Annotated in this window: 45 protein-coding genes and 4 tRNA genes (2 of these 49 running past the window's edge); 28 read left to right on the forward strand and 21 right to left on the reverse strand. The window is 34.3% G+C overall.

Annotated elements, in window-relative coordinates; all coding sequences use genetic code 11:
• On the reverse strand, positions 1 to 999 hold the 5' portion of the coding sequence (locus ACHRVL_RS19960) for an amino acid permease (RefSeq protein WP_395415095.1). The gene continues 453 nt to the left of window position 1, outside the view; only the first 999 of its 1452 coding nucleotides appear in the window; its start codon is at positions 997 to 999; its stop codon lies beyond the left edge, outside the window.
• 274 nt (positions 1000 to 1273) lie between these two features.
• On the opposite strand from ACHRVL_RS19960, the gene ACHRVL_RS19965 reads away from it, so the two are divergent.
• The 20 genes from ACHRVL_RS19965 to ACHRVL_RS20060 all read left to right on the forward strand — a co-directional run bounded on the left by ACHRVL_RS19965 (position 1274) and on the right by ACHRVL_RS20060 (position 19881).
• A complete protein-coding gene (locus ACHRVL_RS19965; RefSeq protein ID WP_395415096.1) occupies positions 1274 to 2161 on the forward strand; it encodes a ComEA family DNA-binding protein in 888 nt (295 codons plus the stop codon).
• Positions 2162 to 2175: 14 nt separating this feature from the next.
• Positions 2176 to 3318: an acyl-CoA dehydrogenase family protein gene (locus ACHRVL_RS19970; RefSeq protein WP_395415097.1), complete on the forward strand. Its 1143-nt coding sequence runs from the start codon at positions 2176 to 2178 to the stop codon at positions 3316 to 3318.
• Positions 3319 to 3459: 141 nt separating this feature from the next.
• Positions 3460 to 3654, forward strand: a complete 195-nt coding sequence (gene rpsU, locus ACHRVL_RS19975; RefSeq protein WP_089053855.1) for a 30S ribosomal protein S21 — start codon at positions 3460 to 3462, stop codon at positions 3652 to 3654.
• Positions 3655 to 3781: 127 nt separating this feature from the next.
• Positions 3782 to 4675, forward strand: a complete 894-nt coding sequence (locus ACHRVL_RS19980; RefSeq protein WP_395415098.1) for a tyrosine-type recombinase/integrase — start codon at positions 3782 to 3784, stop codon at positions 4673 to 4675.
• Between the two features lie 34 nt (positions 4676 to 4709).
• On the forward strand, positions 4710 to 5012 hold the full coding sequence (gene hpf, locus ACHRVL_RS19985) for a ribosome hibernation-promoting factor, HPF/YfiA family (RefSeq protein ID WP_089054001.1): 303 nt from the start codon (positions 4710 to 4712) through the stop codon (positions 5010 to 5012).
• Between the two features lie 91 nt (positions 5013 to 5103).
• Positions 5104 to 5177, forward strand: a tRNA-Thr gene (locus ACHRVL_RS19990).
• 62 nt (positions 5178 to 5239) lie between these two features.
• Positions 5240 to 5320: transfer RNA gene (locus ACHRVL_RS19995), tRNA-Tyr, on the forward strand.
• A gap of 80 nt (positions 5321 to 5400) precedes the next feature.
• Positions 5401 to 5472 (forward strand) — tRNA-Thr (locus tag ACHRVL_RS20000).
• A gap of 55 nt (positions 5473 to 5527) precedes the next feature.
• Positions 5528 to 6715 (forward strand): elongation factor Tu, encoded by a 1188-nt coding sequence (tuf, locus tag ACHRVL_RS20005; protein WP_089053853.1) that lies wholly within the window; start codon positions 5528 to 5530, stop codon positions 6713 to 6715.
• A gap of 63 nt (positions 6716 to 6778) precedes the next feature.
• Positions 6779 to 6849: transfer RNA gene (locus ACHRVL_RS20010), tRNA-Trp, on the forward strand.
• A 19-nt stretch (positions 6850 to 6868) separates the two neighbouring features.
• Positions 6869 to 7066 (forward strand): preprotein translocase subunit SecE, encoded by a 198-nt coding sequence (secE, locus tag ACHRVL_RS20015; protein ID WP_008466927.1) that lies wholly within the window; start codon positions 6869 to 6871, stop codon positions 7064 to 7066.
• Between the two features lie 10 nt (positions 7067 to 7076).
• The gene (nusG, locus tag ACHRVL_RS20020; RefSeq protein ID WP_089053852.1) at positions 7077 to 7628 is read left to right on the forward strand and encodes a transcription termination/antitermination protein NusG; all 552 of its coding nucleotides are present in this window, start codon (positions 7077 to 7079) and stop codon (positions 7626 to 7628) included.
• 67 nt (positions 7629 to 7695) lie between these two features.
• Positions 7696 to 8133 (forward strand): 50S ribosomal protein L11, encoded by a 438-nt coding sequence (gene rplK / locus ACHRVL_RS20025; RefSeq protein WP_007807442.1) that lies wholly within the window; start codon positions 7696 to 7698, stop codon positions 8131 to 8133.
• Positions 8134 to 8146: 13 nt separating this feature from the next.
• Positions 8147 to 8836 (forward strand): 50S ribosomal protein L1, encoded by a 690-nt coding sequence (gene rplA, locus ACHRVL_RS20030; protein ID WP_089053851.1) that lies wholly within the window; start codon positions 8147 to 8149, stop codon positions 8834 to 8836.
• 22 nt (positions 8837 to 8858) lie between these two features.
• Positions 8859 to 9362, forward strand: a complete 504-nt coding sequence (rplJ, locus tag ACHRVL_RS20035; RefSeq protein ID WP_129024105.1) for a 50S ribosomal protein L10 — start codon at positions 8859 to 8861, stop codon at positions 9360 to 9362.
• 91 nt (positions 9363 to 9453) lie between these two features.
• Positions 9454 to 9825, forward strand: a complete 372-nt coding sequence (gene rplL, locus ACHRVL_RS20040; protein ID WP_025572412.1) for a 50S ribosomal protein L7/L12 — start codon at positions 9454 to 9456, stop codon at positions 9823 to 9825.
• 262 nt (positions 9826 to 10087) lie between these two features.
• Positions 10088 to 13900, forward strand: a complete 3813-nt coding sequence (rpoB, locus tag ACHRVL_RS20045; protein WP_395415129.1) for a DNA-directed RNA polymerase subunit beta — start codon at positions 10088 to 10090, stop codon at positions 13898 to 13900.
• Positions 13901 to 14159: 259 nt separating this feature from the next.
• Positions 14160 to 18470, forward strand: coding sequence for a DNA-directed RNA polymerase subunit beta' (gene rpoC, locus ACHRVL_RS20050; RefSeq protein ID WP_370432389.1), 4311 nt, complete (start codon positions 14160 to 14162; stop codon positions 18468 to 18470).
• A 10-nt stretch (positions 18471 to 18480) separates the two neighbouring features.
• Positions 18481 to 18792: a DUF3467 domain-containing protein gene (locus ACHRVL_RS20055; protein WP_012024017.1), complete on the forward strand. Its 312-nt coding sequence runs from the start codon at positions 18481 to 18483 to the stop codon at positions 18790 to 18792.
• Positions 18793 to 19143: 351 nt separating this feature from the next.
• Positions 19144 to 19881, forward strand: coding sequence for a hypothetical protein (locus ACHRVL_RS20060; protein WP_395415099.1), 738 nt, complete (start codon positions 19144 to 19146; stop codon positions 19879 to 19881).
• A gap of 81 nt (positions 19882 to 19962) precedes the next feature.
• Here the strand turns inward: ACHRVL_RS20060 and ACHRVL_RS20065 are convergent, their stop codons facing one another.
• Entirely contained in the window at positions 19963 to 21555 is a 1593-nt protein-coding gene (locus ACHRVL_RS20065; protein WP_395415100.1) for a peptide chain release factor 3, read from the reverse strand.
• Between the two features lie 344 nt (positions 21556 to 21899).
• Here ACHRVL_RS20065 and ACHRVL_RS20070 point away from each other — a divergent pair, with 344 nt between their 5' ends.
• The 4 genes from ACHRVL_RS20070 (at position 21900) to ACHRVL_RS20085 (ending at position 29924) form a co-directional block, all read left to right on the forward strand.
• Entirely contained in the window at positions 21900 to 23330 is a 1431-nt protein-coding gene (locus ACHRVL_RS20070; RefSeq protein ID WP_395415101.1) for a peptidylprolyl isomerase, read from the forward strand.
• Positions 23331 to 23408: 78 nt separating this feature from the next.
• Positions 23409 to 24362: an AAA family ATPase gene (locus ACHRVL_RS20075; RefSeq protein WP_395415102.1), complete on the forward strand. Its 954-nt coding sequence runs from the start codon at positions 23409 to 23411 to the stop codon at positions 24360 to 24362.
• A 407-nt stretch (positions 24363 to 24769) separates the two neighbouring features.
• Positions 24770 to 27541, forward strand: coding sequence for a bifunctional aconitate hydratase 2/2-methylisocitrate dehydratase (locus ACHRVL_RS20080; RefSeq protein WP_129055032.1), 2772 nt, complete (start codon positions 24770 to 24772; stop codon positions 27539 to 27541).
• Between the two features lie 118 nt (positions 27542 to 27659).
• On the forward strand, positions 27660 to 29924 hold the full coding sequence (locus ACHRVL_RS20085; RefSeq protein ID WP_395415103.1) for an aconitate hydratase: 2265 nt from the start codon (positions 27660 to 27662) through the stop codon (positions 29922 to 29924).
• 81 nt (positions 29925 to 30005) lie between these two features.
• Here the strand turns inward: ACHRVL_RS20085 and ACHRVL_RS20090 are convergent, their stop codons facing one another.
• On the reverse strand, positions 30006 to 30338 hold the full coding sequence (locus ACHRVL_RS20090) for a winged helix-turn-helix transcriptional regulator (RefSeq protein WP_395415104.1): 333 nt from the start codon (positions 30336 to 30338) through the stop codon (positions 30006 to 30008).
• A gap of 95 nt (positions 30339 to 30433) precedes the next feature.
• On the opposite strand from ACHRVL_RS20090, the gene ACHRVL_RS20095 reads away from it, so the two are divergent.
• Complete coding sequence (locus tag ACHRVL_RS20095) at positions 30434 to 31036, forward strand: nitroreductase family protein (RefSeq protein WP_395415105.1); 603 nt, start codon at positions 30434 to 30436, stop codon at positions 31034 to 31036.
• Between the two features lie 96 nt (positions 31037 to 31132).
• Here ACHRVL_RS20095 and ACHRVL_RS20100 read toward each other — a convergent pair whose 3' ends face one another.
• Positions 31133 to 32524: a carboxypeptidase-like regulatory domain-containing protein gene (locus ACHRVL_RS20100; RefSeq protein WP_395415106.1), complete on the reverse strand. Its 1392-nt coding sequence runs from the start codon at positions 32522 to 32524 to the stop codon at positions 31133 to 31135.
• A gap of 246 nt (positions 32525 to 32770) precedes the next feature.
• Between ACHRVL_RS20100 and ACHRVL_RS20105 the strand changes: the two genes are divergently transcribed.
• The gene (locus ACHRVL_RS20105) at positions 32771 to 34210 is read left to right on the forward strand and encodes a LysM peptidoglycan-binding domain-containing protein (RefSeq protein ID WP_395415107.1); all 1440 of its coding nucleotides are present in this window, start codon (positions 32771 to 32773) and stop codon (positions 34208 to 34210) included.
• 5 nt (positions 34211 to 34215) lie between these two features.
• Here the strand turns inward: ACHRVL_RS20105 and ACHRVL_RS20110 are convergent, their stop codons facing one another.
• Entirely contained in the window at positions 34216 to 34611 is a 396-nt protein-coding gene (locus ACHRVL_RS20110) for a two-component system response regulator (protein ID WP_395415108.1), read from the reverse strand.
• The gene (locus ACHRVL_RS20115) at positions 34601 to 36025 is read right to left on the reverse strand and encodes a sensor histidine kinase (protein WP_395415109.1); all 1425 of its coding nucleotides are present in this window, start codon (positions 36023 to 36025) and stop codon (positions 34601 to 34603) included. The genes ACHRVL_RS20110 and ACHRVL_RS20115 overlap by 11 nt, the downstream gene beginning before the upstream one ends.
• A gap of 608 nt (positions 36026 to 36633) precedes the next feature.
• Between ACHRVL_RS20115 and ACHRVL_RS20120 the strand changes: the two genes are divergently transcribed.
• Positions 36634 to 38046: an APC family permease gene (locus tag ACHRVL_RS20120; RefSeq protein WP_395415110.1), complete on the forward strand. Its 1413-nt coding sequence runs from the start codon at positions 36634 to 36636 to the stop codon at positions 38044 to 38046.
• 127 nt (positions 38047 to 38173) lie between these two features.
• Here the strand turns inward: ACHRVL_RS20120 and ACHRVL_RS20125 are convergent, their stop codons facing one another.
• From ACHRVL_RS20125 to dinB, 6 genes are all read right to left on the reverse strand, one after another.
• The gene (locus ACHRVL_RS20125; RefSeq protein ID WP_395415111.1) at positions 38174 to 38575 is read right to left on the reverse strand and encodes an MFS transporter; all 402 of its coding nucleotides are present in this window, start codon (positions 38573 to 38575) and stop codon (positions 38174 to 38176) included.
• 131 nt (positions 38576 to 38706) lie between these two features.
• Entirely contained in the window at positions 38707 to 39168 is a 462-nt protein-coding gene (locus ACHRVL_RS20130; RefSeq protein ID WP_089056010.1) for a DUF1810 domain-containing protein, read from the reverse strand.
• A 148-nt stretch (positions 39169 to 39316) separates the two neighbouring features.
• On the reverse strand, positions 39317 to 39949 hold the full coding sequence (locus tag ACHRVL_RS20135; RefSeq protein WP_395415112.1) for an alpha-ketoglutarate-dependent dioxygenase AlkB family protein: 633 nt from the start codon (positions 39947 to 39949) through the stop codon (positions 39317 to 39319).
• 45 nt (positions 39950 to 39994) lie between these two features.
• Positions 39995 to 41383, reverse strand: coding sequence for an exonuclease domain-containing protein (locus tag ACHRVL_RS20140; protein WP_395415113.1), 1389 nt, complete (start codon positions 41381 to 41383; stop codon positions 39995 to 39997).
• Positions 41384 to 41504: 121 nt separating this feature from the next.
• Positions 41505 to 44558 (reverse strand): DNA polymerase III subunit alpha, encoded by a 3054-nt coding sequence (locus ACHRVL_RS20145; RefSeq protein WP_395415114.1) that lies wholly within the window; start codon positions 44556 to 44558, stop codon positions 41505 to 41507.
• The gene (dinB, locus tag ACHRVL_RS20150; protein WP_320566453.1) at positions 44558 to 45739 is read right to left on the reverse strand and encodes a DNA polymerase IV; all 1182 of its coding nucleotides are present in this window, start codon (positions 45737 to 45739) and stop codon (positions 44558 to 44560) included. The genes ACHRVL_RS20145 and dinB overlap by 1 nt, the downstream gene beginning before the upstream one ends.
• Before the next feature lie 87 nt (positions 45740 to 45826).
• On the opposite strand from dinB, the gene ACHRVL_RS20155 reads away from it, so the two are divergent.
• Complete coding sequence (locus tag ACHRVL_RS20155; protein WP_071636747.1) at positions 45827 to 46600, forward strand: LexA family transcriptional regulator; 774 nt, start codon at positions 45827 to 45829, stop codon at positions 46598 to 46600.
• A 242-nt stretch (positions 46601 to 46842) separates the two neighbouring features.
• Here the strand turns inward: ACHRVL_RS20155 and ACHRVL_RS20160 are convergent, their stop codons facing one another.
• The 9 genes from ACHRVL_RS20160 to ACHRVL_RS20200 all read right to left on the reverse strand — a co-directional run.
• Entirely contained in the window at positions 46843 to 47604 is a 762-nt protein-coding gene (locus tag ACHRVL_RS20160) for a phosphatase PAP2 family protein (RefSeq protein WP_395415115.1), read from the reverse strand.
• A gap of 396 nt (positions 47605 to 48000) precedes the next feature.
• Positions 48001 to 49719, reverse strand: coding sequence for an ATP-binding protein (locus tag ACHRVL_RS20165; protein WP_395415116.1), 1719 nt, complete (start codon positions 49717 to 49719; stop codon positions 48001 to 48003).
• A gap of 76 nt (positions 49720 to 49795) precedes the next feature.
• A complete protein-coding gene (locus ACHRVL_RS20170) occupies positions 49796 to 50920 on the reverse strand; it encodes a sensor protein KdpD (RefSeq protein ID WP_395415117.1) in 1125 nt (374 codons plus the stop codon).
• Between the two features lie 220 nt (positions 50921 to 51140).
• A complete protein-coding gene (locus ACHRVL_RS20175; protein ID WP_395415118.1) occupies positions 51141 to 52220 on the reverse strand; it encodes a porin in 1080 nt (359 codons plus the stop codon).
• A gap of 375 nt (positions 52221 to 52595) precedes the next feature.
• Positions 52596 to 53147 carry a K(+)-transporting ATPase subunit C gene (locus ACHRVL_RS20180; protein WP_395415119.1) on the reverse strand — a complete coding sequence of 184 codons (552 nt, stop codon included), beginning with the start codon at positions 53145 to 53147 and terminating at the stop codon, positions 52596 to 52598.
• Positions 53148 to 53310: 163 nt separating this feature from the next.
• Positions 53311 to 55368: a potassium-transporting ATPase subunit KdpB gene (kdpB, locus tag ACHRVL_RS20185; RefSeq protein WP_395415120.1), complete on the reverse strand. Its 2058-nt coding sequence runs from the start codon at positions 55366 to 55368 to the stop codon at positions 53311 to 53313.
• 197 nt (positions 55369 to 55565) lie between these two features.
• Positions 55566 to 57287, reverse strand: a complete 1722-nt coding sequence (kdpA, locus tag ACHRVL_RS20190) for a potassium-transporting ATPase subunit KdpA (RefSeq protein ID WP_395415121.1) — start codon at positions 57285 to 57287, stop codon at positions 55566 to 55568.
• 103 nt (positions 57288 to 57390) lie between these two features.
• Positions 57391 to 57468 (reverse strand): K(+)-transporting ATPase subunit F, encoded by a 78-nt coding sequence (gene kdpF / locus ACHRVL_RS20195; protein ID WP_081909388.1) that lies wholly within the window; start codon positions 57466 to 57468, stop codon positions 57391 to 57393.
• A 140-nt stretch (positions 57469 to 57608) separates the two neighbouring features.
• On the reverse strand, positions 57609 to 57671 hold the 3' end of the coding sequence (locus ACHRVL_RS20200; protein ID WP_395415122.1) for a hypothetical protein. Its footprint extends 219 nt past the window's final position; 63 of the gene's 282 nt are visible here — the last part of the coding sequence; its start codon lies off the right edge, out of view; its stop codon occupies positions 57609 to 57611.

Genomic DNA, 57671 nt, shown 5'->3' on the forward strand with positions numbered 1-57671 from the left:
AGTGTATCCTGCTAAAATTGCAATGATTAAACCTGTTTGTAAAAAATCATATCCTGTAACTGCAAATGCGGTAGCAGCAGGTTTTGCATCTCCAGCAAATTTGTAGTAAGGTACAAGTCCTGTCATTACGTGAGCAAATAGCACATATAATATTGTACAGATTACTAAAGATCCTAAGATACCAATCGGCATTCCTTTTTGAGGATTTTTAGCTTCTTGAGCAGCAGTCGATACAGCATCAAAACCAATAAAAGCAAAAAATACAGTTGCTGCACCAGTTGCGATTCCTGACCATCCAAACTCTCCAAAAACTCCGGTATTTTTAGGAATATATGGAGTGTAGTTGCTAGTATCAATAAATTTCCATCCTAAAACAATAAAAACGATAACTACAGCCACTTTTACAACAACTAATACATTGTTGATAGTTGCAGATTCTTTTGTTCCTTTAATTAATAATAATGAAAGCAGCGAAACAATGAATATAGCGGGTAAGTTTACAATTCCACCTTCAATTACGGTACCATTACTAAGTGTTAAAGTTTCCCATGGAGAACAAATCAAGTCTGGAGGAAGATGAATGTTAAATTTTGCTAATAACTCTAATAAGTATCGAGACCAACTAACTCCTACTGTAGCGGCTCCTAAAGCATACTCTAAAACTAAATCCCAACCAATAATCCAAGCCATGAATTCTCCCATAGTGGCATAAGAATAGGTGTAGGCACTACCTGCAACAGGTATCATAGAAGCAAATTCGGCATAGCAAAGTCCTGCAAAACCACAACCTATAGCGGCTAATATAAATGAGATAGTTACTGCAGGTCCGGCATGTTCTGCGGCGGCAATTCCAGTTAAGGAGAATAGCCCGGCTCCAATGATGGCGCCAACTCCAAGTGCAACAAGCGAACGTGAAGATAAGGTTCTTTTTAGTCCTTTTTCAGATTCGGATGCTTCACCGAGCAATACCGAAAGAGGTTTAGTTTTCCAAATTGACATACTATAATATTGGTTTATTTGTTATTAAGCTCCAAATGTATCGTTTTTTATAAAAAATAAAAACAATTATCATGTTTTAAGTTATAAAATATTTAAAATTTTAAAGAAACACTCGGTAAAGCCTTATGACAAGCTGACAATCATTAAATTAATTGATAGAAATTTGCGGAATGTATAATTCTGACAAAAGTTAAATTTTAATGTATTTTCTTGTTAAGTTTGATGATTTTCTTGTATTTTAGATCCCTTGCAAATGGGTTAATTTATAAAAGTAATGAGTTTTAAGAAGATTAAGATGCATTTTAAGTTTACTAGTCAACAGCGAACTGGTATTTTTTTATTATTTGTTATCATAATTATTTTGCAGCTATTTTATTTCTTTTTTGATTTTGATAAATCAGAGATTTCTTTTAGTGGAGAAAAACAATGGATGTTATTGCAAAAAGATATAGATGCGGCTAGGATGGAGCAATTAACTGAAAAAGGAAAGGTGTATACTTTTAATCCAAATTTTATTTCGGATTATAAAGGTTATAAGCTAGGGATGTCAGTTCAAGAAATCGATAGATTACTGGCTTTTCGAAAAGAGAATAAATATGTAAACTCTGCAAAAGAGTTTCAAGAAGTGACACATATTTCTGATTCACTTTTAAAAGTGATTTCTCCATTGTTTAAATTTCCTGATTGGACACGGAAAAAGAATGAGTTTAAAATAGAGAAAAAAGAATATCCTGCGAAAATACCTTTTAATAAAGTGAATATTGTACTTTCAGATATTAATACCGCCAGTCAGGAAGATTTGATAAAAGTATATGGTATTGGAGAAGCTTTATCTTTAAGGATATTAAAACAAAAAGAAATTCTAGGAGGTTTTATTTCTATGGAACAGATGGAAGATGTTTGGGGACTTTCGCCAGAGGTGATAGTTGAATTAAACCGACGATTTAAAGCAGTTACTCCTTCAGGATTTAAAAAGATAGCAATAAATGATGCTTCTTTAAAAGAATTATCTCAGTTTCCGTATTTTAAATATTCTCTTGCAAAACAAATTGTAACTTATAGAAGCATGAACGGAAATTTTAATAATATTGAGGAATTATCAAAAATTAAAGGTTTTCCTGTTGAAAAAGCAAAAATAATTAGTTTATATTTGGAGTTCTAAAAAGATAGTACACAATGAATTTTGATTATAACGAGACGCAGTCAATGATTGCACAATCTATAAAAGATTTTGCCGAAAAGAATATAAAACCATTTATAATGGAGTGGGATGAAGCTCAGATTTTCCCAATTGATTTGTTTAAGAAACTTGGAGAAATGGGGTTCATGGGGGTTTTAGTACCTGAAGAATACGGAGGATCAGGATTAGGTTATCATGAATATATTACAGTAGTTGAAGAAATATCAAAAGTTGATCCTTCAATAGGTTTGTCGGTTGCAGCTCATAATTCGTTATGTACAAATCATATTTTAACTTTTGGAAACGAAGAGCAAAAGAAACGGTTTTTACCAAAGTTGGCAACGGCTGAATTTATTGGCGCATGGGGGTTAACAGAGCATAATACTGGTTCTGACGCAGGAGGTATGAATACAACAGCGGTTAGAGATGGAGATTCTTGGATTGTAAATGGTGCAAAAAATTTTATCACTCATGGTATATCTGGAGATGTGGCAGTTGTTATTGTTCGAACAGGAGAAAAAGGAGATTCTAAGGGTATGACAGCTTTTGTGTTTGAAAAAGGAATGCCTGGTTTTTCTTCAGGTAAAAAAGAAAATAAATTAGGAATGCGTGCAAGTGAAACCGCTGAATTGGTTTTTGATAATTGTCGTGTGCCAGATGCAAATAGATTAGGAGAAGTTGGAGGGGGATTTGTTCAGGCAATGAAAATTTTAGACGGAGGAAGAATTTCTATAGGAGCTTTGTCTCTAGGTATTGCAAAAGGAGCATATGAGGCAGCTTTAAAATATTCAAAAGAAAGATATCAGTTTGGGCAGCCGATTAGTAGTTTTCAAGGAATTTCGTTCAAATTGGCAGATATGGCCACTGAAATTGAGGCGTCAGAATTGCTATTACATAAAGCTGCTTTCTTAAAGCAAAAACACAAACCGGTAACTACATTAGGAGCGATGGCAAAAATGTATGCTTCAGAAGCCTGTGTGAAAATTGCAAATGATGCTGTTCAAATTCATGGAGGTTATGGCTATACCAAAGATTTTCCTGTAGAGAAATTTTATAGAGATTCTAAATTATGTACCATAGGAGAAGGGACTACTGAGATTCAAAAATTGGTTATCTCAAGAAATTTGTTGAAAGAATAGGTTTTGTGAATTGTAAAATGTAAAATAGCTTTAGATATTAAACCAGTTGTATTTTATTAGAAAAATAATTTAAAATTTATGATCCATAATTAATAATTAATTTTTACATTTGCAGCCTTAACGAGAGGAGGTGTCAATATTATGTTAATTATACCAATTAAAGACGGAGAAAATATCGATAGAGCATTAAAGCGCTATAAAAGAAAATTTGATAAAACAGGAACTGTTCGTCAATTAAGAGCACGTACTGCTTTTATTAAGCCTTCTGTAATCAAAAGAGCTCAAATTCAAAAAGCTGCTTACATCCAAACATTGAAAGATGGTTTAGAGAGTTAGTATACTGCTTTTTTAAAATAATTACCGTTAGTGATCAAAAAGTTTTAACTTTGATCCTAACGGTTTTTTGTTTTGTAATCTTTTCTAAATGATTTGTCTGTAACTGGGTAAGTTGAAAAAAAAAATTATGCAGTCTAATAAAGAAGCTTTTCGTGATTATTTGCAGTTGGAAAAAAAATATTCCTCACATACGGTTAGTGCTTATTTGGCTGATTTGAATTGTTTTGAAGAATTTAATAAAGTGCGGTTTGAGCAAGAGGGGATCGATTTTGTTAATTATAGTCAAATTAGAAGTTGGATTGTTTCTTTGGTGGATCAGGGAGTTTTAAATGTGTCTGTAAATCGCAAGATGGCTTCTCTGAAAGCTTTTTATAAATTTCTTTTAAAAATAAAACAAATTGAAGTTAGTCCTATGTTGAAGCATAAGACGCTCAAAACTCCTAAGATTGTACAAATTCCGTTTTCTGAAAAAGAGATGGGGGATTTTGTGTCTGAAGATGATTTTGTTGAGGGTTTTGAAGGGGTAAGAGATAGGCTTGTTGTAGAGCTTTTTTATACAACAGGTATTCGGCGTGTGGAGTTGATTGGGTTGATGTTGAGAAATGTTGATTTATCTTCTAATGTTATTAAGGTTTTAGGGAAGAGAAATAAAGAGAGAATTATTCCGCTTCTGCCTGTTGTTGCAACTCAGGTTAGTTTGTATTTAAAAGAAAGAATTCTGCTTGAGGGAATTCAGGATTCGGAATATTTTTTTATTTCGAAAAAAGGGTTAAAATTGAGTGAATCTTTTGTGTATCGATTAATAAATTCTTACTTTAGTAGGGTCTCTGAAAAGGTAAAAAAGAGTCCGCATGTGCTGCGGCATACTTTTGCGACTCACTTATTAAATAACGGAGCAGATTTAAATTCAGTTAAGGAGTTGTTAGGACATTCAAGTTTGGCGTCGACTCAGGTTTATACTCATAATAGTTTAGCGGAGCTTAAAAAAGTGTATGGTGATGCGCATCCTAGAAATAAATAATGATTCTGAAATGTTTAACCCTAAAATTAGTATTATGAAGGTAGATGTTCATGCAGTTAACTTTACTGTTGACAGAAAATTAGTTGATTTTATTCAAGAAAGAATGGATAAGCTGGAGAAGTATTATGATCGAGTTGTTTCGGCAGATGTTTTTTTAAAAGTTGAAAGAACGAGTGATAAAGAGAATAAGGCAGTAGAGATTAAGATTAATGTTCCGGGAGATGATTTTTTGGTAAAAAAGCAATGTAAGTCCTTTGAGGAGGCTGTTGAGAATTCAGCAGAATCGTTAGAACGATTGCTTGTGAAAAGGAAAGAAAAAATAAGAGCACATATATAATTGAAATTTTTTTTTAAAAAATGTTTTGATTAAAAGATAAAATAGCTACATTTGCAGTCCGTTAGAAATAGCGGACTTTTTTAATGTATTCGCCGATGTAGCTCAGCTGGCTAGAGCAGCTGATTTGTAATCAGCAGGTCGTGGGTTCGAGTCCCTCTATCGGCTCAAAAAAAGTTTCAAATGCGATTTGAAACGAGTTCTTTAAGAGATTGAAATTTTAAGAATTAGGGGAGATACTCAAGCGGCCAACGAGGGCAGACTGTAAATCTGCTGTGTGAACTTCGCAGGTTCGAATCCTGCTCTCCCCACAAAAAAAAGGTGAGATTTTAGGTTTTAGATTTTTGAAAATCTGAAATCTAAATTCAAGAATCTAAAATCAGAACTCTCTGCCGGTGTAGCTCAGGGGTAGAGTGCTTCCTTGGTAAGGAAGAGGTCTCGGGTTCAAATCCCGACATTGGCTCAAGTAAGTAGGAAATTGAAAATTAATATATAACTAAGATTAAAAATTAAGTAAAATGGCAAAGGAGAATTTTAATCGTTCCAAACCGCACTTAAACATAGGTACAATTGGACACGTAGATCACGGAAAAACTACATTAACTGCTGCAATTACAAAAGTATTGTCTGATGCAGGTTACTGTCAAGCAAAATCGTTTGATCAAATCGATAACGCTCCAGAGGAGAAAGAAAGAGGTATTACTATTAATACATCACACGTAGAGTATGAAACTGCTAACCGTCACTACGCTCACGTTGACTGTCCTGGTCACGCGGATTACGTAAAAAACATGGTTACTGGTGCTGCTCAAATGGACGGTGCTATCTTAGTAGTTGCTGCTACAGATGGTCCAATGCCACAAACTCGTGAGCACATCCTTTTAGGACGTCAGGTTGGTATTCCAAGAATCGTTGTTTTCATGAACAAAGTGGATATGGTTGATGATGCTGAGTTATTAGAGCTTGTTGAAATGGAAATTAGAGATTTATTATCTTTCTACGAATATGATGGAGATAATGGTCCTGTAGTTCAAGGTTCTGCTTTAGGAGGATTGAATAATGATCCTGCTTGGGTACCAAAAATCATTGAATTAATGGATGCTGTTGATGCTTGGATCGAAGAGCCAGTACGTGACGTAGCAAAACCATTCTTAATGCCGGTTGAAGATGTATTTACAATTACAGGTCGTGGAACTGTTGCTACAGGTCGTATCGAAACTGGTATTGCTAATACAGGTGATGCTGTTGAAATCATTGGTATGGGAGCTGATAAATTAACTTCTACTATTACAGGAGTTGAGATGTTCCGTAAAATCCTTGATAGAGGTGAAGCTGGAGATAACGTAGGTTTATTATTAAGAGGTATTGATAAAGAATCTATCAAAAGAGGAATGGTTATCATTAAGCCAGGATCAGTAAAACCACACTCTACTTTCAAAGCTGAGGTTTATATCTTGAAAAAAGAAGAAGGTGGACGTCATACTCCATTCCATAATAACTACCGTCCACAGTTCTACGTACGTACAACTGACGTAACAGGAGTTATTACTTTACCAGAAGGAGTAGAGATGGTAATGCCAGGAGATAACTTAACTATTAATGTTGCTTTATTAAGCCCAATCGCAATGAACGTAGGTTTACGTTTTGCTATCCGTGAAGGTGGTAGAACAGTTGGTGCTGGACAGGTTACTGAAATTGTAGAGTAATTTCTATAAAATTATAAAAAAAAAGCCAGTTGATTTTCTTAACTGAAGTCACTGGCTTTAATTACGGGCGTAGTTCAAGGGTAGAATAGCGGTCTCCAAAACCGTTGATGGGGGTTCGAATCCCTCCGCCCGTGCAATAAAAAAACATATCAAATGACAAAAGTTACTAATTATTTATCAGAGGCTTTCGAAGAGTTAAAGTCAAATGTTACTTGGCCTGCTTGGGCTGAGGTTCAAAAATTGACAATTGTCGTGGCTGTATTTTCGATTCTATTTGCTTTGGCAACATGGGGAGTAGACGAATTTTTTGCAAAAGCTTTGGCTGGATTTTTTAACTGGTTAAAAGGATAATTTTTTTGTGATGGCAGATAATAATGTGAAAAAATGGTACGTAGTTAGAGCGGTTAGTGGTCAAGAAAATAAAGTGAAAGCTTATATCGAGACTGAGATTGCGAGATTAGGTATGGAGGATTATGTTTCTCAGGTTTTAGTTCCTACTGAAAAAGTAGTTACTGTAAAAGATGGGAAAAAATCATCTAAGGATAAAGTTTACTTTCCTGGATATGTTATGATTGAAGCTAATTTAGTTGGTGAAATCCCTCATATTATTAAGTCAATTACTAGTGTTATTGGATTTTTAGGTGAGATTAAAGGCGGGGAACCTGTTCCTTTAAGGCTTTCTGAAGTAAATAGAATGTTAGGTAAAGTTGATGAGCTGGCTGTTAATACAGATACTCGTGCTATTCCTTTCAACTTAGGAGAAACTGTTAAAGTGATCGATGGTCCATTTAACGGATTCAACGGAACGGTTGAAAAAATTAATGAAGAGAAGCGTAAACTTGAAGTTATGGTTAAGATTTTCGGAAGAAAAACACCATTAGAGTTAAGTTTTATGCAAGTTGAAAAAGTATAATTTTTGTTACATCTATAATAACCACTATAATCGCTTCCTATGATTATAGTGTTAAATTTTTTAAAAAATGGCTAAAGAAATTAGTAAGGTAGTTAAACTACAAGTTAAGGGAGGTGCTGCGAATCCGTCGCCACCGGTTGGACCTGCTTTAGGAGCTGCTGGGGTTAATATCATGGAGTTCTGTAAGCAGTTCAATGCTAGAACACAAGATAAACCTGGCAAAATATGCCCAGTACAAATTACTGTGTATAAAGACAAATCATTTGATTTTGTTGTTAAGACTCCTCCAGCTGCTGTCCAATTATTGGAAGCTGCAAAGCTAAAGTCTGGATCAGGTGAACCAAATCGTAAAAAAGTAGCAAGTGTTACTTGGGACGTTATCAAAGCAATCGCTGAAGATAAAATGGTAGATTTAAATGCATTCACAATCGAATCTGCAATGAGCATGATCGCTGGAACTGCTAGATCTATGGGTATAACTGTATCAGGAGATGCTCCTTTTTAATTAAGAGAAAGAAATGGCAAAATTAACAAAAAAGCAAAAAGAGGCTGCTTCAAAAATTGAAAAGAACAAGCTATATACTTTAAAAGATGCAGCTGCATTAATTAAAGTTATTGCTTCTGCAAAATTTGATGAGTCTGTTGATATCGCAGTTCGTTTGGGTGTAGATCCAAGAAAAGCGAATCAAATGGTTAGAGGTGTAGTTACATTACCTCACGGAACAGGTAAAGATGTTAAAGTATTAGCATTAGTTACTCCAGATAAAGAAGCTGAAGCTAAAGAAGCTGGAGCTGATTATGTAGGTCTTGATGATTACTTACAAAAAATTAAAGATGGTTGGACAGATGTTGATGTAATCATCACTATGCCGGCTGTTATGGGTAAATTAGGTCCATTAGGTCGTATTTTAGGACCTAGAGGTTTAATGCCAAACCCTAAAACAGGTACTGTAACTATGGATGTTGCAAAAGCTGTTCAAGAGGTTAAAGCTGGTAAAATTGACTTTAAAGTTGACAAAACTGGTATCGTACATGCAGGAATTGGTAAAGTTTCTTTTGGAGCTGAGCAAATTTATGACAATGCACACGAAATTATTCAAACATTAATCAAACTTAAACCAACTGCTGCTAAAGGTACCTACATTAAAGGTATTCACCTTACAAGCACTATGAGTCCTGCAATTGCATTGGACCCTAAAGCAGTATAATTGGTAGTTAATAATTTTTAGTATGACTAGAGAAGAAAAATCAATCGCGATTGAAGATTTAACTGCACAGTTAGCTGGTACAAATATTATTTATGTATCTGATATTTCTGGATTAAATGCAGAAACTACTTCAAGCTTGAGAAGAGCTTGCTTTAAAGCAGGTATAAAATTAGAAGTTGTTAAAAATACTTTGCTTGCAAAAGCAATGGAAGCTTCTGCTAATGACTATGGAGATTTACCTTCAGTATTGACTGGTAATAGTGCTATATTTATTTCAGATGTTGCAAATGCACCTGGAAAAATAATCAAAGATTTCAGAAAAAAATCAGCTAAACCTGTATTAAAAGGAGCTTACATCAATTCTGAAGTTTATATTGGTGATGATCAATTAGATGCATTAGCAACTATTAAATCTAAAGAAGAGCTTATTGGTGAAATCATTGGATTATTACAATCACCAGCTCAAAGAATTATTTCAGCTTTACAAAACAAATTCGCTGGTAGCGAAGAAGAAGCTGAGGCATAATAATTCAAGCAGGGAATTAGTTTTCCTTGTTGCTTAATTAGCGCACAATAAATAAATTATATTTTACAAATCATTTTAAACGATAGAAAAAATGGCAGATTTGAAACAATTCGCAGAACAATTAGTTAACTTAACAGTTAAAGAAGTTAACGAATTAGCAACAATATTAAAAGACGAGTATGGTATCGAGCCTGCTGCTGCAGCTGTAGTAGTTGCTGCTGGTGGTGGAGAAGGTGCTGCTGAAGAAGCACAAACTGAATTTACAGTTGTATTGAAAGAAGCTGGTGCTTCTAAATTAGCAGTTGTAAAATTAGTTAAAGAACTTACAGGTTTAGGTCTTAAAGAAGCTAAAGATGTAGTTGATGGTGCTCCAAGTACTGTTAAAGAAGGTGTTTCTAAAGAAGAGGCTGAAGGTCTTAAAAAATCATTAGAAGAAGCTGGAGCTGTAGTTGAGCTTAAATAATTCAACACGGTTTTAAGAACTAGGTTTAGGTCCTGAGTTAACACTCAAAGGCCTAAACCATTTTTCGTATAATAAAATATATCAAGTTTTATTATCAAATAGTTTAAAATACGAAAAAGTTTTTGATCAATACGAAGAAAAAAAATTGAACTTACTTTTGGTTTATTTTTAAAGATGTATTGATTATAATAAGAAAGTATAGATTAAACAGTGTGTTTTACACAAAAAAATTACTTTTTTTTAATCAAAATTTTGTCCATTGATGATAACAAATCAGACTGAAAGATTGAATTTTGCCTCTACAAAAAATATTCCTGACTATCCAGATTTCTTAGATGTTCAGGTTAAATCTTTTAAAGATTTCTTTCAATTAGAAACGAAATCTGACGAAAGAGGCAACGAAGGGTTATACAACACCTTCATGGAAAACTTCCCAATTACAGATACAAGAAACAACTTTGTATTGGAATTCCTAGATTATTTTGTTGATCCGCCGCGTTATACAATTCAAGAATGTATAGAGAGAGGTCTTACTTATAGTGTGCCTTTAAAAGCTAGGCTAAAACTATACTGTACAGATCCAGAACACGAAGATTTTGAAACAATTGTACAAGATGTTTATCTTGGAACAATACCTTACATGACTCCAAGTGGTACTTTTGTAATCAATGGTGCCGAGCGTGTTGTAGTATCACAATTACACCGTTCTCCTGGGGTTTTCTTTGGACAGTCATTCCACGCAAATGGAACTAAACTTTATTCTGCAAGAGTAATTCCTTTTAAAGGATCTTGGATAGAATTCTCTACAGATATCAACAGCGTAATGTACGCGTATATCGATAGAAAGAAAAAATTACCTGTAACAACTTTATTCCGTGCTATCGGTTTCGAAAGAGATAAGGATATCCTTGAAATTTTCGACCTAGCTGAAGAAATTAAAGTTTCTAAAACTGGTATTAAGAAATATATTGGAAGAAGACTTGCTGCGCGTGTATTGAACACATGGCATGAGGATTTCGTTGATGAGGATACTGGAGAAGTAGTTTCTATCGAACGTAACGAAATCATCCTTGATCGTGATACTATTATCGATAAAGATAATGTTGAAGAGATCATTGATTCTAATGTTAAATCTATTTTGTTACACAAAGAGGATAATAACCAAGCAGATTATGCTATTATCCACAACACATTACAAAAAGATCCAACAAACTCTGAAAAAGAAGCTGTAGAGCACATTTACCGTCAGTTGCGTAACGCTGAACCGCCTGATGAGGAAACTGCTCGTGGTATTATAGATAAATTGTTTTTCTCTGATCAACGTTATAACTTAGGTGAAGTTGGTCGTTACAGAATGAACAAAAAATTAGATTTAGATATTCCTATGGATAAGCAAGTGCTTACTAAGGAAGATATCATTACAATCGTAAAATATTTGATCGAATTGATCAACTCTAAAGCAGAGATTGATGATATTGATCACTTATCAAACCGTCGTGTTAGAACAGTTGGTGAACAATTGTCTCAACAATTCGGTGTTGGTTTAGCACGTATGGCTAGAACTATTCGTGAGAGAATGAACGTTAGAGATAACGAGGTGTTTACACCAATTGATTTGATTAATGCTAAAACATTATCATCAGTTATCAACTCTTTCTTTGGTACTAACCAGTTATCTCAATTTATGGATCAAACGAATCCATTAGCTGAGATTACGCACAAAAGAAGACTTTCTGCACTTGGACCAGGTGGACTTTCGAGAGAGAGAGCTGGTTTCGAGGTTCGTGACGTTCACTATACTCACTATGGTCGTTTATGTCCGATTGAAACTCCTGAGGGACCAAACATTGGTTTGATTTCATCTCTTGGTGTTTATGCAAAAGTAAACGGAATGGGATTCATCGAAACTCCATACCGTAAAGTAACTAATGGTGTAGTTGATTTAGAAAGTACTCCAATTTACTTAAGTGCTGAAGAAGAAGAAGGTAAAATGATTGCTCAGGCAAACATTGAAATGGACGAAACTGGTAAAATTACAGCTAGCAATGTTATTGCTCGTGAGGAAGGTGACTTCCCGGTTGTTGAACCATCTGTAGTTCATTATACAGACGTAGCTCCTAACCAGATTGCATCGATTTCTGCATCTTTGATTCCTTTCTTGGAGCATGATGATGCGAACCGTGCGTTGATGGGATCAAACATGATGCGTCAGGCAGTTCCTTTGATCCGTCCTGAAGCACCAATTGTAGGTACAGGTTTAGAGCGTCAAGTAGCTTCAGATTCAAGAGTATTAATCAATGCTGAAGGGCATGGAACTGTTGAATATGTTGATGCTAATATCATTACTATTAAATACGATCGTACAGAAGACGAGAGAATGGTTAGTTTTGATGCTGATGAGAAAACATACAACCTTATTAAATTTAGAAAAACCAATCAAGGTACAAGTATTAACTTGAAACCAATCGTAAGAAAAGGTGACAGAGTTATTCCTGGACAAGTATTATCAGAAGGATATGCTACTCAAAATGGAGAACTAGCTTTAGGTAGAAACTTAAAAGTTGCGTTCATGCCATGGAAAGGGTATAACTTTGAGGATGCGATTGTAATTTCTGAAAAAGTAGTTCGTGATGATATTTTTACTTCTATCCACGTTGATGATTATTCATTAGAGGTTAGAGATACTAAGTTAGGAAATGAAGAGTTAACAAACGATATTCCTAACGTTTCTGAAGAAGCTACTAAAGATTTAGATGAAAACGGTATGATTAGAATTGGAGCAGAGGTTAAACCTGGCGACATTTTGATCGGAAAAATTACACCAAAAGGAGAATCAGATCCTACTCCAGAGGAGAAATTGCTTCGTGCAATCTTCGGGGATAAAGCAGGTGATGTAAAAGATGCTTCATTAAAAGCTTCTCCATCTTTACATGGTGTAGTTCTTGATAAAAAATTATTTGCAAGAGCCGTAAAAGATAAACGTAAACGTACTCAGGATAAAGATGCTTTAGGCGCTTTAGAAATGGAGTTCGAAACTAAATTTGTTGAATTAAAAGACAGATTAGTTGAGAAATTATTCTTGATCGTTAACGGAAAAACATCTCAAGGTGTAATGAATGATTTGGGTGAAGAAGTTTTACCAAAAGGTAAAAAATATACTCAAAAAATGCTTTACGCAGTAGAAGATTTTGCTCACTTAAGCAAAGGTCAATGGGTTGCCGATGACGCTACAAATAAAATGGTTAATGATTTAATTCATAACTATAAAATTAAGCTAAACGACTTACAAGGATCTTTAAGAAGAGAAAAATTTACTATTACAGTTGGAGATGAATTACCATCTGGAATCTTGAAATTGGCTAAAATCTATATCGCTAAAAAGCGTAAGTTAAAAGTTGGTGATAAAATGGCGGGACGTCACGGTAACAAAGGTATTGTTGCTAGAATCGTTCGTCATGAAGATATGCCTTTCTTAGAAGATGGAACACCAGTAGATATCGTATTGAATCCACTTGGGGTACCTTCACGTATGAACATTGGTCAGATTTATGAGACTGTTCTTGGATGGGCTGGTATGAACTTGGGTAGAAAATTTGCTACTCCAATTTTCGACGGTGCTTCTCTTGACGAGATCAACGCTTTGACTGATGAGGCTAATGTACCACGTTTCGGACATACTTATCTTTATGATGGTGGAACTGGAGAGCGTTTTGCACAAAAAGCAACTGTGGGTGTAATTTACATGCTTAAATTAGGACACATGGTTGATGATAAGATGCACGCACGTTCTATCGGACCATACTCATTGATTACGCAACAACCACTTGGAGGTAAGGCTCAATTTGGAGGTCAGCGTTTTGGAGAGATGGAGGTTTGGGCACTTGAGGCTTATGGAGCTTCTAGTACTTTACGTGAAATCTTAACTGTTAAGTCTGATGATGTTATTGGTAGAGCTAAAACTTACGAAGCTATCGTTAAAGGAGAATCTATGCCAGAACCAGGATTACCAGAATCATTCAATGTATTGATGCACGAATTGAAAGGTCTTGGACTAGACATTCGTTTAGAAGAATAATAAAAGTTTTGTAATCAGTCTCATTTTTTAATGGGACTGATTACTCATTTATAAAAGTTTTTAAAGATTTATACCCGTAAACCGTTCCGATTTTTTATAACAATGTAAGGCATTTTATAACTAGCGCTTCAAATTTAATTTTGAAGTTTAGAGAAGTAACCCGAGGTAGTAGCTGAATGATTAACTCTTCATTTTTAAAAGAGTAGATTATAAATCTAAATTCAATTTTTTAATTGCAAATAAATCAATAGTAAAAACTATGATGAATAATAGAAACAATAATAAGGATAAAAATCCAGTTAAAAGATTTAATAAAATCTCAATTGGATTAGCTTCACCAGAATCTATCTTGAAAGAATCAAGAGGAGAGGTGTTGAAACCAGAAACAATTAACTACAGAACTCACAAACCTGAGCGTGACGGACTTTTCTGCGAAAGAATATTCGGACCTGTTAAGGATTTTGAGTGTGCTTGTGGAAAATATAAAAGAATTCGTTACAAAGGTATCATCTGTGACCGTTGTGGTGTTGAAGTTACTGAGAAAAAAGTACGTCGTGATAGAGTAGGACATATCAACCTTGTTGTGCCGATTGCTCATATCTGGTATTTCCGTTCTCTTCCAAACAAAATTGGTTATATCCTTGGTCTTCCATCTAAGAAATTAGATATGATCATTTACTACGAAAGATACGTAGTAATCCAAGCTGGTATTGCTAAAAATGCAGATGGAGAATCTTTACAAAGATTAGATTTCTTAACTGAAGAAGAATACCTAAACATTTTAGATACTCTTCCACAAGAAAATCAATATTTAGATGATTTAGATCCAAATAAATTTGTTGCCAAAATGGGAGCAGAGTGTATTATGGATTTATTAGCTCGTATTGACCTAGATGCTTTATCTTATGAATTAAGACACAGCGCTAACAATGAGACTTCTAAACAAAGAAAAACTGAGGCTTTAAAAAGATTACAAGTTGTTGAATCTTTCCGTGAGTCTAACGAAAACCGCGAAAACCGTCCAGAATGGATGATTATGAAAGTGGTTCCAGTTATCCCACCAGAATTACGTCCACTTGTGCCACTTGATGGAGGTCGTTTTGCAACTTCAGATTTGAACGATTTATATCGTCGTGTAATCATCCGTAACAACCGTTTGAAAAGATTAATGGAGATTAAAGCTCCAGAAGTTATCTTAAGAAACGAGAAACGTATGTTACAGGAATCTGTAGATTCATTATTCGATAACACTCGTAAAGCTTCTGCTGTTAAAACAGAATCTAACAGACCATTAAAATCATTATCTGACTCATTAAAAGGTAAGCAAGGACGTTTCCGTCAAAACTTACTTGGAAAACGTGTGGATTATTCTGCTCGTTCGGTAATCGTCGTTGGTCCAGAGTTAAAATTATATGAGTGCGGATTGCCAAAAGATATGGCTTCTGAATTATACAAACCTTTCGTTATCCGTAAATTGATTGAAAGAGGTATTGTAAAAACAGTAAAATCTGCTAAGAAAATCATAGACAAAAAAGAGCCAGTAGTTTGGGATATTTTAGAAAATGTAATTAAAGGACACCCAGTATTACTGAACCGTGCTCCTACTTTGCACAGACTTGGTATTCAGGCTTTCCAACCAAAATTAATTGAAGGAAAAGCGATCCAGTTACACCCATTAGTATGTACGGCATTCAACGCCGATTTCGATGGTGACCAGATGGCGGTTCACTTACCATTAGGACCAGAGGCTATTTTAGAGGCACAATTATTAATGTTAGCTTCTCATAATATCTTGAACCCTGCAAATGGTGCTCCAATTACTGTACCTTCTCAGGACATGGTCTTGGGTCTATACTATATGACCAAAGAGCGTATTTCTACAGAAGATCACATTATTTTAGGTCAAGATTTGACTTTCTATTCTGCTGAAGAAGTAAACATTGCATTAAACGAAGGAAGATTAGAATTGAATGCTCGCGTGAAAATTAGAGCAAAAGATTTTAATGACGCTGGAGAATTAGTGTACAAAATCATTCAAACAACTGCAGGACGTGTATTATTTAACGAAGTAGTACCTGAAGCAGCTGGATATATCAATGACGTATTGACTAAGAAAAACCTTAGAGATATTATCGGTCACATTTTAAGTGTAACTGATGTACCTACAACGGCAGCTTTCTTGGATAATATGAAAGATATGGGGTATAAATTTGCATTTAGAGGAGGTTTATCATTCTCTTTAGGTGATATTAGAATTCCAGAACAAAAAACGAAGTTAATTGCAGATGCTAGAGAGCAAGTTGAAGGTATCTCAACTAACTATAACATGGGTCTTATCACAAATAACGAGCGTTACAACCAAGTTATTGACGTATGGACTTCAGCAAATGCTCAGTTAACAGAATTAGCAATGAAAAATATTAGAGAAGACCAACAAGGTTTCAACTCTGTATATATGATGCTTGACTCTGGAGCGAGGGGTTCTAAGGAGCAGATTCGTCAGTTAACTGGTATGCGTGGTTTGATGGCTAAGCCTAAAAAATCTACTGCTGGTGGTGGTGAGATTATTGAAAACCCGATTCTTTCTAACTTTAAGGAAGGTCTTTCGATCCTTGAGTACTTCATTTCTACTCACGGTGCTCGTAAAGGTCTTGCGGATACGGCTCTTAAAACGGCCGATGCTGGTTACTTAACAAGAAGGCTTCATGACGTTTCTCAAGATGTTATTGTTAACATCGAAGATTGTGGAACTTTAAGAGGTGTTGAAGTTGCTGCATTGAAGAAAAATGAGGAAATCGTTGAATCATTAGGAGAAAGAATTTTAGGACGTGTTGCATTGCAAGATGTTATAAACCCACTTACTAATGAAGTAATGGTTCAATCTGGCCAACAAATTACTGAAGCAATTATGAGAACTATCGAAGCTTCTCCAATTGAAAAAGTAGAGGTTAGATCTCCATTAACTTGTGAAGCTTTAAAAGGTATTTGTGCTAAATGTTACGGTAGAAACTTAGCTACTGGAAAAATGACACAAAGAGGTGAAGCTGTCGGAGTTATTGCTGCTCAGTCTATTGGAGAGCCAGGTACACAGTTGACACTTCGTACGTTCCACGTTGGAGGGGTTGCTGGAGGTATCTCTGAAGAGTCTAGTATTGTTACAAGATTCGCAGGTAGACTTGAGATTGAAGATTTAAAAACTGTTAAAGGTGAAGACAGCGAAGGTAATGCGGTAGATATCGTAGTATCACGTTCAACGGAATTAAAATTAGTTGATGAGAAAACTGGAATCGTTTTAAACACACATAATATTCCTTACGGTTCTAGTATTTTTGTAAAAGACGGAGAAAGTGTTGGTAAAGGTGCTGTAATCTGTAAGTGGGATCCATATAACGGTGTAATTGTTTCTGAGTTTACTGGTAAAATTGCTTACGAGGATTTAGAGCAAGGACAATCATTCATGGTTGAGATCGATGAGCAGACTGGTTTCCAAGAAAAAGTAATTTCTGAGGCTAGAAACAAAAAATTAATTCCAACTTTATTAGTTTATGGTAAAGAAGGTGAATTGATTCGTTCTTACAACTTACCAGTAGGTGCACACTTAATGGTTGAAAACGGTGAGAAAATTAAAGCTGGTAAAGTATTAGTAAAAATCCCACGTCGTTCTTCTAAAGCAGGCGATATCACAGGAGGTTTACCAAGAATTACTGAGCTTTTAGAAGCTCGTAACCCTTCAAACCCAGCGGTTGTATCTGAAATTGATGGTGTTGTTTCTTTTGGAAAAATCAAAAGAGGTAACCGTGAGATCGTTATCGAGTCTAAATTTGGTGAGATTAAAAAGTATTTAGTTAAACTTTCTAGCCAAATCTTAGTACAAGAAAATGACTTCGTAAGAGCGGGAGTTCCATTGTCTGACGGTGCAATTACACCAGATGATATCTTAAGAATTCAAGGGCCGGCTGCTGTTCAACAGTACTTGGTGAATGAAATTCAAGAGGTTTACCGTTTACAAGGGGTAAAAATTAATGACAAGCACTTTGAGGTAGTTATTCGTCAAATGATGCGTAAAGTAAGAGTTCAGGATCCAGGTGATACTTTATTCTTAGAAGATCAATTAATTCACACTAAAGATTTCATCGTTCAAAACGATAAATTATACGGTATGAAAGTAGTTGAAGATGCTGGAGATTCTAGCGTATTGAAACCAGGTCAGATTATCTCTCCTCGTGAATTGCGTGATGAAAATTCATTATTGAAACGAAATGATAAAAATCTTGTTGTAGCAAGAGATGTAATTACCGCAACTGCAACACCAGTTCTTCAAGGTATTACAAGAGCTTCGTTACAAACTAAATCATTTATTTCTGCGGCTTCATTCCAGGAGACAACGAAAGTACTTAACGAAGCTGCTGTAGCTGGTAAAGTTGATGATTTAGAAGGATTAAAAGAAAATGTAATTGTTGGACACAGAATTCCTGCGGGAACTGGTATGAGAGAGTACGATAATACTATCGTAGGATCTAAAGATGATTACAATGAAATGATGGCTAATAAAGAAGAATATATTTATTAATTAGGAAACTATGAGTAATCCGAAACAACAACAAGAGCAAATTAATATTGAGTTAGACGAAACTATTGCAGAAGGAATTTATTCTAATCTTGCAATTATCAATCACTCATCATCAGAGTTTGTTTTAGATTTTGTGAGCATTATGCCCGGTATTCCTAAAGCCAAGGTAAAGTCAAGAATTGTCTTGACACCGCAACATGCTAAAAGATTATTGCGTGCAATAGGTGAAAATATCCACAGATTTGAAGCCGCTCATGGCGAAATCAAAGAAACGGAACAAGCACCTATTCCGCTTAATTTTGGTCCTGCGGGACAAGCATAAATTTTAAAGCCCCATTAAATGGGGCTTTTTTTATATTTCAATTTTTAACAAATATGTAGTTTGTCTGATTTAATTTACTTTAGTCGACTAAATTTCTTTTTCTTTTTAGATTATTTTAAATTAATCCTTCCTATGAAAGATTAATTTTTGAAATATAATGACTTAGTAAGGTTGATTTAATTCAAAGTTTAAAAAAGCACTAATTTAATTAGTGCTTTTTTTATGCTTCAAAATGAACAGATTAAAAAATAATCTAAAAATATTTTCATCCCTTCCCAACCTTTTTAGAAAAAATGTACTCTATATAAGTAAGAGCCAATATTAAGGGTTTTAACATAAATAGCGTATAGTATGAAAAAGAAATTCACCTTAGAAATAGCAAGTCCATGTTCAGAAAATTTTGATAAAATGATTCCTAATGCGAGTGGTTCATTTTGTGATTCTTGTATGAAGAATGTAATTGATTTGAGCAAAAAAACAAATTCAGAAGTCGCTAAGTTTATTGCAGAAACAAAAGATAAAAACATCTGCGCCCGACTAAAAGTAACACAGCTGGAAGAAGAATTCCAATATAATGAAACCTCCAGAATGCATAATTTTAAATATGCAGCGGTTGCAGCATCTGTTTTACTAGCTTCAAATCTTACTGCGCAGGAAAAAGAGCCTGTGCAGACAGAAGAATCCTATGTAGCACCTACTATATATAGATTAGGTAAAGTAGCTCAGAATCAAACTGTAAATAAAGAGGTTTTGATCACAATAAAAGGGAAATTAATCGAAGCTAAGTCTAATAGACCATTTGGAGGAGAAACATATTCTAATTTAACGCTTTCCATTAATAATTCAGAAAACGCAGTAAAAGTAAATCCAAAAACGGGTGAGTTTTCTATAACAACAGAAGTTTCAAAAGACAGTAAAACACTTATGGTTACGATAAGCGGAAATGACTATTATCTTGCTAAAGAAATCCCTTTTGATATAAAATCAGTAAAAGGAAATGTATTGCAGAAAAATATCATAATTGCTTCTGAAGAACTGACTAAAATTTATATTGCTGGTGGATTAGGAATTAATTATACCAGACAATAAAATTTACATATTGGGGAATGTAAATAAAAAAGGCTGTCTAAAAAAATTGACAGCCTTTGTATTTTTTCTTCAAGAAAGTGATTAATCAAATTCAGAAGTAAAGTATAATTTTACGGTTGGATATTTACTTTGTGTCATTTGAATTGTAAAATCAGAATCAGCTAAGAATACCAATTGACCATATTTATCGTGAGCTAAGAATTTTTGTTTGATACGTTTAAACTCTTTAAATTCTTCGTTCTTCGCATCATCAGGTTTTACCCAGCATGCTTTGTGTACAGGGAAGTTTTCGTAAGTACATTTTGCACCGTATTCATGCTCTAAACGATATTGAATTACCTCATATTGAAGCGCACCAACAGTTCCAATAACTTTACGATTGTTCATCTCCAAAGTAAATAACTGTGCAACACCTTCATCCATTAATTGATCAACTCCTTTTTCTAATTGCTTAGCTTTCATAGGATCAGCATTATTAATGTATCTAAAGTGCTCCGGAGAGAAACTAGGAATACCTTTAAAGCTCATTACTTCACCTTCAGTTAAAGTATCTCCAATTTTGAAGTTTCCTGTATCATGCAAACCAACGATGTCTCCCGGGTAAGAAATATCAACGATTTCTTTTTTCTCAGCGAAAAAGGCATTTGGGCTTGAGAATTTTAAATTTTTCTTCTGACGAACGTGGTAATAAGGTTTATTTCTTTCAAAAGTTCCCGAAACAATTTTAATAAACGCTAAACGGTCACGATGTTTTGGGTCCATATTAGCATGGATTTTAAAAACAAAACCAGTCATTTTTTCTTCTGCAGGATCAACCAAACGAGTTTCAGAATCTTTTGGTCTAGGAGATGGGGCAATTGTAACGAAACAATCTAACAATTCGCGAACTCCAAAATTATTTAAAGCAGAACCAAAGAATACCGGCTGGATTTTTCCGTCTAAATAATCCTGACGTTCAAATTTGGGATAAACTTCATCAATTAATTCTAATTCTTCGCGAAGTTTTTCAGCAGCCTTTTGACCAACAATTTTATCTAACTCTGGGTTGTTTTGAACGTCAGAGAAAGCGATAGTTTCTTCGATATTTTTACGACTGTCTCCGCTGAAAAGATTGATGTTTTCTTCCCATAAATTATAAATTCCCTGGAAATCATAACCCATTCCGATTGGGAAACTTAAAGGTGTAACTTTTAGACCCAATTTTTGCTCTACTTCATCCATCAAATCAAAAGCATCTTTACCTTCACGATCTAATTTGTTGATGAAAACAATCATAGGAATGTTACGCATTCTACAAACCGAAACTAATTTTTCAGTTTGTTCCTCAACCCCTTTTGCAACGTCAATCACAACAATTACACTATCAACTGCGGTTAAAGTTCTAAAAGTATCTTCAGCAAAATCCTTGTGTCCCGGAGTATCAAGAATATTGATTTTTTTGTCTTTATAATTAAAAGCAAGTACAGAAGTCGAAACCGAAATACCCCTTTGGCGTTCGATTTCCATGAAATCACTAGTTGCTCCTTTTTTTATTTTATTGTTTTTTACGGCTCCAGCTTCCTGAATAGCGCCTCCAAACAACAATAACTTTTCTGTTAAAGTTGTTTTACCAGCATCGGGATGCGAGATAATTCCAAATGTTCTTCTGCGTTGTATTTCTTTTAAAAAACTCATATTTTATATAATATAGGTTGCAAAAGTACTATTAATTACGCCGATTTAAAAATAAATAAGACTCTGTTTTTGGAGTTGACGTTTTGGATTTTAGGCAGATATCGCATCAAAAATCCTTCAACTAATTCTTTTTAGTATATTAGTTTCTATAATGCATATAATTTTTTGTTAATAGTATGGCTGATAGTTGTATTATGTAATTGAATTGTTATTTTTGTTCGTTTTAAGTAAAAGAAATAGAAATTAACTATTTTGGATTTTTAGAAACTGCTTTTGCAGAAACTAGAATAGTTGGCTAGATTACAGACAATACAGATCTTTACATTCAAATTAAATTTAAAATAATGTTATTAAAAAAATTACAGCTAAAAACAATTGGTTATAGACTAGTCTTAACAATGTGTTTTTTACTTTTTTTCAACTCCGTGATTTCAGCTCAGGAAATTATTAAGGATCCTGTAGCCGAGAAACCTGCAGAACTTCATACGGGGCAAAAACAGAAAATTGATGGTATTATAGCAACTGTTGGAGATTATATTGTTTTAGATTCTGATATTGATAAAGGCTACTTAGAAATTGCAAGTCAAGGAGGTAATGTAAAAGATATTACAAGATGCCAAATGCTTGGAAAATTATTAGAAGACAAATTATATGCACATCAAGCAATTCAGGACAGTATCGTTGTAAGCGACGCAGAGGTGCGTGGAATGATGGATGAGCGATTGAATTATATGATACAACAAGTTGGAGATATCAATAAAGTTGTAGATTACTATAAAAAAAGCTCAGTTGAAGAGTTTAAAACGTATTTTGCAGACATCTTGAAAGAACAAAAATTAGCCTCAGAAATGAGAGATAAAATTGTTAAAGATGTTGAGATAACTCCTGAAGAAGTTCGTAATTTCTTTAAAAAAATACCAAAAGATGAATTGCCAACTTTTGGAGCTGAGATGGAAGTAGCACAGATTGTTGTTGATCCTACAGTTTCTAAAGAAGATAAACAAAAAGTAATAGATCGATTAAATGATATTCGAAAAGACGTTTTAGAAGGATCTAGTTTTGCAACAAAAGCTGTTTTGTACTCGCAGGATCCTGCATCTTCGCCTAATGGAGGGTATTACAAAATGAATCGTAAAACCCCTTTTGTAAAAGAATTTAAAGATGTTGCGTTTAGCTTACAGGAAGGTGAAATTTCTGCACCATTTGAAACCACTTTTGGATTCCATATCATTATGGTTGATAAAATTAAAGGGCAAGAAGTTGAATTGCGTCATATATTAATTGCTCCTACAGTTTCTGAAAATGCTTTAAAAGAAGCAAAAGAAAGGGCAGCAAACATTAGAGCTAAAATTGTAAGCAAAACAATCACTTTTGCAGATGCAGCAAGAACTGAATCTGATGAAAAAGAAACAAAAGCAAACGGAGGAACTTTAGTAAATCCGAATACGCAGGACACTCGTTTTGAATTGACTAAAATGGATCCAACTTTATACAGTCAGGTTTCAAACTTAAAAGATGATGAAGTTTCTCAGCCAATTTTAAATACCGATGATAAAGGAAAAAAAACGTATAAATTAATTACGGTTACTAATAGAATTGACGAGCATACAGCAGATTATGGTAAAGATTATACTAAAATTAAAGAATTAGCATTAAAAGAAAAACAAATCAATGCAATCGCAAAGTGGTTTGATGCTAAAATTAAAGATACTTATATCAAAATTATTGGAGAATACAGAGATTGTACTTTTGCTAACAATTGGTTGAAAAAATAATTTTTATTAAATAAAGAAAAAGAGTTAGTTTTATGAATTCATAAAGCTGACTCTTTTTAATTTTAAATACACTTATAAATGTCTGATGTAACAGCAATTCATAATTTAGTTCAGAAACGCAATGAATTAAAAAACGAAATAGCAAAAGTAATTGTAGGGCAGGATGCTGTAATTGACGAAATTTTACTTTGTATATTTTCTAGCGGACATGCACTTTTAATTGGTGTTCCGGGACTGGCAAAAACATTAATGATAAATACTTTGGCACAAGCTTTAGGTTTAGATTTTAAAAGAATTCAGTTTACGCCAGATTTAATGCCTTCAGATATTTTAGGAAGTGAAATTTTGGATGAAAACAGGCATTTTAAGTTTATAAAAGGACCAATATTTTCTAATATAATTTTGGCAGATGAGATTAATAGAACACCTCCAAAAACACAAGCAGCATTGCTTGAGGCTATGCAGGAACGTTCTGTTACAATTGCGGGGCATAATTATAAATTAGATTTGCCTTATTTTGTACTAGCAACGCAAAATCCAATCGAGCAGGAGGGGACTTATCCATTGCCTGAAGCACAGTTAGACCGTTTTATGTTTGCTATTAAATTAGAATATCCAACTTTTGAAGAAGAAGTAAAAGTGGTAAAGCAAACAACATCTGATAATAAAGTTGAAGTCAAACCTTTGTTTACGGCACAGGAAATTATTGATTTTCAGCATTTGATTCGTAGAATTCCTGTTGCAGATAATGTTGTTGAATATGCAGTTACTTTAGTGAGTAAAACACGTCCTGATAATTCATTGTCTAATGATTTTGTAAAGAATTATTTAGATTGGGGAGCGGGACCGAGAGCATCTCAGAATTTAATTTTAGCGGCAAAAGCTCATGCAGCTTTCAATGGTAAATTTTCGCCGGATATCGAAGATGTGAAAGCGGTAGCAACTGGAATTTTGAGACATAGAATTATTAAAAATTATAAAGCAGATGCTGAAGGAATAACTGAAGAAGTTATTATTAAAAAGCTGATGTAAATTATACGATTTAGATTGTAAAAAAGCCTGATAAATACTATCAGGCTTTTTTGTTTTAATTTGGAAAAAGTATTGATTTATTTAATTCTGAACAAAAGACAAAATTGACTCTAAAAAGTGTAACTATAACGTTATAATAGCTTATTTAGAACTGTTCTTTTCTAAAATAGAGGTAAAATCTCACTTACTTTATTACGTCTAATTTCGACTTTGCTAAAGAAAGGTTTTTAAAATATCAATAATTCATTTTTTTAATGCAAAACTGATATTTTGACAAAAACAAGTAGCGAAAATCGTTTTTTAATAATAATAATTTTTGAAAACGCGACTTCTATTATATTATTTTTAATTCTCGGCTTTAATATTTAAATTTGCGTACAAAAAAACAAAAATACTTCTAACATATTATGAATACTTACAAAGATTACATTAAAGAAATCGAAGAAAGAAAAGGCCAAGGACTTCATCCAAAGCCAATTGATGGTGCAGAATTAGTAAGCGAAATTATTTCGCAGATTAAAGATTTAGATAACGAATACAGAGAAGATTCTCTTAAGTTTTTTATCTATAATACTTTGCCGGGTACTACAAGTGCAGCTGGTGAAAAAGCTAAGTTTTTAAAAGAAATTATATTAGGTGAGTCAGTAGTAAAAGAAATCACTCCAACTTTTGCTTTTGAATTATTATCACACATGAAAGGTGGACCTTCTATTGAAGTGTTGTTAGATCTAGCTTTAGGTAATGACGCTGCAATTGCAGAGGCGGCAGCAAAAGTGCTGAAAACGCAAGTTTTCCTTTATGAAGCAGATACGGATCGTTTAATAGAAGCATTCAAAAGTAATAATGCAATAGCAAAAGAAATTCTTGAAAGCTATGCAAAAGCTGAATTCTTTACAAAACTGCCAGAAGTGGCAGATGAAGTTAAAGTTGTAACTTTTATTGCTGGTGAAGGTGATATCTCAACAGATTTATTGTCTCCGGGTAATCAAGCTCACTCACGTTCAGATCGTGAACTTCATGGGCAATGTATGATTACTCCGCAAGCACAAAAAGAAATTAGAGAGCTGCAAGCACAACATCCTGATAAAAGTGTAATGTTGATTGCAGAGAAAGGAACAATGGGAGTTGGTTCTTCAAGAATGTCAGGTGTAAATAACGTGGCTCTTTGGACAGGAAAACAAGCAAGTCCATATATTCCATTCGTAAACATCGCTCCAATTGTTGGTGGTACAAACGGAATCTCTCCAATTTTCTTAACGACAGTTGATGTGACTGGTGGTATTGGTTTAGATCTTAAAAACTGGGTAAAAAAGGTTGATGCAGAAGGTAATGTTGTTCGTAATGAAAATGACGAGCCAGTTTTAGAGCAAACATATTCTGTTGCTACAGGAACAGTGCTTACAATCAATATTAAAGAGAAAAAATTATATAACGGCGATCAAGAGTTAATTGACATTTCAAAGGCATTCACGCCTCAAAAAATGGAATTCATTAAGGCTGGAGGTTCGTACGCAATTGTATTTGGTAAAAAACTTCAAACACTTGCAGCAAAAGTTTTAAATGTTGAGGCGCCTCTTGTATTTGCTCCATCAAAAGAAATCTCTCATGCAGGACAAGGTCTTACAGCAGTAGAGAAAATCTTCAACAAAAATGCAGTAGGTATCACTCCGGGTAAAGTATTGCACGCTGGTTCAGATGTTCGTGTAGAAGTTAATATCGTAGGTTCGCAAGATACTACAGGTCTTATGACTGCTCAGGAATTAGAATCTATGGCAGCTACAGTAATTTCACCAATCGTTGATGGTGCATACCAGTCAGGTTGCCATACTGCTTCGGTTTGGGATAAAAAAGCGCAGGCAAACATTCCTAAATTGATGAAATTCATGAACGATTTCGGATTAATCACAGCTCGTGACCCAAAAGGTGTTTACCATGCAATGACCGACGTTATTCATAAAGTACTTAATGATATTACTATTGACGAGTGGGCTATTATTATTGGTGGTGACTCTCATACAAGAATGTCAAAAGGGGTAGCTTTTGGTGCTGACTCAGGAACAGTTGCTCTTGCATTGGCTACTGGAGAAGCTTCAATGCCAATTCCAGAATCTGTAAAAGTAACTTTCAAAGGAGATATGAAAGGTTACATGGATTTCCGTGATGTGGTTCATGCTACACAAGCTCAAATGCTGCACCAATTTGGAGGAGAAAACGTATTCCAAGGAAGAATCATTGAGGTTCATATTGGAACACTTACTGCTGACCAAGCATTTACATTTACAGACTGGACTGCAGAAATGAAAGCAAAAGCTTCTATCTGTATTTCAGAAGATGATACATTGATCGAATCATTGGAAATTGCAAAAGGCAGAATCCAAATCATGATCGATAAAGGTATGGATAACGAAAAACGCGTTCTTCAAGGATTAATCAATAAAGCGGATAAGAGAATTGCAGAAATTAAATCGGCAGAGAAGCCAGCTTTAACTCCAGATGCTAATGCTAAATATTATGCTGAAGTTGTAGTAGATCTTGATCTGATTTCTGAGCCTATGATTGCTGACCCAGACGTAAATAATGCCGATGTTTCAAAAAGATATACTCACGATACCATTAGACCTTTATCTTTCTATGGCGGAGTGAAAAAAGTAGATCTTGGATTTATTGGATCTTGTATGGTTCATAAAGGCGATATGAAAATCCTTGCTCAAATGTTGAAAAACGTAGAAGCGCAAACAGGAAAAGTTGAGTTTAATGCTCCTCTTGTTGTTGCTCCTCCAACTTATAATATTGTTGATGAGCTGAAAGCTGAAGGTGACTGGGAAGTTTTACAGAAATACTCTGGTTTCGAATTCGATGATAATGCTCCAAAAGGTGCTGCACGTACAGAATACGAAAATATGTTATACTTAGAGCGTCCAGGATGTAACCTTTGTATGGGTAACCAGGAAAAAGCGGCAAAAGGAGATACGGTAATGGCAACTTCAACACGTCTTTTCCAAGGAAGAGTTGTAGAAGATACTGAAGGTAAAAAAGGAGAATCGTTACTTTCTTCTACACCAGTTGTAGTTTTATCTACAATTTTAGGTAGAACTCCAACATTAAATGAATATACAACTGCGGTTGAAGGTATAAACTTGACTAAGTTTGCGCCTTCTAACAAATCGTTAGTAATGTAATCTTACGATTATTAATATATAAAGAGCCCGAGTGATAAACTCGGGCTTTTTCTTTTATTGCTCTTCTATTTTTTGTAACTTGTCATGTTCAAAAAAATAAAACAAAAAACAATTACTTATGGCTTTTGATATTGAAATGATTAAAAAAGTGTATGAGAACATGCCAGGTCGTGTTGATAAAGCACGCGAAATTGTTGGTCGTCCACTTACATTAACAGAGAAAATTTTATACAATCACCTTTGGGATGGAAATCCAACTCAGGCGTTTGGAAGAGGTATTGATTATGTTGATTTTGCACCAGACCGTGTAGCGTGTCAAGATGCGACAGCACAAATGGCATTGTTGCAGTTTATGCATGCAGGTAAATCTAAAGTAGCAGTTCCTACAACAGTACACTGCGATCACTTGATTCAGGCTAAAGTGGATGCTGCGACTGATTTGGCTAGAGCAAAAACACAAAGTAATGAAGTTTTTGACTTCTTATCATCAGTTTCAAATAAGTACGGAATTGGTTTTTGGAAACCAGGAGCAGGAATTATTCACCAAGTAGTACTTGAAAACTATGCTTTCCCTGGTGGAATGATGATTGGTACCGATTCTCACACTGTAAATGCAGGTGGTTTAGGAATGGTAGCCATTGGAGTTGGTGGAGCAGATGCTGTAGATGTAATGTCTGGAATGGCTTGGGAGCTTAAATTTCCTAAATTAATAGGAGTAAAACTAACTGGTAAATTATCAGGATGGACAGCTCCAAAAGATGTTATTCTTAAAGTTGCCGGTATTCTGACTGTAAAAGGTGGTACAGGTGCTATCGTTGAATATTTTGGAGAAGGAGCGACTTCTATGTCGTGCACAGGTAAAGGTACTATTTGTAATATGGGTGCTGAAATTGGTGCAACAACTTCAACTTTTGGTTACGATGCTTCAATGGGACGTTATTTGCGTTCTACAAATAGAGCCGAGGTTGCGGATGCTGCCGATAAAATTGCTTCATATTTAACTGGAGATCCAGAAGTTTATGCAAATCCAGAGCAATATTTTGATCAAGTTATCGAAATCAATTTATCTGAATTAGAACCGCACTTAAATGGTCCTTTTACACCAGATTTAGCTACTCCAATTTCTAAAATGAAAGAAGAAGCGATTAAAAACAACTGGCCGTTACAAATTCAGGTTGGTTTAATAGGTTCTTGTACGAACTCTTCTTACGAAGATATTTCTCGTGCAGCTTCTTTAGCAAGACAAGTAGCAGCTAAAAATTTAAAAACAAAAGCAGAGTTTACTATTACTCCGGGTTCTGAAGTAGTTCGTTCAACTATTGAAAGAGACGGATTTATTGATACATTCCACAAAATTGGAGCAACTGTTTTTGCCAATGCCTGCGGACCATGTATTGGTATGTGGGATAGAGAAGGAGCCGAAAAAGAAGAAAGAAATACAATTGTTCACTCTTTCAATCGTAACTTTTCAAAACGTGCTGATGGTAATCCTAATACATTAGCTTTTGTTGGTTCTCCAGAACTAGTAACTGCAATGGCAATCGCTGGTGATTTAAGCTTTAATCCATTAACAGATAAATTAATTAATGAAGATGGAGAAGAAGTGATGCTGGATGCCCCAACAGGAGATGAACTTCCTGCTAAAGGTTTTTATGCCGAAGATCCAGGATTTCAAGCTCCAGCAGCTGATGGTTCAGGAGTTCAGGTAGTAGTTAGTCCTACTTCAGAACGATTACAACTGTTAGCTCCTTTTGATGCTTGGGATGGAAAAAATATTACAGGTGCTAAATTATTAATCAAAGCATTCGGAAAATGTACGACAGACCATATTTCTATGGCTGGACCATGGTTGCGTTTCCGCGGGCATTTAGATAATATTTCAAATAATATGTTGATTGGAGCAGTAAATGCTTATAATCAAAAAACAAACTCTGTTAAAAACCAATTAACAGGAAAATATGATGCTGTACCTGCTGTTGCTCGTGCATACAAAGCAGCTGGAGTTCCGTCTATCGTTGTTGGAGATCATAATTATGGTGAAGGTTCTTCTCGTGAACATGCTGCTATGGAACCTCGTTTCTTAGGTGTAAAAGCAGTATTAGTGAAATCTTTTGCTCGTATTCATGAAACAAACCTTAAAAAACAAGGTCTTTTAGGATTGACTTTTGCAAACGAAGCCGATTATGATAAGATTCAAGAAGATGATACAATCAACTTCTTAGACTTAACTGAATTTGCACCAGGAAAACCATTAACGTTAGAATTTGTTCACGCAAACGGTTCTAAAGATATTATCTTGGCAAATCATACTTACAATGCTGGTCAAATTGGCTGGTTCGTTGCAGGATCAGCATTAAACTTAATTGCTGCTGGTAAAGCTTAATATATTTTAGATTAATTATATTAAAAACGTTCTGTGAAAACAGGGCGTTTTTTTTTATTACTACAATTAGAAGCTAATTTCTTAGAGTTTTAAGGTCTCAGCAGTTTTACTTCCCCATTGAGCTATGGCCTGAAGTAATGGAATAAGTGTTCTGCCAAACGAAGTTAATTCATAATCTACCCTCAATGGAGGTTTATTTGTGTGTACAGTTCGTGTAATAAGTCCATCTTCTTCAAGTTCTTTCAGTTGAAGGCTTAATGTTCGTTCGGTAATAACTTTACATTCTTTTCTTAATTCACTATATCGCTTTTTTTCGATTAAATGAATAAGAATTACTGCTTTCCATTTGCCGCCTATGTATTTCATTGTTAGGCTTGTGCTGCAAGGATATTGTTTGTTGTCTATACTATACATCTGTTACTATCAATTTTATCCGTTATTGCAAAGATAGTTTACTATACTTAGTTTTGTAACAATAAAAAGTATAGTATAATTAAAAATTTAAAAATATGAGTTTTTTAGACCTTGCTAAGAGTAGATACGCAACAAAAAAGTACGATGCGGCCAAAAAAATTACAGCAGAACAAATTGAAGAGTTGAAAGAGATCATTCGATTAAGTCCATCTTCTATAAACAGCCAACCGTGGAAGTTTACTTTTGTTACCAATGAAACAGTAAAAAGAGCACTAGCAGCTCAATCTTATATGAACGAACAATCGATCAACGATGTAGGTCTTTTAGTGGTGTTTAGTGTAATGGAAGATATTGAGCATTTTGAGAAACGAAATATCTCTATTCTGCCAGAAGCGTGGAGAACTCTTTTTTACGAACCAATGATAAAATCAAATGGAGATGTCGCAACGAAATCTTGGATGGAACATCAAGTATATCTTTCGTTAGGTTATTTTTTAAGTGCCTGTATAAGTATGGGACTTGATGCTACGCCAATGGAAGGTATAGACATTGAAGGTTATAAGCAAATATTGCCACAAGACGGGTATGCGCCGCTATTTTCTGTTACAGTTGGATATGCTGATTTAAGTGATTGGGCACATCCGACAGTTTTGCCAAAATCTCGTTTTGAACTAGATGAGGTTGTACATTCTATTTAAAGTAAAAACAGGTGTCATTTTTATGGTACCTGTTTTTATTTTTAGGCCGTTTCCATCTAGGTTAGGGCTGTAGTTTTTAAAAAGGCTATTAAAAAACTATTGATTTTCTTTAACTAAAGAAGTTTTCTGGATTAAGGTTTTAATACGAATTGGCTTCGTATTTTCGAATTCATCAACAGAAATACTGTAAGTGGCGGCAGAAGGATTTGTGCTGTATTCATTGTAGGTGTAGCCGCCAATTATATATAATTTGTCTCCATAAAAATGCATTGTTGAGGATTTTAATTCAAGATCAATTAAGTATTCTTTTAACCGATTTGATTTTACGTCATACACATACAATCTTCGATCATTAAAAATGTAAATTGTATTATTTTGAGAAGTAACTGCAGGATTTTCTATAGGAGAAAAAAGATCTCCCTCAGTTTGCCATTTTTCATCAAGCAAATTTAAACTTACTATTTCAGATAAAGGCTGTCCATTATTTCCGCCAATTAAATAAATTTTATCACCTATTAAAACACCATTTGCTTCTTTCGCAGTTGGCATATCTGAAAGTTCATACCACAAACCAGAAGGAATATTGTAAAAGCGAACTTTGTTAGTAAATGTTTTTTTGCCTTTCAGAGTCGTTTTTATTGAACCTCCCATAACAATAATATTGTCTTTATAAGTAAACGACGAAAAATTGACCGCCTGATGCGGATTAGTCTTATCAATCGTAATTGTATTTTTGCTTAAATCAAGAACTTCAATTTCATTTTCTAAATACTCAAATTTAGCATTCCTGGATATTCGCTTTCCTCCCAAAACATAAATCTTGTTATCGTAATAATGGAGTTTATTATAAGCTCTTTTTTTGAATTTTATTTCAGAAGTCTGCCAGCTGTCAGTATTGATGTCATAAATTAAAAAATCGCCTCTGTACGAATGAGAGCCTTCTTGACGACGAAGTTCATCATAAAAAGTTTTCATGAAAATTTCGGTATCTGTATTTACTGTTTTGTCCTTTGCTTTTTGAAAGGCATCAGATTCATAAGAAGCGTCGCCTCCAACAATATAAATTTTACCATCTTTTACAAAAGATCCAAAAGAATAAATGGCATTTTTTAAAGGAGCCAATTTCGTAAAAGCAATTTTCGATTTTAATTTTAATTTACCATTGGCAGAAACAGCTATTTCAGATAAACTCTCTGTTTCCTCTTTCAGTGAAATTTTAAAATTAAGCATCTTAAGCTCTTTAAAAGAAATTCTGGAAATTTGGTATCCAATATGAGAGAATTGCAAAGTGTCAGTTTCGTTAAAACTTGATTCTTTTCGGATTATAAACTTCCCTTTTCTATCACTCAATGTTTTAAAGTTTTTCGAAGAACAAACGATATTTACATCTGAAATAGGTTGATTGCTTGTAGAAACTACAGTTCCTTCAGTATTTTGTGCATTTGATAAAAACGATGATAAAAGAAAGATGAAGAGTAATTTTTTCACAAGTTTTTATTAGTTAAGTTAAGGATAAATCTCTTTTGAACATTATTTTTGTTTAAAAAACTGCAATTCAAAAAGTTGGCGCAATTTTAATGCCGTACTTGTTAAAATGAAGTGAATTAGTTGTTAAAAATAGTGTGTTTTTTACTTTAAAAAGTTAAATTCGCTTTTTAGGTAATATAGTTGCTCTTTTTGAGTTTAAATTGTTATCTAAACTTAAAAAAGATAGATAAACTTTAATAGGTGAGTATGGTTTTTAGATTAATTATAGTATTGTTTTTTTTTAGTGTTGGTGTTTTTTCTCAAGAAAAATTTACCAAACATAAAATCTCAAAAGGAGAAAACATTACTGTAATTGCTAAAAAATATGGTGTAAAAGTAAAAGATATCCAAGATGCAAATCCTAATGCACCTAAAGTTTTAAAACTAAATTCGGTTTTGCTAATCCCGAATAAAAATGTTCGTACTGCTCAGAAATCTCCTCAAAATGAAGTAAGTAAAACGCAAAATATAGCGAATAATACTCCTGGTTCACATGAAGTTTTGCAAAAAGAAACACTTTGGGGAATCGCTAAAAAATACAATGTTTCTGTTGATGAATTGAAAAAAGCTAATCCAGCATTAGAAACAGACGGTTTAAAAATAGGACAGCATCTAAATATTCCTTCTAATGCTGTAGTGAGTTCAGAAAATGCAGTTAATACAAATGGAGCAAAACCAGAAATTGTTCCTATTGCAAATACAGAGCTTAATGTTAAAGTACAGGTTAAAGAGACAAAATACTCAATTGCTAAGAAGTATGGAATAACAGTCGCAGAATTAGAGCGTCAGAATCCTTCAATCAAAAAGAAACTACGGGTAGGGCAATCTTTAAAGATTAGTACCACAGCAGAAAAAGCTAATCAATTATTAGAAATAGCCGATTTAAATGCTGAGAAGGAAGGTGATACTTCTTCAAATACGATTGCATCTGCAACAAATGGAATTAATACTGATGTAACAAAACCTGAAATTATTACTTCAGAAAATGCAGAAGTTGTCGTTGAGGTGCAGCCAAAAGAAACAAAGTATGCTATTGCAAAAAGATATGGAATTACAGTAGCTGAATTAGAACGACAAAATCCATTTATAAAAGGGAAACTTCCGGTAGGTTATGTTTTAAAGATTAAAACTACCAAAGAAAAAGCAGATGCTTTAAATGTGAAATCACCCCAGATAATTGATAGTGCACAGCCTTCAATAGAAGTTGCAGATAATTCAAATGCAGTTAAAGATTCGGGAGTTGTTAGAATAAGTAATCATTCCGATTTAATTAATCAGTTGATTAGTAATGCGACAGAAAATATTGGAACACGTTACCGTTCTGGTGGAACTACGAAAGCAGGTTTTGATTGTTCAGGATTAATGTTTTGTACTTTTGGTAACTTCGATATCAAACTGCCAAGAAGTTCAATAGAACAATCTCGAATAGGAACAAAAGTAGCTTCAGAAGAAGCTCAAAAAGGCGATTTAATTTTCTTTAAAACCAATGGAAGGCGTCATATAAACCATGTTGGTATGGTCGTTGAAAATGTTGATGGCGAGATTAAATTTGTACACTCCTCTACTCATGGCGGTGTTATGATTTCCTCAACAAAAGAAGCTTATTATACAAGGGCCTTTTCGCAGGTAAATCGTGTTTTAGAATAAATTTATTAAGTAGTTAAGTAAATTTTTGTTTTAAATTCATCAATTGAAAGAGGCTTGCTTAAAAAATCAGTTATATATTTACTATTCTTGATTTCTTGAATTTCATTAGTGTCTAATGTTGAGGAAAGTACGTAAATTTGAATTTCTCTTTTTAAATCTTCGCTTAGCTTGTGGAACTCATTTAAAAAATCAAAACCATTCATTACAGGCATTTGAATGTCTAATAAGATGACTAAGGCTTGATTCTTTTTTTTATTATTGTTGAGCCATAAAATCCCTTCATTACCATCATTAGTGATACTTAGCTCGGTTATATTAAACACTTTTTTTAGTAGTTGTTTAATAACAAGTTGGTCTATCAAATTGTCTTCAATTAATAAGAATTCTGGTTTAGTCATCATATGTATTTGGAATTGTTACAATAAATTTGCTTCCTATATTAGTTTTTGAGGATACAGATATGTTTCCTTTAATATTTTCGACGGCTTCTTTTACTATATACAACCCTAGTCCTGATCCTTTATTTTTGTTAGTCCCAAAGTACATTTCAAAAATATGATCCCTGAATTCCTCTTTAATGCCAATTCCGTTATCCGATATTTCTATTTTATGAAAACCGCCGTCAAAATAAGTTTTTATAGAAATAAGCATTTCTTGTTTGCTGTTGTCAGCATACTTTATTGCATTTGAGAGTAAATTACTTATGATAATTCTTAAGCGTAAACGATCACTTTGAATTTGATCAAGTAATAATTCTTTGGTAAAAGTTATCTTGTTGGCATTTTCGATATGCATTAATTGCGCAATTGCTTCGTCAAATAATTCTTTTAGATTAACAGGTTCTATGATTGTTTGTATTCTTTTGTTTTTGGAATAATCTATAATATCACTTATAAATTGATCTTGTTTACAAAGACTCTGATGCATTAAATTTAAATAATCTTTGATTTGGTCTATATCATCTTCAAGCTGTGTAATTTGTATAAGTCCTTTTAGAGAGGTTATAGGAGATCTTAAGTCATGTGATGCGCTGTAAACAAATCGATCGAGTTCATGGTTGACTAATATTAGATTTTCATTTTTGACTTCAATTTCCTTTTTAGAAACAATTAATCGTTTAACCATGATAGAATAATAAAGAGAAACACTGCAAATAATTATTAATATAAAAACAATATTGATAATGATAAGAAGGTCTTTTATTGTACGAGTTCCTTCTCCTAGTGTGTTAGAGAAGTTTCGTTCATTGATAGTTAGTTTATCGCTGATACTACTAATTTGTTGAAGAAATTTTTGTTGATCAGCATCAGTTAGTTGGTCGCATTTTATTTTTGAATCTATTTGTTGTCCAATAATAAATAATTGATAGATTAATTTGTCACCTTGTTCCCATTCGTGAATTGCTTTTGCTAAAAATGGAATCTCTTTAAAATGAACAAACAGCCAAACAAGATCATCTAAATCAGCTTCGTTATTTCGGCCTGTAAGAAGACCTTTTCGAGCGACCTCATTGTCGCCAACTTTTAAAAGTGTTACCCTGGCAATCCCATCACCTTGCGGAACTTTTAATTCCTCTAAGTATAAATTCCATTGGTTTTCATCTTTTGTGTAGAGATAGGTTAAAAGATGTCTGGAAGCATCTTTTTGGCCTTTTGAATAATGTGATTCGCCATTTACATAAGCTCTATTTGCAGATAATATTTTGATGGTAAAAAAATTAATAAATATTAGTAAAGCACAAGAAAGAAATACGATTAATAAAAGAACAAAAACATTTGGGTACCGGAGTTTTTTAAAAAAATGACCTTTAGACATAGCTTTTGGATTAGTAGGTTAATAGTTTTAATTTCTGCCTTTAAAAGTATTTTTTGAGCTGTTTTTTTGTCTTAATTATATGTTTAAGATGATTGTTGGTTATTTGGTTAAAATGATAAACAATTGTTAATAAAAAATGTGGTATTTTAAGAAAATTGAATGTCCTTATCAAAATTAATAAAAAAAAGATTGGGTTTTACAAATGATCTGTTTTTTCTTACGATTAAATTTATTAAGTGAATTTATTGTTTAATTAATTGATTTTTAGTTGTTTGTGTTTTTGTTTTGTAAAATGATGTTTCTCTTTTTATTATTGATAAAGGAATTAAAAACGATTAGTGCTAATGTAGACATATATGTATAAAATGATGTTTTGATTTTTTTTGTTTAAGTGTTTTTGTTTTTTTTTAATTAAGTTTTATTGAAAAATAAAAAGAATTCTCGATCTGTTTCGATAACAAAGTATTTACAGGTTTTAGCTTTTGAAAGGTCAATATGATTAATCAATTTTAAATTTTAGAGTTAGAATTTGCAACTTTAAAAATTAGAAACTGAAATTATTAGATTTCAGAAAAAAGTATATCTTTAACCAACCAAAAACCAAAAAAATGCAAGAAAACGACCAAGAAAATTTTAAAAGAGAACTCGGATTATTAGACGGAACCATGCTTGTGGTTGGTTCTATGATTGGATCTGGAATATTTATTGTAAGTGCTGATATCGCCAGACAAGTAGGTTCAGCAGGATGGCTTACGCTAATTTGGTTAATCTCAGGATTAATAACTGTTATTGCCGCTGTAAGTTATGGTGAATTAAGTGCAATGTTCCCAAAAGCGGGAGGACAATATGTATATCTAAAAGAAGCGTACAATAAGTTAATTGCGTTTTTGTATGGCTGGAGTTTCTTTGCCGTAATTCAAACCGGTACAATTGCCGCCGTTGGAGTTGCTTTTTCAAAATTTGCGGCATATTTGTATGAACCTTTCAGCGATGAAAATATATTGTATGAAATTGGTTCTTTCAAGCTTAATGCAGCGCAGTTAGTTTCGATATTCACTATCATTTTATTGACATACATTAATAGCCGCGGGGTAAAAAATGGTAAAATTCTGCAAACGGTTTTAACAATTATCAAAATTTTATCGTTACTGGGATTAATTGTATTCGGATTTACACTTGCTGCAAAAGCTTCAGTTTGGGATGCTAATTGGGCGGACGCTTGGAATACACGTTCATTTGACAAAGAAAGCGGTTCGTGGATGCCAATTGGAGGTATGGCTTTGATTACTGGAATTTCAGCAGCAATGGTTGGCTCTTTATTCTCAAGTGATGCATGGAATGGTGTTACTTTTATTGCCGGTGAAATTAAAAATCCAAAACGTAATGTTGGTTTCAGTTTGTTTTTAGGAACTTTTATAGTTACGATTATTTACGTTCTTACAAACATTATGTATTTGGCAGTAATTCCGCTTGATGAAATTGCGACAGCAAAATCGGATCGTGTGGCGGTTGTAGCATCACAATATATTTTTGGAAATATAGGAACTTTGATTATTGCAATAATGATTATGATTTCGACTTTTGCCTGTAATAACGGATTAATTATGGCTGGCGCTAGAGTTTATTATACCATGGCAAACGATGGTTTGTTCTTTAAAAAAGCTGCCGTTTTAAATAGTTCAAGTGTACCAGCTTGGGCATTATGGGCGCAGTGCATATGGGCTTCTGCTTTATGTCTTACAGGTAAATATGGTGATTTGTTAGATTTTGTAATCATCATTGTTTTGATTTTTTATATTCTAACGATTTATGGAATTTTTATCTTGCGCAAGAAAATGCCAGATATTGAAAGACCTTATAAAGCGTTTGGATATCCTTTTTTACCAATGTTGTATATAATAATTGCAACAGCAATTTGTATATCATTGCTTGTTGTGAAATTTTCAACTTGTGGTTGGGGCGTATTGATTATGCTTACAGGAATTCCAGTTTATTATCTAACAAAACCAAAAGAAGATTAGTACCGTCTTGAAGCTAAAATTAATATTTAGATATAAAAAACGCCTTATTCATAAGGCGTTTTTTCGTTATAATTAAGCTGAATGATTTAAATATACTGAATTTCCATGAAGAATTTTTTTATGAGGTTTATGCCAAATCATTATTAATTCTTTCCTCAGTTGGTCTTAAAAAAATCAGATATATTATAATAAGTATCCCAAATAATATAAAATCAGGTTTTAAAAATAATATTAAAAAAGCAGCACCTTCAAGAACTGTCCATCGCATTATAGAAGCAGTTTGATAAACAGGCAATTTGTCTTCCGTTTTTAATTTAGGATCTATTTGTTTTAATTGTGATTTGAACAAAAAAGCACTTAAAACAAAAGCTAGAATAGGTATAAAAACGTATGCAATTGAGGATGAATCTATACTGGGAATATTTTTTAATTTTTCAATTGAAAGCTCGCCTAAAAAGAAATAGACAAGAATTGTTCCTGCACAAACAGCAAGATGAATAATTTGCAAGGTTTTGATTTTTTGGGTCATGGTTTAGTTTTTTGAAGGTACAATATAAAACTAAAATTGCTGCTTGCAATAAGTTATTTAAGCTTAATCATAAAAAAAGACACTGCTTAGAAAAACAGTGTCTTTTGATGTCAAATAATCTATTGAGATTGTTATGCAATAACAGGTTCAACAGAAGATTTTATAGTTGAATTAATAATAGAAATAGTAAGCGGGTCTGATTCTCCCGAGAAAAAAGCATCTAATATTTCCTGAAATATCGGATTTGCGTTTTCAGTCATAGAAAAAAGTGTCATAGATGAACGCAGCTTTCGAGCATCTAAATCTCCTAAAATTCCATCAGCTGATTTTCTTTTAAAAGTTAATAACAGTTCTGAAATTTCTATAAGATGCTTTCCTAAAATAGGATGCTCTAGAAATTCTGAAGCTTCTTTTAAATCGGCAATTGCATAAAGATTTGCAGTATCGCTCTTACCTAATCCTTTTACCTGTGGGAAAATGAACCACATCCAGTGAGTTTCTTTCTTTCCTTTTTTAATTTCTGAAAGTGCGGTAAGATAAAGTTTATTCTGCGCATCTAAAAAGCGCGCTAAATCATTGTTTGAATATGCCATTTGTGGTATTGTATTTAAAAAAGGGTTGCAAAAGTACTAAAAAAGAAAGGGTCTGCCTAATAAAAGATGCACGTAGTGAGTAATTTAACTTTTTTTTGCAGAATTTTCCTCATCGTTATTAAGTAAGAAAAAGCTCATTTAGAGTTGTTTATATATCATAAACTCGTTTAGTTTGTCTAAAAGTCAGATTTATTCTGGGCAAAACATCCCGAGCTGTTTTCGGAACTTGATGCTGCCAAAAACTATTAGTTGTTCCAGCCATTAATAAAAAAGAACCGTGATGCAACGGAATCTCAATCTGCGGAATTTCTTTGCTGTATTTATGACGAAGTCTGAACATTCTGGTCTCGCCAAAAGTCACCGACGCAATAATAGGATTTGGTCCCGAATTATGTTCTTTGTCGCTGTGCCAGCCTACGCCATCATTTCCGTTTCGGTATAAATTTAAAAGAAGACTGTTAAAATCAACTTGTGTCTCTTTTTCAACACGACCTCGAATCGTCAATAAATCATAAGTCCAGTCTGGCCCTTTTGGATCTGCCCCAGGATTATCTTTGTCTTCATACCATGAAATCATTCGGGGAACTGTATAGGTTTTGTCATAAATTTCCATTTCATATTCCCTCCATTTGGTTTTGCGAAGTATTCTTTCATAAAAACGATCAGATTCTTCTTTTGTGAAGAAATTATCGATCAAAATCAATTCAGAATCAGGAATGTCAAATACTTTTTTTCCTCCTAAACCTGCAGTAAATAGTTCGGTGTCGTTAAATAGTGTCATAATTCAGATTTAGTTTTATAGCTCTATTTTTATGTTTTATTCTGTTTAGGAAGCTTTACTTAAAAAATGTTTGTTAAAGAATACTTTGCCAGGATATTTCTCAGCATAAGTAAAAATTAATTGTTCAATATATTGATTACTTTTATAAAGCGTAACATAACTTTTTACATCTTCTGGGTCATGAATGGCAACATCTCTCGGAATATATCCCATTCCATGAAAATGGCCATTTTCAATCCAGATACAACTGCGTTCCTCTTTCGATCTTCCTTTGTCAATAATGGCAAAAGTGGGCCTGTTGTTCAAGAAAAAATCAATAGCATTGTCAACTTGTTCGTTGTGAAGCAGAATATCAGGCAGGCTTTTTATATCGTTATTTTGAGGAAGCTCTGCTTCTTCAGGTCTGGAATATTTGCAGAATCTTTGATCAATTTCAAATTGTGCAGACAGATCTCGGAGTAGATTTATAGCGTTATACATGCTGTTAAATTCATGAATGCAAGTCTGAAATTTGCTCAGTTTTCCAACAGCTAAATATTTATAACCGTTTCTGGCTTCATACTGATAAATGCCAAATTTTGCTTCAAAACGTTTTAATGCTCTATTGTAGGTTGGCCAAAGCTGTTTTATTTCGGTACATTCCAGCAAAAGTGCCATTAATTCAGTAGCGCAGATTTCAAAGGAAATTCCGTGAATATCTCTCAAGAAATGCTGTCTTTGAGAATTGATATTATTGCCGCTAAAATGCGATGCCACACGTTTTTTTACATTGATAGCTTTTCCAACATAAATCACTTTTTTTGCCTGATTATAAAAATAATACACACCTGGTTTTTCTGGTAAATTGTTAAAATCATCTGGAGGAAGGTTAGGAGGTAAGCGCTGATCTTGAGCTGTTTTTTTGATCATATTCCCGATTTCTCCCGCATCATCCCATTCTAACAGAAGAGAGAATAATACAGCAGTCGCATCTGCGTCTCCGCCGGCGCGGTGTCTGTTTTCTAGAGATATATTTAAAGAATTGCAAAGATTTCCTAAACTGTAAGAACCTAAACCCGGCTTGATTTTTCTTGCTGCACGAACTGTACAAAGTTTTTGTGCCGACCATTTAAAACCCGCTTGCTCCAGCTGATGGTGAATAAATGAATAATCGAAGTTTACATTATGAGCAACAAAAATACGATCGGTAAGCATTTCCAATACTTTTTCTGAAATGTCATCAAAAATAGGTGCATTCGCCACCATTTCGTTATTAATACCCGTTAATCCAAAAATAGACAACGGTATATCTTTTTCTGGATTTACAAGCGTTTCATAACGGTCAATTACATTTTTGCCATCATGAATAATGATTGCAATTTCTGTAATGCGACTGTCACTGGCATTTCCGCCTGTGGTTTCAATATCGACTATGGCATATTCCGTATTTTTCATCTGTATATAACGTAAATTCTTCTTTAGTTATTTAAAATTTAACACATAGACTTAAAGTTAAAAATCGCACTTCTACAAGCTAAAAAACTATTTCTCTATGTGTTAAAACTATGATACTCGTTTAAAATTTCATTCGATGTCTTGGCAGATTAATTTCGTGCCCCTGCGGATAAGGTTTACGATGTGTCAGGCTTATATCTTCTTTAATTTGGTTTTGTGTTTTATATTGGTCTTTAGCATCCATATAACGCGGATCTGGAATGAAAGGCATTTTCGCCATTTTAATGATGGTGATGGTTGGAAAATGATAATCGACTTCGACATTTCCCAACAATAAATAACAACCTCCGCCCTGAAAAGGATGTTTTTCTAAGCTATCCGGAAAATGAGCCGTATCAAAATAAGTGCCTTCATGATCGATCCAGGTTCCAAAATACATGGTTCCTTTTTTTGTTGGAACGTGTTTTCTGGAAATTAGATAAGCCAACATTCTGACTTGTTTTTTATGATACTGAACCAAATCTTTAGCCATGACATCACCGCGGTGTTTGGTTTGCAAAAGATCGAAAACAGTACAAGAAACAGGAAAACTCAATAATTCAATTTCGTCAAAAGCATCTTCAAAAACGGAACGTTCTAATTTTGGAAGTTTGTATTCTTTAACGGGTTCCTGTAGTAATTTTAAATTCCTGTTTTCAGGTTTAAAATTGTTCAAAAGCAGACTTGCAGTGACCAAAAGCTGATTTTTGGTTTTTCCTGTAAAACGAAAAGCATCGATAAAAATCAGAGTTTTAACACCTTCAATCCCAATTGGAATCCGATTGATAAAATCTTCCAGAGAAAGAAAATCACCTTTTTTATTTCGATCTTCTTCAATCAAATGAGCGATTTTAGATTCCAGACTTTGAATGTGCATAAAACCTAAATAAATATCAGTTCCGTACAAAGTAGTCTGGTATTCGCTTTTATTCACACACGGATTATGAATCGTTCCGCCAGACATTCTTGCTTCGTGTACATAAACTTCGGTTCTGTAAAATCCACCTTGATTGTTGATTACCGCTGTCATAAATTCAACAGGAAAATTAACTTTCAGATATAAACTCTGATAACTTTCAACTGCATAAGAAGCCGAGTGCGCTTTGCAGAAAGAATATCCCGCAAAAGATTCAATCTGGCGATAAATTTCCTGACTCAACGACAATGGATGTCCTTTTTGGGCACAGCTCGCAAAGAAATTATCTTTTACTTTTTGCAACGCTTCCAAAGATCTTCCTTTTCCCGACATGGCGCGACGCAGAATATCTCCGTCTGGTGCAGGAAGTCCACCGTAATGCTGGGCAATTTTAATGACATCTTCCTGATAGACCATAATGCCGTAAGTTTCGCCAAGATGTTCTCTGAAAACTTCATGAAAATATTCAAACTGAGTTGGATTGTTGTGGCGAAAAATATACTCTTTCATCATTCCCGATTGTGCAACGCCGGGACGAATAATAGACGACGCGGCGACAAGAATTTTATAATTATCACAATTTAAACGACGCAGTAAACCACGCATAGCAGGACTTTCGATATAAAAACAGCCAATTGTATGTCCTTTTGCTAAATAAGAATTGCAAACGGCTTCGTCTTTGGAAATTGAAGTATCACGAATATTAACTTTTATGCCTCGGTTTTTGGCAATCAGTTTTACGCTGTCATCAATATGGCCAATACCACGCTGACTTAGAATATCAAATTTATCAAAACCAATTTCTTCGGCAATGTGCATATCAAAAAGTACGATTGGAAAACCTTTTGGAGGCATTTCCAGAGGTGTATAATTCGTAATTGGTTCTTCAGAAATCAGAATTCCACACGCATGCATGCTTCGTTGATTGGGATATTTTTCCATCATTTGTCCATATTCCTGAACCAATTTTACAATTTTATTGGTCGGATGAAGTTCTTGCGGATTTTTTGCCAAAAGATCTAATTCTTCTTTAGGAAGACCAAAAACCTTTCCGACTTCTCTAAAAATAGAACGGTATTTAAACTCGACATTCGTACCACAAAAAGCTACATGATCTTTACCATATTTTTTGAAGATATATTCAAGAATTGTGTTGCGTTCCTGCCAGCTCCAGTCAATATCAAAATCAGGTGGTGTTTTACGGTTTAGATTTAAAAAACGTTCAAAATAGAGATCGAGTTCAATAGGGCAGATATCTGTAATTCCGAGACAATAGGCGATGATGCTGTTGGCACCGCTTCCGCGACCGATATGCATAAAGCCTTGACTATTGCTGAATTGAATAATATCCCAAGTAATTAAAAAATAACCGCTGAATTCTAATTCATCAATAACTTTTAATTCTTTTTTTACGCGGGCTTTTGCTTCAGTATTTTCGTTTCCGTAACGTTTTTCAAATCCTTCCCAAGCCAATTCCGTCAGTTTTTCTAAATCTTTTTGACGGTTTTCAGTATAGAATTTTTTATTTCTTTTAGCTGAAAAATCATATTGAAAATTACAATCGTCAATGATACGTTGTGTATTTAAAATGATTTCACTATATTTTTCATAGAATGGCAGAATCGATTCTACAGGTTTCATCACATCAGAAACTTTGCAATAATCTGCTTCTGTAAGTTTCGATAAAATAATATTAGTATCAATAGCCCGAAGCACTTTATGCAGATTGTATTCTTTTTTATTTCTAAAAGTTACAGGTTGTAAAATCACCATTTTGGAGATTTTATTTTTATGTTTTGAAGTCAAAAGACTTGAAACTTCTTCAGGACGAACTCCGATAAATTCATTTTCAAAAAGTGTTTCAGGAGCATTTTCTAAAGTATAAATCACAAAAATCGATTTGAATTTTGGAGCACGCAAAGGCAAAGTTTCTCCGCTGAAATTATGGTCAGTTAAGAATCTGTTCATTTCAGCTAAACCTTCTGCATTTTGCGCCAGACCAATATATCGGAATTCATGATTGTATCGAAATTCCATTCCAATCAAAGGTTTGATTTCTTTTTCCTGACACGCTTTTATAAAATCGTAAATTCCGGTAACAGTATTAATATCGGTCAATGCCATTGCTTTTATACCATGCAAAACGGCTTCGGCAATCAAATCCTTAAGCGGAATTGTGCCGTAACGTAATGAATGATAAGAATGACAATTGAGATACATTATTTCTTGCGTTTTAAAATTTCGTCTTTAGTGTTGGGTTTAAAGTGAGCTCCGGCGCAACGCATTACGGCATCAAAACCATAACGGCTTTTCATTTTGTCCATCGCTTCATAAAGTGAAAGCATTTCCTGAGTATCTTCAAAAAGATCAATTTGATAGGTTCCGCGCACGAGTCCGCTAAAGCGAACGCCAATCAAGCGCAGACGCATACGACGCTGATAGACTTTTTCAAAAAGTTCTATTACATTTTTCGTCAAAATGTGATCGGCTGAGGTATAAGCTACTCGGCATTGTTTGGTTTCAGTATCAAAATTAGCATAACGTATTTTTACCGTAACAGTTGAAGTAAGCCATTGTTCAGCACGAAGCTGAAAAGCCAGTTTTTCGACCATTCCTAATAATATTCTTCTCAACTTTGCAAGATCAATAGTATCTTGAGAAAAAGTCGTTTCGGTCGAAATTGATTTTCTTTCGGTATAAGGTTCAACTGGCGTGTGGTCAATTCCGTGTGCTTTTTTCCAAAGTTCTAAACCGTTTTTACCAATCATTTGCTGTAAAACTTCGGCAGGCATTTCGGCCAAAGTCTGAATTTTTCGAACGCCAATTCGGGACAAAAGCTGAAAAGTCACAGCGCCAACCATCGGGATTTTCTGAATCGAAAGCGGATTTAAAAAGTCTTGTACTTCTTGTTCGGGAATTTGAAGATTTCCGACAGGTTTGCCTTCTCCGGTTGCAATTTTAGAAACCGTTTTGTTAATGGATAATGAAAAACTAATTGGCAGTCCGGTTTCTTTAATCACCTTTTGAGCCAATTCATTTGTCCATTTATAACTTCCGTGGAATTTATCCATTCCGGTAATGTCCATATAAAATTCATCGATGCTCGCTTTTTCTAAAACAGGCGCTTTTTCCTGAAGAATTTCAGTCACATCATGAGAAAGTTGCGAATATAATTCCATGTCGCCTTTCATCACTTTTGCGTCAGGGCAAAGTTTTAACGCCATACGAATTGGCATAGCAGAACGCACTCCATATTTACGGGCTTCATACGAACAAGATGCCACAACACCGCGGTCTCCGCCACCTATAATAAGCGGAATTCCGTTAAGTTCTGAGTTGGTGCGTCTTTCGCAGGATACAAAAAAGGTATCCAAATCCATATGTACAATTGCCCGTGCCATTTTCCTTTGTTTTTGTATGGAACAAAATTAGCACAGGTGATAACAATTTTTTGTATATTTGCTGTTCCAAATTATAACAAATTAATTATGTCCTTATTTTCAGACAACATCAGAGCACTAAGGGTTAAGCATAAAATATCACAAGAAAAATTAGCTGAAAACCTAAGTATTACAAGAGGAAGATACGTGAAATACGAAGACGGAACTTCGGAAGCACCGTATGACATTTTAAAGAAGATTGCATTATATTTTCATATGAGTATCGACTTGATATTATCTGTCGATATACGTAAAATTGATGTGCAAAATTTGATAAAACTAGAAGGCAACCGACTTATTTTACCTATTCAAGTGGATAGTTTTGGAGAAAATTTTATTGAAATTGTATCTCAAAAAGCAAAAGCGGGTTACCTCAACGGATATGCTGATCCAGAATATATTGAAAGTTTACAGCAGATTACGCTTCCGTTTTTAGGACCAGGAAAACACCGCGGATTTCCCGTTGAAGGCGATTCCATGCCTCCGCACGAAGATGGTTCGATTATTATTGGCCGTTATGTGGAAAAGCTGGGAGAGGTGATGGATGGAAAAACTTATATTCTGATTACCAAAAATGAAGGAATGGTTTATAAACGTCTCAATAAAAACAAAAAGAACGCTCTGGTTTTAGAATCGGATAATAGTTTTTATCCGAATTATGAAGTGAAAGCTTCTGATATTTTGGAGATTTGGGAATACGAATGTAATATCGGCCGTTCAGACAAAAAACAAGAAATATCGGAAACTGGAGCAATGAAAGATTTGCTTTTAGAATTGAAACGTGAAGTTCGAGAGATTAAGAATAATACTTCGAATACTTAAAAAGTTTTTTGCCACAGATTTGCTACCCCTGTTCGCTATCGCTCGAGTCACAGATTAAAAGGATTATTTTTCGCCACGAATTGCACAAATTTTCACTAATTTTTTATTCAGAATACAATCAATATAATTCGTGAAAATTTGTGGAATTCGTGGCAAATAAATCTACACAAAGCGATTAAAAAATCCTTTTAATCTGTGAAATCTGTGGCTTAAAAAACTTAGAGCCTTTGTGGCAAAAAAATCTAAAAAACTTTCACAAAACTCAAACCATATTGCTGTCCGTTATAAAAAGGCGCAATCATAGAAGTTGATTTATTTTCCGCTGATGATTTGAACAGCTTTTTAGTGATATATGGATTCATCCAATAGGCAATTTTGGTGCTTAAAATCCCGATTCCAGCTCCAGCAGCAACATCAGTTAACCAATGGCGGTTGTTGTAAATTCTAAATAATCCCGTTCCTGTTGCAACGGCATAACCAGCAATTCCGTACCAAATCGATTTGTCTTTGTATTCTTGGTATAAAAATTCGGCACCCATAAATGCAGTTGCGGTGTGTCCGGAAGGGAAGGAATTGTTCGAACTTCCGTCAGGTCTTTCTACATGTGAAATCGATTTTAAGCCTAAAACTGTTGTAGCCATAATTGCATATGAAGTCACAAGTATTACAGAACGATCTCGCATATTATTTTTGCCTTTTACTCCAAAAGCATTCAGCGCATAAACAGATACGGCAGGCGCATATTGCGAGAAATCGTCAATGGTAACTTTCTCGTCAATGTCTTCGGTAACTTCATCCTTAATTTGATGATTAAAACTCAAAAGTTGATCACTTTCTAAACCAATTACGCCATAACCAATTAATACACTCGGAATAATTAGTTGTTTGTAATTGAATTTTAAATTATGTGAAGTACTGTCAATTTTTGTGATCGAATCATTTTGTTGTGCATTCGCAGAAAATAATCCGAATAGGAATACAAGGTAAATCGTTTTGCGGAACATTGTTTTTGTCGTTATATTTTGCAATAGTAACGAATGTTCGATGCAGGTATTTTGTGCTTAATTCAACCTTAAGCGAATATTAATTTGTTGGTTTTAAATGAGGTAGTTGAATTAAGATTGGCTAAATTTTATTTAAATTCTGCAGGAATGATTTTCATATTATAGCAACGGATTTCAATCCGTTGAAGTTTGATTAAACCATGTTTTAAAGTCCCGTAGGGACGATTTATATTGTAGGGCTGGATTTCAATCCAGTTTAATATGAATCGAGCCCACGGCTCTTTTGCATTGCGGAATTTCTTTGTCAACCGGATTAAAATCCGGCCCTACAAAATGGTTTGAGCCTACGGCTCTTTTATATATTTTTCGTTTTACAATTCACAATTCACAATTTTTTTATACTTTCAACGAAAACCAAAACGTGCTTCCTAATCCCAAATTACTCTCAACCCCAACACTTCCATTTTGAGCTTCAATAAACTCTTTACTGATTGCTAAGCCCAATCCCGTTCCAGATTTCTGACTTCCCGGAACCTGAAAATATTTATCAAAAACTTTGTCTTTATATCTTGTGTCAATTCCTTTTCCAGTGTCGATAACCTGAAATACGATTTGATTATTTTCTTTTTTTAGTTTGATGTGAATCGTACTTTTTTCAGAAGAATATCGAATGGCATTTGACAAATAATTAATCAAAACCCAGCCGGTTTTTTCACTGTCCGCTTTTACGTCTTGCAGGTTTTCATCGGCATCAATTAAAAGTTTAATTTGTTTTTGATCGGCCTGAACTTTTACAGCTTCAACAGCATAATTTACAATTTCATGCGGATTGCTTTTTTCGATATTCAGCTGAATATTTCCCGTTTCTAATTGTGATAAATTAAGCAATTCGCCCGTAATTTTCAATAATCGCTGACTGTCGTCTTTTATGCTTTCTACCAATTGTTTTTGGTCTTCGTTCATGTCGCCCGTTTTTCCATTTTCAAGCAATTGAAGACTTAATTTTATAGAAGCAATTGGTGTTTTTAATTCGTGTGAAACTGTCGCAATAAAATTAGTTTTGGCAAAATCCAATTCTTTAAAAAGCGTAATATTTCGCAGAATAATAACATCGCCAATATTGATTTCTTTTTCTTCTCCCGTTGGAATTATGGTAATATTTAGAATTTCTTTTTCGAAATAACTTTCTTTTCCGTGCGCATAAATTTTCAGCGGTTGCTTTTTAGGAGAATCTGTATCCTCTTTCAAAATCAAAGACCGAATCAAATCATTTGATAACGCTAGAGTAGAAGCCGATTTCCCGATAACATCTTCCAATTTCAGACCAATAATTTTCAAGGCTTCATCATTGGCAAACAAAACAATTTCTTCATGATCCAGACCAATAATAGGATCGTTCATATTATTGATTAAAGTTTCCAGTCGTTTCTTTTCGAAAAAGAGTTTGTACAAATTACTATCGTTATATTCCTGAAGTTTCTGCGCCATTGTATTAAACGATTTGGCCAAATCTCCAAATTCGCTATGACTTGTAAAATGAACACGTTCGGAATAATTTTTATTGGCAATTTCCTTAATACTCAGCGTCAATTCCTTTATTGGATTGGCAATATTATTGGGCAGATTAACCAGCAAATTAAAAGCAATCAAAAAACATAAACTTCCCACAATAGCAATCCATAGATTGGCATTTTCAGCGGTATGTTTGGCAATATCGCTTTTCTGTTTTATAGCATCCAGATTCAGTTTCATGATGGCAAAAATATCCTGTCTGATTTTTGCTTTTATGGTTTCGTTTGCTCCGTTTTGTTCTAAAAGCGTAAAACTTTTTTCAAGGTTTTCGGTTGCTTCTTTTTCTCCGGGTTCGGTAACATTTTGTGTTTGTTTTTCAAGATATTCCTTGAAAACATGAATCTTGCTATCAGGGCTCGCTTTAATTTCATCCAAAGACAAAATCATATTTCGCGAATATTCCAGCGTATTATAATTCGCTTTCAGAATATTCTCGGTATCTGCTTTTATCAAAAAAACAGAATAACCGCTCACTAACGAAAGTATGATGATCATTAAAAATAACAATCCAACACCCAGATTCAATTTGGTTTTAATTCTCATATTTTATTTTTTGTGTGAAATGTTGTTTGTAAAATGTGAAATGAAAAACAACATCTTACATTTCACATAAAACATTTTACGATAATATCACAAGATCAACATTTGATAAAGACAATTTGTTTAGCAAACGCCTGAAAATTGTTGTAGACAAAATTACTTTAAATAAATTCAAATGTGGTTTTCCGATACACACAGTTGTAATTTGTTTTTCTTCTACAGTTGCCAAAATCGCATCTGTAATATTACTGTTTTCCAGTTTAATAACTTCTGCGCCTAATTGCACAGCGAGTTTAAAGTTATTAATTAAATGTCGCTGTTTGTCCAAAGCAATTTTATTACTGTTTTCCTGCGGAGTTTCCACATATAAAACATACCACAATCCGTTATAATAACTGGAGAGTCTTGCTGTTTTTCTAATCACAATTTTAGCCGTTTTATCATTACTGCTAATGCAGGCCAAAAGTTTCTCATGTCGTAAAGCATGAAGATTCGGGACTTCATTTTCAACTTTTCGAACGACCTGACTCGCTACTTCTTTCAAAGCCAATTCTCGAAGTTGTAAAATCTGTTCCGATTTAAAAAAGTTCGTTAATGCCGTCTGAATTTTATCCGGAGTATAAATTTTCCCTTCTTTCAAACGCGCAATCAAATCTTCAGATGTTAAGTCGATATTCACGACTTCATCTGCCAATCGCAAAACATTATCAGGAATTCTTTCCTGAACATCAATGTTGGTAATCCGTTTTACATCTTCATTTAAACTCTCAATATGCTGAATATTGACAGCCGAAATCACATTAATTCCAGCTTCCAAAATCTCCAAAACATCCTGCCAGCGTTTTTCGTTTTTGCTTCCTTCAACGTTCGTGTGCGCTAATTCATCAACAATAACTACTTCGGGGCGAAGGTTGATAATCGCCTGAACATCCAATTCTTCCAGTTCTTTTCCTTTATAGAAAATAGTACGTCTCGGAATTATCGGCAAACCTGCTAATAATTCATGCGTTTCCTTTCGCATGTGTGTTTCGATGTAACCAATTTTGAGATCGATTCCGTTTTTCAATAACGAATGCGCTTCCTGAAGCATACGAAAAGTTTTGCCCACACCGGCGCTCATTCCAATGTAGATTTTAAACTTCCCTTTTCGTGATTTCTGAATTAAATCGAGAAAGTGCTGTGCGTTATTATTTTCGTTTTCCATATTTTTTGCCACGAAGGCGCTAAGTCACAAAGTTTTTTTTTTAAAGCCACAGATTACACAGATTAGAAGGATTATTTGAATGGCTCTGCGTTGATTTATCTGCCACGAATTACACAAATTTTCACGAATTATATTTAATAAAAATTAGCGAAAATTTGTGTAATTCGTGGCGAAAAAAAAATCCTTTTAATCTGTGTAATCTGTGGCAAGAAATATTCCCCTAAAAACTAATCGCTAAGGAAGTCGTTACAAACGTATTCGTATCCGTTGGAAGATTGTCTTTATTGGTGAAGATCTCATCTTTACTTGAAAGATTTCTGGCTTCAATTCTAAACATAACATTATCAGTAACTAAGTAATCAAAGTTAGCCGAAAATCCGTAAGTTTTAAAACCGTTTGGCGTTTCAGTTGCGATAATTACACCTTTTTCATCACTATAATATTCACCTCGTACTGCAAGCTGAATCTTGTCAACTGGTTTATATTGCAGAATCAAAACAGGCGAAAACCAAGTATCGTATTTATCACTTCCTTTAGCCGATTGCTGAGATCCGATATCAAAACCAGCTGTAATATTTGTCTTTTCCGTTACTTTAAATTGTCCGTAAAAGTTGTTGAAATAACGCCATTTTTTATCAATATCCGGCTGTTCATTTCCAACATACGTACTCCAGTTCAAAGCAACCCGATCAGAAGGTTTGTAAGTAATCTGAGTTCCAAAAGCAGGAGTTTGATTGCCTTCTACTTTCTCAATTCTCTGCCAGCCATTCAAGTACATTCCGGCCAAATACCATTCTCCAGATTCAGATGTATAACCAATTTTAACTCCCGTTTCATAATAAGGCGAATTCTCAGCCAGAATACTTCTCGTTAAAGTCTGACAATCTTTTCCAATCGCACTTTCAAAACCAATATGCGAAGGCATAATTCCCGCATCAACCCATAAATTATGGTTTTTGGAAATCTTTACACCAACATTCGCCTCGTAAACATTTTTCAATAAACCTTGTTCGGCAGACATATTATATTCGGCATAAGTTCCCGCCATCAGTGCAAAATTCCCCCGAATATTTTCTTTCGAATAATTCACTTTTGCCATTCCCAAATTCAGGTTTACTTCGTTGCTTTTATTATAACTGTAAAAAAAGTTTGGCCGAGTATGATTTTCAGGTTTCCCGAAATCATAACTATAATAAGCGTCTACATATCCTGAAAATGTTAGTGGACTTTTAGATTCTTCCTGTGCATGTAAATTGCTATAACCAAAAGCGATTAAAGCAGTAAGTATTATTTTTTTCATTTTTGTGGTATTCAATTATTTATTAGTAGTTTTTTTAGGAGCTAATCCCGCTATCCACTACAATCTTTTGTTTGGAAGCCCCAAACAAAAGGATTTTCGTTTCTATCGGGGCTAGGGCATTTGGGGTAAAAAGGCGTTTTCGTTTCCTGCAAGGTTTCCAAAACCTTGTAGGTATTTATTTTTAAAGATTAGTTTTTATCGTTTAGTTTGTCATTTCGACGAAGGAGAAATCACACTAGAAACTCCGCACAGTTAATCGCCAATCTTTGTCGAATTACGAGTGTGATTTCTCCTTCGTCGAAATGACAAGAATGCGCATAGAAAAACTTAGAATCTCAGTATCTCAGTATCTCAGTATCTTAGAACCTTAGCATCTTAGCGAAGCTGATCCAAAGCCACATTCAATTCCAAAACATTCACAGTTTCAGGACCAACAACAGCTGTATTAATTTTAGATTCCACCAAAGCTTTTACTTTAGCTTCAGCTAAATTTCTTTCTTTAGCAATTCGTTTTACCTGAATCAAAGCGCCTTGCGGAGAAATATTCGGATCTAAACCACTTCCAGAAGCCGTAACCATATCTGCCGGAACATCAGATTTTTTCAAGTACGGATGAACCAATAAAAGTGTGTCAATTCTTTTTTGAACCAAAGCCAAATAATCAGCATTGCTTGGCCCTTTGTTGCTTCCGGCACTTCCCGCCGCGTTATAATCAACAGCCGAAGGTCTTCCCCAGAAATAATTCGACTTATCGAATTTCTGGCCAATTTTTTGGTAACCAACCACTTTTCCGTTAACCGAAATAGTTTCTCCTTTTCCTTGATTTGGAGCCATTTGTGCGATTCCGTAAATCGCTAAAGGATAAATAACTGCAAACAAGATTAAAGTCGCCACAGTAAGTTTTATTATAGAAAATAGATTTTTCATTTTTTTGAGATTCTAAGGGACTAAGTTGTTAAGGTTCTAAGTTTTTTTTCAGAAGCTTAGCAATCTAAAGTCTGTGTTTTTTATTTGAGTTTTTAAAGATTCCTGAATTTTACGATTCTAAGGGAAAAACCTTAGTCCCTTAGAATCTTAGCATCTTAGAACCTTACATAAAAAGTGCTACCAGTAAATCAATAACCTTAATTCCGATAAAAGGAACAATCAATCCGCCAAGTCCATAAATCAAAAGGTTTCTTTTTAAGATTGCACTTGCTCCAATTGGACGATAATCAACACCTTTCAGCGCAAGCGGAATCAATATTGGAATGATAATCGCATTGAAAATTACGGCTGATAAAATGGCGCTTTCAGGACTGTGCAAATGCATAATATTCAAACCTTGCAGCGCAGGAATCGCAGTAATAAAAAGAGCAGGAACAATAGCAAAATATTTCGCAACGTCATTTGCAATAGAAAAAGTAGTTAAAGTGCCTCGAGTCATTAAAAGCTGTTTTCCAATTTCAACAATTTCGATTAGTTTCGTTGGATCATTGTCAAGATCGACCATGTTTCCGGCTTCTTTTGCAGCTTGAGTTCCGCTGTTCATCGCAACACCAACATTGGCTTGGGCGAGGGCAGGAGCATCATTTGTTCCGTCACCCATCATGGCAACTAGTCTTCCTTCGGCCTGTTCTTTTCTGATATAATTCATTTTATCCTCAGGCTTAGCTTCAGCAATAAAATCATCAACACCGGCAGCCTCGGCAATAAATTTAGCCGTAAGCGGATTATCTCCTGTGACCATTACCGTTTTGATTCCCATTCTGCGCAAGCGCTCAAAACGTTCTTTCATTCCAGTTTTGATAATATCCTGAAGTTCGATAACACCTTGAACTTCATTGTTTTTGATTACTACTAATGGAGTTCCTCCATTAGACGAAATAGAAATTACTTGTTGTGCAGTATCTTCAGGAAAAGAATTTCCAGCTTGCTGTGCAATATTCTTCGCAGCATCCTGAGCACCTTTTCTAATGTTTGTTCCGTCTTTTAATACAACACCAGAAGTTCTGGTTTCTGCAGTAAATTTGATTGTGTGTGAGATGTTATCTGTAAAATGTGAAATGTCTGATTGCATTTTACTACTTACATCTAACATTTTACTAAGTTCAATGATGCTTTTCCCTTCAGGAGTATCATCAGCAAGCGAACTCAAAACAGCCGATTTCACGAAATCATCAAAAGAAATTCCTTTTGTTGGATAAAAATTGGTTGCTTTTCTGTTTCCAATGGTGATGGTTCCAGTTTTATCCAAAAGTAAAACATCAATATCTCCTGCAGTTTCGACTGCTTTACCCGATTTTGTAATTACGTTAGCACGCAACGCTCTATCCATTCCCGCAATACCAATTGCAGAAAGTAAACCTCCAATTGTAGTTGGAATTAAACATACAAACAAAGCAATGAAAGCCGCGATCGTGATGGGTGCGTTTGCATAGTCGGCAAACGGTTTTAGCGTAACGCACACAATCACGAAAATTAAAGTAAATGCGGCTAATAAAATGGTTAAGGCAATTTCGTTTGGTGTTTTCTGACGGCTCGCACCTTCAACCAAAGCAATCATTTTATCTAAAAAGCTTTCGCCAGGTTCAGAAGTTACTTTTACTTTGATTTTATCAGATAATACTTTTGTTCCTCCAGTTACAGATGATTTATCTCCGCCAGCTTCGCGGATTACAGGAGCACTTTCTCCGGTAATGGCACTTTCGTCAATGGTAGCCAGACCTTCGATAATTTCACCGTCGGCAGCAATTAAATCACCGGCTTCGCAAACGAAAATATTGTCTTTTTTTAATGCCGAAGAACTGATGTTTTTGATTTCTCCGTTTGGCAGAATCTGTCTTGCAGGAGTTTCTTCTCTTGTTTTTCTTAAACTGTCAGCTTGTGCTTTTCCTCTTGCTTCGGCAATGGCTTCGGCGAAATTGGCAAATAAAAGCGTTGCCAGTAAAATTAAAAATACAATTAAGTTATAAGTAAAACTTCCTTGGTCATTTGCGCCCATTAATATCGAAACGCAGACAGCAAACATAATTGCAGTTCCAATTTCTACGGTAAACATTACCGGATTTTTGATCATCATTTTTGGGTTCAGCTTGACAAAAGACTGCGCTAAGGCTTCTTTTACCTGTTTACTTTCAAACAATGATGTGGATTTATTAGTTGTCATTTTTTATATTATTTTGTTTAACTGATTTATTTAAACACATAGAGACATAGATTTTTACTTTGTGGTAAAGGCGTTTCACTTGCATCAATACACATAGCTATGTGTTAGAAACTGGTTTCTTTTGATCTCCTTTTTTAGATAAAAGAAAACTATGTTTCTATGTGTTTAAAATATTTTCAGCATTGAAAAATGAATTGTTATTTTAAAGTAAAGAATTCTGCTAATGGACCTAAAGCCAATGCTGGAAAGAATGATAAAGCAGCGATAATTGCGATTACGGCAAAAGTCATGATTCCGAAAATTGAGGTGTCGGTTTTTAAAGTTCCTGCACTCTCTGGAATGTATTTTTTACCTGCCAGTAAACCTGCAATTGCCAATGGACCAATGATTGGAATAAAACGGCTTAACAGTAATACGATTCCTGTAGTGATATTCCAAAACGGATTATTGTCTCCCAAACCTTCAAAACCAGAACCGTTATTGGCAGCACTTGAAGTATATTCGTATAACATTTCTGAGAATCCGTGATTACCAGGATTATTTAGCCAGCCTGTTGCATTTCCGCTGAACCAGTAACCCATTGCAGTATCATGCGCAGCAAAATAGGATGCTAAAGCAGTTCCTGACAATATTAATAAAGGGTGAAGAATGGCAATAAAGGTGGCAATTTTTACTTCCCGAGCTTCGATTTTCTTACCTAAAAATTCAGGAGTACGACCTACCATTAATCCGGAGATAAAGACAGCCAGAATAATGAAAACATAGTAGTTCAAAATACCAACACCGCATCCGCCGTAAAAGGCATTTACCATCATAGATAATAATTGCATAGCGCCAGAAACAGGCATCGAACTATCATGCATACTGTTTACAGAACCTGTAGAAATTACCGTTGTAGCAATACTCCAAAAACCTGAAATTGCTGGACCAAACCGAACTTCTTTTCCTTCCATCGCTCCAGTTGTTTGTGCAATGCCCATTTTCTCAATAGCAGGATTTCCGTTGATTTCACTCATAACTGTTGGAATTACTAACAATAGGAATCCAACTGTCATTACTCCGAAGATTATGTAGGATAGTTTTCTTTTCTTTAAATAAAAACCTAGCGCAAAAATCATCGCAAACGGAATAATCATTTGCGCCCAAAGTTCAACTGTATTTGTGAAATAAGTCGGGTTTTCTAATGGATGTGAGGAGTTGGCTCCAAAAAATCCACCACCGTTTGTACCAATATGTTTGATAGCAATAAAAGCCGCAGCAGGGCCTCTTGAGACTTCTACTTTATCACCTTGTAAAGTTGTAATAGCATCCTTTCCTTCAAAAGTCATTGGAGTACCGCTAAAAACTAATGCGATAGCTACAATTGCTGAAAGCGGTAATAAAATACGAGTGCAGCTTTTGATAAAATAATTATAAAAATTACCCAATTGTTCTGTCGTTCTTTCTTTCATTGCTGTAAAAATCATAGCGGCAGCCGCTAATCCAATACCAGCAGAAACAAATTGAAGGAACATCAAGACGATTTGTGAAAGGTAAGAAACCCCGCTTTCGCCTGAATAATGTTGTAAGTTACAATTGACTAAAAACGAAATAGCAGTGTTAAATGCCAAATCAGGAGTCATAGATGGGTTGTTGTCCGGATTAAGAGGTAAAGAACCCTGAAATAATAAGACAAAAAAGCAAAGAAAGAACCAAACCATGTTAATACTTAAAAGTGCTTTTAAGTGTTGTTTCCAGTTCATTTCTTCAGCCGAATTAATACCGCTGATTTTAAAAATAAATTTTTCAATTGGATTGAAAATTGGGTCAAGAAGTGTTTTGTCACCTAAATAAACTTTAGAGATGTATTTTCCTAAAGGAATCGCTAAAACAATAGTTAAGATGAAAATACCAATGACGCCTAATAATTCTGTGTTCATAATTTTTATATTTTTTAGTGAAAGGAGAAGTGATTTGTAAAATGGATTGATGAATAAAATTTAAGTTTACATTTCACATAAAGCATTTCACTTTTTACATGATTTAAAATTTTTCGGGTTTGATTAATACGTAAACCAAATACACGAAAACAGCGATTGAAATAATAAATAGTGCGGTCATGATTTAGATTTTTTCAAAAAATTCAACAGAGAGAAAACAAATTGCAAACAGCACAACGGCCAGCCCGAGTAAAAGAAATGTGATCATAGGATTTATTTTAGATTTAAGATTGTAGACTTTAGATTTTTCCGATTAAACGATTAAACGCCAGAGGCATTAACCTGTTTGTTATATTCGCTTTTAAGTGTTTGTGGAAAAAGATG

Source organism: Flavobacterium sp. FlaQc-28 (genome assembly GCF_044007415.1).
In the GTDB taxonomy this organism is placed as follows: domain Bacteria; phylum Bacteroidota; class Bacteroidia; order Flavobacteriales; family Flavobacteriaceae; genus Flavobacterium.

What these genes read in the sequence shown, in the direction of transcription:
- ACHRVL_RS19965 (WP_395415096.1), top strand. Translation starts at nt 1,274, where the DNA reads ATGAGTTTTAAGAAGATTAAGATGCATTTTAAGTTTACTAGTCAACAG.
- ACHRVL_RS19970 (WP_395415097.1), top strand. Translation starts at nt 2,176, where the DNA reads ATGAATTTTGATTATAACGAGACGCAGTCAATGATTGCACAATCTATA.
- rpsU (WP_089053855.1), top strand. Translation starts at nt 3,460, where the DNA reads ATGTTAATTATACCAATTAAAGACGGAGAAAATATCGATAGAGCATTA.
- ACHRVL_RS19980 (WP_395415098.1), top strand. Translation starts at nt 3,782, where the DNA reads ATGCAGTCTAATAAAGAAGCTTTTCGTGATTATTTGCAGTTGGAAAAA.
- hpf (WP_089054001.1), top strand. Translation starts at nt 4,710, where the DNA reads ATGAAGGTAGATGTTCATGCAGTTAACTTTACTGTTGACAGAAAATTA.
- tuf (WP_089053853.1), top strand. Translation starts at nt 5,528, where the DNA reads ATGGCAAAGGAGAATTTTAATCGTTCCAAACCGCACTTAAACATAGGT.
- secE (WP_008466927.1), top strand. Translation starts at nt 6,869, where the DNA reads ATGACAAAAGTTACTAATTATTTATCAGAGGCTTTCGAAGAGTTAAAG.
- nusG (WP_089053852.1), top strand. Translation starts at nt 7,077, where the DNA reads ATGGCAGATAATAATGTGAAAAAATGGTACGTAGTTAGAGCGGTTAGT.
- rplK (WP_007807442.1), top strand. Translation starts at nt 7,696, where the DNA reads ATGGCTAAAGAAATTAGTAAGGTAGTTAAACTACAAGTTAAGGGAGGT.
- rplA (WP_089053851.1), top strand. Translation starts at nt 8,147, where the DNA reads ATGGCAAAATTAACAAAAAAGCAAAAAGAGGCTGCTTCAAAAATTGAA.
- rplJ (WP_129024105.1), top strand. Translation starts at nt 8,859, where the DNA reads ATGACTAGAGAAGAAAAATCAATCGCGATTGAAGATTTAACTGCACAG.
- rplL (WP_025572412.1), top strand. Translation starts at nt 9,454, where the DNA reads ATGGCAGATTTGAAACAATTCGCAGAACAATTAGTTAACTTAACAGTT.
- rpoB (WP_395415129.1), top strand. Translation starts at nt 10,088, where the DNA reads ATGATAACAAATCAGACTGAAAGATTGAATTTTGCCTCTACAAAAAAT.
- rpoC (WP_370432389.1), top strand. Translation starts at nt 14,160, where the DNA reads ATGATGAATAATAGAAACAATAATAAGGATAAAAATCCAGTTAAAAGA.
- ACHRVL_RS20055 (WP_012024017.1), top strand. Translation starts at nt 18,481, where the DNA reads ATGAGTAATCCGAAACAACAACAAGAGCAAATTAATATTGAGTTAGAC.
- ACHRVL_RS20060 (WP_395415099.1), top strand. Translation starts at nt 19,144, where the DNA reads ATGAAAAAGAAATTCACCTTAGAAATAGCAAGTCCATGTTCAGAAAAT.
- ACHRVL_RS20065 (WP_395415100.1), bottom strand. Translation starts at nt 21,555, where the DNA reads ATGAGTTTTTTAAAAGAAATACAACGCAGAAGAACATTTGGAATTATC.
- ACHRVL_RS20070 (WP_395415101.1), top strand. Translation starts at nt 21,900, where the DNA reads ATGTTATTAAAAAAATTACAGCTAAAAACAATTGGTTATAGACTAGTC.
- ACHRVL_RS20075 (WP_395415102.1), top strand. Translation starts at nt 23,409, where the DNA reads ATGTCTGATGTAACAGCAATTCATAATTTAGTTCAGAAACGCAATGAA.
- ACHRVL_RS20080 (WP_129055032.1), top strand. Translation starts at nt 24,770, where the DNA reads ATGAATACTTACAAAGATTACATTAAAGAAATCGAAGAAAGAAAAGGC.
- ACHRVL_RS20085 (WP_395415103.1), top strand. Translation starts at nt 27,660, where the DNA reads ATGGCTTTTGATATTGAAATGATTAAAAAAGTGTATGAGAACATGCCA.
- ACHRVL_RS20090 (WP_395415104.1), bottom strand. Translation starts at nt 30,338, where the DNA reads ATGTATAGTATAGACAACAAACAATATCCTTGCAGCACAAGCCTAACA.
- ACHRVL_RS20095 (WP_395415105.1), top strand. Translation starts at nt 30,434, where the DNA reads ATGAGTTTTTTAGACCTTGCTAAGAGTAGATACGCAACAAAAAAGTAC.
- ACHRVL_RS20105 (WP_395415107.1), top strand. Translation starts at nt 32,771, where the DNA reads ATGGTTTTTAGATTAATTATAGTATTGTTTTTTTTTAGTGTTGGTGTT.
- ACHRVL_RS20110 (WP_395415108.1), bottom strand. Translation starts at nt 34,611, where the DNA reads ATGATGACTAAACCAGAATTCTTATTAATTGAAGACAATTTGATAGAC.
- ACHRVL_RS20115 (WP_395415109.1), bottom strand. Translation starts at nt 36,025, where the DNA reads ATGTCTAAAGGTCATTTTTTTAAAAAACTCCGGTACCCAAATGTTTTT.
- ACHRVL_RS20120 (WP_395415110.1), top strand. Translation starts at nt 36,634, where the DNA reads ATGCAAGAAAACGACCAAGAAAATTTTAAAAGAGAACTCGGATTATTA.
- ACHRVL_RS20125 (WP_395415111.1), bottom strand. Translation starts at nt 38,575, where the DNA reads ATGACCCAAAAAATCAAAACCTTGCAAATTATTCATCTTGCTGTTTGT.
- ACHRVL_RS20130 (WP_089056010.1), bottom strand. Translation starts at nt 39,168, where the DNA reads ATGGCATATTCAAACAATGATTTAGCGCGCTTTTTAGATGCGCAGAAT.
- ACHRVL_RS20135 (WP_395415112.1), bottom strand. Translation starts at nt 39,949, where the DNA reads ATGACACTATTTAACGACACCGAACTATTTACTGCAGGTTTAGGAGGA.
- ACHRVL_RS20140 (WP_395415113.1), bottom strand. Translation starts at nt 41,383, where the DNA reads ATGAAAAATACGGAATATGCCATAGTCGATATTGAAACCACAGGCGGA.
- ACHRVL_RS20145 (WP_395415114.1), bottom strand. Translation starts at nt 44,558, where the DNA reads ATGTATCTCAATTGTCATTCTTATCATTCATTACGTTACGGCACAATT.
- dinB (WP_320566453.1), bottom strand. Translation starts at nt 45,739, where the DNA reads ATGGCACGGGCAATTGTACATATGGATTTGGATACCTTTTTTGTATCC.
- ACHRVL_RS20155 (WP_071636747.1), top strand. Translation starts at nt 45,827, where the DNA reads ATGTCCTTATTTTCAGACAACATCAGAGCACTAAGGGTTAAGCATAAA.
- ACHRVL_RS20160 (WP_395415115.1), bottom strand. Translation starts at nt 47,604, where the DNA reads ATGTTCCGCAAAACGATTTACCTTGTATTCCTATTCGGATTATTTTCT.
- ACHRVL_RS20165 (WP_395415116.1), bottom strand. Translation starts at nt 49,719, where the DNA reads ATGAGAATTAAAACCAAATTGAATCTGGGTGTTGGATTGTTATTTTTA.
- ACHRVL_RS20170 (WP_395415117.1), bottom strand. Translation starts at nt 50,920, where the DNA reads ATGGAAAACGAAAATAATAACGCACAGCACTTTCTCGATTTAATTCAG.
- ACHRVL_RS20175 (WP_395415118.1), bottom strand. Translation starts at nt 52,220, where the DNA reads ATGAAAAAAATAATACTTACTGCTTTAATCGCTTTTGGTTATAGCAAT.
- ACHRVL_RS20180 (WP_395415119.1), bottom strand. Translation starts at nt 53,147, where the DNA reads ATGAAAAATCTATTTTCTATAATAAAACTTACTGTGGCGACTTTAATC.
- kdpB (WP_395415120.1), bottom strand. Translation starts at nt 55,368, where the DNA reads ATGACAACTAATAAATCCACATCATTGTTTGAAAGTAAACAGGTAAAA.
- kdpA (WP_395415121.1), bottom strand. Translation starts at nt 57,287, where the DNA reads ATGAACACAGAATTATTAGGCGTCATTGGTATTTTCATCTTAACTATT.
- kdpF (WP_081909388.1), bottom strand. Translation starts at nt 57,468, where the DNA reads ATGACCGCACTATTTATTATTTCAATCGCTGTTTTCGTGTATTTGGTT.